This is a genomic window from Curtobacterium sp. 'Ferrero' (assembly GCF_002412165.1).
Lineage (GTDB): Bacteria > Actinomycetota > Actinomycetes > Actinomycetales > Microbacteriaceae > Curtobacterium.
In genome coordinates, this window is sequence record NZ_NXIA01000011.1 from 56547 (window position 1) to 112509 (window position 55963).

Here is a 55963-nt window from a genome sequence, read left to right on the forward strand (position 1 = left end):
GAGCTCGGGATCGACGAGGACGAGGTCGTCAGCCCCTGGCACGCGGCCTTCGCCTCCGCCGCGTCGTTCTCGGTCGGCGCGGTCCTGCCGCTCCTGGCGATCCTCCTGCCGCCGGACGGCGCCCGCATCCCGGTCACGTTCGTCGTCGTCCTCGTCGCGCTCGCCCTGACGGGCGCGACGAGCGCGAAGATCGGTGGGGGATCGGTGCCGCGCGCCACCGTCCGCGTCGTCGTGGGTGGCGCGATCGCGCTCGCCGCCACGTTCATCATCGGCTCGCTCCTCGGGACCACCGGCGTCGCCTGACGCCGTCGGTGACGGTGACCGCCTGGAGGCCCGGTGCCGGTCCGCCGGACCGGCACCGGGCCTCCAGGCGGTCGCGTCCGGACCACGCACCCAGCGCGACCGTCGTCGGATGCGGCACGATGTGCGTGGAAGGGACGGTGCATGGCGGAGATCCTGGTGGTGGAGGACGACCCGGCGATGGGTGCGCTCGTCGAGCGCGGCCTGCGGGACGAGGGGCACGAGGTCACGCTCGTCACCGACGGCGTCGCCGCGCTCGTCGCCGCACGGTCCGGCGCGTTCGACGCGGCCGCGATCGACGTGATGCTGCCCGAGATGACCGGCTTCGAGGTGTGTCGGCGGCTGCGGGAGATGGGCCAGGACTTCCCGGTCGTGCTCGTGACCGCGCGCGACGCGGTGGACGACCGGGTGTTCGGCCTCGACTCCGGGGCCGACGACTACCTCACCAAGCCGTTCGCGATCGCGGAGCTCAACGCGCGCATCCGCGCACACCTCCGCCGCCGCGCCGCCGGCACCCCGACCGTGGTCGAGGCCGGCGCGGTCCGGCTCGACACCGTGGCCGTGCGGGCGACGGTGCGCGGTCGCGACCTGCCGCTGAGCGTGAAGGAGTTCTCGCTGCTGCGGTTCCTCGTGCAGGGCGCCGGGCAGACCCGGTCGCGCAGCGAGGTCCTCGACGAGGTCTGGGGGAGCGCGGAGCACTTCGACCCGACGATCGTCGACCAGTACGTCAGCTACGTGCGGAAGAAGCTGCAGGCCGCCGACGCCGACGTGGCGATCCGGACCGTGCGGGGCGTCGGGTACGCGCTCGACGTCGTGGCCCCGTGAGGGCCTCGGTCGTCGTGGCGGGTGTGTCGTCGTGAGGCTGCTGCGGCGCCTGTCGATCCGGGCGCGGATCACGCTCGGCAGCGTGCTCGTCGGCGCGGTCGTGCTCGTCGCGAGCGCCGTCGCCCTGCACGTGCAGATCGACCGCGCGTCCCTCGAGACCGACCGGTCCCTGGCGATGAGCGACGCCGCCCCGTTCGTCATGGACCTGCGGGCGAACCCGGGCGAGACGCCGGACCGACCGACCGAGGGACTGCTCATCGGCATCCGGTCGTCGTCGGGGGACTGGGTGCTCGACCGGCTGCCGGACGGCCTGCGCGACGCCCTGCCCCGCTCGGTGGAGCACGAGACGACGCTCCGGCTCGACGTCCACGGCCACCGGAACACCGTCGTCGGGATCCCGGTCGCCAACGGCGAGGGCTCGTACGTCGTCTGGGCGGCACAGGACGGCCGTGCCGGACACGAGACGCTGGAGCGCGTCGACCAGTCGCTCGTCGTCGGCACCCTCCTCGCCCTCGCCGCCTTCGGTGGGACGGCCTGGCTGCTCTCCACCCTCGCGCTCCGACCGGTCGGACGGATGCGCCGGACCGCCGAGGCCATCAGCGCCGGGTCCTCGGACGCCCACCTGCCGGTGGGCCGGACCGACGACGAGCTGGCCGGCCTCGCCCGGACCTTGAACGCGTTCCTCGACCGGCAGCGCGAGAACGCCGAGCGCGAGCGCCGGATGGTCTCGGACGCGAGTCACGAGCTCCGGACGCCGCTCGCCGCGCTCACCGCACGCCTGGAGCTCGCGCACCGGTCGTCCGGGGACGCGACCGCGCTCGAACGCGAACTGAGCGCAGCCGAGTCCGACGCCGCGCGACTGGTCGCGCTCGCGAACACGATGCTCGAGTTGAGCCGACTCGACGAGGAGGGGCCGACGCCTTCCACCCCGGCATCGGAACTCGTGTCGGAGCTCATGGCGTCGATCGATCGAGCACGGGCGATCGACTCGCTGGGGCCTCGTGACGTCGACTTCACGGTCGACGTGGACACTCCCGACGCCTGCTACGGCGTCGGACCGGCGGCGTTCGCGCGCGTGGTCGACAACCTCGTGGCGAACGCGATCGCCGCGGGCAGCGCCGGCGGGGTCGTCCGGGCCGCGCTCCGACAGGACGACGACGGCACGCTCGAACTCTCCGTGGTCGACGACGGACCCGGTGTGCCGGATGCGTTCCTGCCGCAGGCCTTCGACCGCTTCACCCGTGCGGACGAGTCGCGGACGACGCTCGGCGGGAGCGGGCTCGGGCTCGCCCTGGTCCGGGGCACCGCGGAACGGGCCGGTGGCTCGGCGACGCTCGTGAACGGCGTCGACGGGGGAGCGGTGGCGACCGTGCGGCTGCCGCGGCGCTGACCGGGGCATCACTCGAGATCTCGAACGAAGCACCGGGCCCGTTCCGGGTTCGCTCATGGTTCCGATGCAGATGCTGGGTGTCACCCGATCAGCTGCTGGAGAGGACCACGACGATGATCGACACCGCCGGCCCCGCCACCCGCCCCCCGGCTCGCTCCGCGGCGAGCCGACCCGCGCTCCGACCAGCGCCGTCCGAGCCGCTCGCCGCTGCCGCACGACGTCGTCGCCGCGCCCGCAAGGCCCGGACCGCGATGGCCGACCTGCTCGGCGTGCTCGCCTGGACCTCGGCCGCGTTCGCCGTCGTGCTGTGGCTCGTCACGCCGGCGTCCCGGACCATCACCGGGGTCGGCAGCGTCATCACCGACGCCGGCATCATCGCCGGACTCATCGGCACCGACCTCACCCTCGTGATGCTCGTGCTCGCCGCCCGCGTGCCGCTCATCGACCGCGTGTTCGGTCAGGACAACGCCATCGCGGTGCACCGATCGCTCGGCAAGCCCGTGCTGTACCTGTTGCTCGCGCACGGGGCCCTGCTCACGCTCGGCTACTCCGCCGAGTCGGCGCACAGCCCGGTCGCCGAGACCATCGCGCTGTTCTCGACCCCGGACATGCCGCTCGCGTACCTCGCGCTCGGGCTGTTCATCACCGTGGTGGTCTCGTCGCTCGTCGCGGTCCGTCGCCGGCTGCCGTACGAGGCCTGGCACGTCATCCACCTGCTCAGCTACGCGGCCGTGCTGGTCGCGCTGCCGCACATGCTCAGCGTCGGCGGGGTCCTGTCGAACGGCTCCTGGCAGCGCGTGTACTGGATCGCGCTGTACGCCCTGGCGCTCGGCCTGATCGTCCTGTACCGGTTCGTCCTGCCGTTCGTGGTGACCCTCCGGCACCGCATCCGTGTGACCGCCGTCGAGCCGATCGCGCCCGGCGTGGTGTCGATCCACCTCGCCGGACGCGCACTCGACCGCCTCGGCGTGCAGGGCGGCCAGTACGGCGTGTGGCGGTTCTGGACGGCGCGGACCTGGTGGCACGCGCACCCCGTGTCGTTCTCGGCGGTCCCCGGGACCGGTCACGCCCGGATCACCGTCCGCGACCTCGGAGCCGGCTCGGCCCGGCTCGGCCGCATCCGCCCGGGTGCCTTCGTGTCGCTCGAGGGCCCGTACGGTCTCTTCACGAGCCGTGCACGGACCGCACCGTACCTGGCGCTCGTCGCCTCGGGCATCGGGATCACCCCGGTCCGCGCACTCCTCGAGGACACCGACCTCCGACCCGGCGAGGCCACCGTGCTCCTGCGCGGGACCGACGCCGACCAGCAGTACCTCTGGAACGAGACCGTCGCGCTCGCGAACGCGACCGGGAGCACGCTGTACGCGATGGTCGGCCGTCGCGCGCAGTCCCGCGAGAGCTGGATGACCGAGGACGACGTCCGCCGCGGTGTCAGCCTCCGGTCGGTGTTCCCGCGACTGCTCGAGTCGGACCTGTACGTGTGCGGTCCGAAGGCCTGGTCCGACCTGGTCGTCGAGGAGGCCCGGCTCGCCGGCGTCCCGGAGCACCAGATCCACCAAGAGCGGTTCGAGTGATGCGCGGGCGGGTGATCGCCGGGGGCATCTTCTCCTCGGCAGCGGTGCTGGTGATCGGGTGGCAGCTCGGTGGGCAGCCGGCCGTCACCGCGACCCAGCCGCAGGCGTCGACCTCGGGTGGGACGACCAGCGGGACGGGCAGCACGGGAACGGGCAGCAGCGCAGGCGGCGGCACGAGCTCCGGCAGCACGAGGTCGGGTGACACGAGCTCCGGCGACACGAGCTCCGGCGGCTCGGGCTCGGGCAGCAGTACGGAGTCGAGCAGCGGTACGAGCGGCAGCAGCACGGGCACCACGGCCTCGGCGAAGGACGGCACCTACGCCGGACAGACGGCCCAGACCCAGTACGGCCCGGTCCAGGTGCAGATCACCGTCGCCGGCGGCAAGCTCACCGACGTCACGGCCCTGCAGCTGACCAACGACGGCGGACGCTCCGTGATGATCAGCCAGCAAGCCGCGCCGATCCTCCGCCAGGAGGCACTGCAGGCTCAGTCGGCGCAGATCCAGGCGGTCAGCGGCGCGACCTTCACGAGCGAGGGCTACATCACCTCGCTGCAGTCAGCGCTCGACCAGGCCGGCCTGTGAGCGTCCGGACATTCGAGACCATGGGCACCGTGGTCAGCCTCCGGGGCGCGTCCCTGGAGGCGGCCGCGGCGGTCCGGGCGGTCTTCGCCGGCTACGACCACCGGTACAGCCTCTACGACCCGGCGTCCGTCCTCAGTCGTGTGGCATCCGGTGCACTGCGGTTGGCCGACGCCCCGGCCGAGGTCCGCGACACCTACGCCCTGGCCCTGGAGTGGCGCGACCGTACGGGTGGCGCGTTCACCCCGCACCGGCCCGACGGCATCGTCGACCTGTCAGGCGTCGTGAAGGCCCTGGCGATCCGCGACGCCGGCGCGCTGCTCGACGGCGAGGGGTCCGACTGGCTGATCACGGCGGGCGGCGACGTCCTCGCCCGCGGCCGCCTCTGGTCCGCCGAACCCGCGGCGGAGCCCGAACCGTGGAGCGTCGGGATCGTCGACCCATCCCGTCGTGACACGATCGTCGGCATCGTCCGACTCGACGGCGACCGGCGCGCGGTGGCGACCTCGGGCACCGCGGAGCGTGGCGAGCACATCTGGCGGCGTGCGGCGCCGACCTTCGTGCAGGCCACCGTGATCGCGGACGACATCGTGACCGCCGACGTGCTCGCCACGGCCGTCGTGGCGGGCGACGCCGACGACCTCCGTCGGCTGACCGCGGAGGGCTCGGTCGACGTCGTCGCGTTCGCTGCGGACGGGCAGGTCTGGGCGACGCCCGGCGCAGAGAGCGTGTTGCGGCCGGAGCTCGCCGCCGAGCGCTGAAGCGGACCCGCGATGTCGCTCCGGCTCAGCGCCGCGGGGCACACACCGCCATCTCCCATGGACCAGGGGCCCGGCTCGGCTTTCGTGCGTTCGGCGCGCCCGTATGGCGACCGTGCACTGAGATCGTTGGCGGACCAGCTGTGTGTGACACGGTTCGCTCCGGAGCGCGGCCGAGGAGTCCCAAGCTCCCGCGGGAGGCCGTGACCCTTTGGAGGACCGGCTCACGAGACGGCGAAAGCCACGTCGGAAGTGTCGACACGCCCGAGAATCGCCGTCATTGTGCACGTAGAGTTTTACCGGCAAGGTGATCACACCTGCCATCGGGGCCAGGCCTAGCAACACGCTAGGACAGGAGGACACCTTGCGCTTCTTCACCATCAACCCAGTCCGAACCGCGCTGGTCACGGCAGCCGCTGCTGCCCTGTTCGGGTCGATGCTCGTCACAACTCCCGCGAACGCTGTGTCAGGTCAGCTGAACTCCGCTGACGAGCAGACGATCCGTGCGACGATGCGACAGGCCGGGATCGCGCCAGCGGTGGAGGACCAGCTCATCGCGAAGCTGCAGTCTGGCCAGCAGCTCGACTCCGAGCTCGAGACGGCTGTGCCGGTTTTCACGTCCACGACGACCGAGGCGGCCGGACCAGTCACCACGCAGACCTTCGCCGATGGTTCCATCCGGACGAGTTTGACCGTGAACCAGACCGTTGATGGGTCATCGACCCGCGTCTACGTCGCCCATCCGACGCTCGAGTGCAACCTGATCCATTGCACACTGATCTACTCGAAGGCTGATACGAAGTACATGGCAACTGGCTCATTCGCAACGGTGGCGGCAATCATCACTGCAGCGTGTGGTCCGGCCGCGTGGGCTTGCGGCATTGGTGCTGGCATCGTCATCGATGTCACGCACAAGGCCTACAGCTCCGGCAAGTGCATCGCCCTGCAGAAGGTCATCGCCGCAGGGCCGCCCTACCCGGTCATCGTCGGGTGCCGTAAGTAAGCCGTCCGAAGAGGGGTATTGGTCACGGTGAATCAGCAGGTCGTACCTCCGACACGTCTTGGGCTTGTTCTGAGCATCATCGGGTTCGCGGGAGCGGTCGCGCTCATGGCATCGGACGCTGCACTCGCGGCCCTCCGTTCCCCATATGGCCTGACGTGGGTGGTCCTGGTGATCGTCATCGTGTACCCACCGCGCATGATCCGGCCAGGGACGGGGTGGGCACGAGCTCGCTGCCGGTCAACGCCAGCAGCGCTCCTCTACGCCGCCGCAGTGCTCATCACGATCACTGGGGCCACTGTCGCAGTGTCGTCGGGGTCGCTGATCGCGCTCGGCACTGCAGGGCTCATCCTGGTCATCGCAGTCCTCGCGGCGACGCTGCCAGCAGTTACGCGCAGCGCAGCATCGCCGACCACGCTCTGAAGGGAAGCATCGATGCAGGCCCCTGGTTCTTCAGTCAGAAGGCCAGCCTGGAACCGCTCCTGCTGTCGCGGGGGCGGTTCCTTCGTGGTTTCGGTGAGGCGGGGCGTCTGCGGTGATCCGCCAACGGTCAGCAGCACTACGGTCGACTACCCGCGTCCCGATGGACGATGAGTTGACGGGACAGCTCCCAATCAACATTCCGCGCTTGTTACCTCTTGCCGGTGTACCGGCCACGAAGCGCGACGAAGATCACGACCGCTGCCAGCCCGACCGCCAGAATCGGGATGCCGTACAGGTGGCCGTCAACACGGGCAAGGAACGAGCCGAGTGCGAAGACGGCCAAGCCAGCGATGAACAGCACCCAAAGCCATGCGGGCGTCTTGCGCCTCGAACTTGAGTCTTCAACCACGAGCCGAACGTACAACCCGGACCTGCGGCGTGGTCAAAGACTGCTGCACGGCTGTCTCAATAGCCGATCGACTATCGGACGGCCGACCGCTCCGAAGCGGCGGAGTTTCAGCTCATGTTCGCGGCAGGTGCAAACGGAGACTGGTGAGCACTGCCGGTGCTCGGTGCCATCCTGATCTTCGGTTTGATCCTTGGGTGGTGGCGGAAGAAAAACGGCCGTGAGTAGCCAGTCCCCGGAGGGTGATCGATCATCCGGCAGTGGCACGGTGTCGGATAAAGCGCTACCGGCTTCGCCGCGCGCTGTCGGTCCCGTCAGCGACGACGTCGGAGGATGCCGATCACACCGACGATGACGATGACGACGACGGCCGCAACGATGAGCCAAACAGGCACGGACATGCCGTGCAGAGAACCAGCGCCGCCGGGAGGGCCGGCGAGCAGCAGCAGAATCGAGTTCACGACGTAGATCTCCAAGTAGTTCAGGTCAGCTTGCCGCCGGCGTGTGTGCCGGAGGTCGTTCGGCTAACGAGACGCCATCAGCGGCTGCGCCGAAGGAACAGGACGACCGCTGCGACGATCACGACGGCAACGATCGGAACCCAAAGCCAGACGGGGAGGGAGCCTCCGCCCCCTGGGGGCAGCGCGACTGCAATAGGCAACATGGTCACACGCTAGCCACAGCAAGCGTTCGGTGGCCGATCGATCAACGGGATAGCGTGCTTGTGTGGACACGTGACTAGAGCCGTGAGGGGTTCCACGCTCGTCGACGTGGCGCTGCCGGACGTACCCAGCGTCGTGCGGGCTGCCGTGGTGCGGTTGCCCCCGCGCATCCCTCTCCGAGCTCGACGACAATGGGGCGACACTCACGCAACGCTCGGGCGTCTTGATTCCTCGTGTCGAGGTCATCTCGCTCGCGTTCCGGCGAACACCGCATGCGGCCTCTGCGGTCGTGATCGTCAGCGCTCGGCGGAGTGGCCTGCCCGCGCCCGACACGGTTCTCTCGCAATTCGAGCAGTCCCTCCTGACTTCGATTCGCGCGGCAGCGAAGGAAGCCTCGCCGTGAGCCTCAAGCCGTCCGATAGCCGATCGGCTACTGAGACCGTTTGACGTGCCCTCGGCGGATGCGCAGCCACAGTGCGACGCCCGCGGCGTCGAGCACTACGAGAAGAACGATCGCTACGTGAGCACTCAGCCACAGCGCCGCATCATGCGGAAGCAATTGTGACGGCTCGAATGCCCCAGTTGCTTCCGAACGCTCTACCGCCCAGTCGTTGGCCGCTGAGTACAAGGCAAAGAAGTTCACGAACACCACGTTGAACAGCGCCGCAAGCACCCACATCATCACGACGAGGGCACGCGGAAGGGCCGCGGGCGCTCTGTCTTCGCTCATCCCGCCACAGTACGAGCGCGCGGTGGAGTCCAGGTCGCGGAGCCCGTACACCGCGATGAACGTTCTCGAACGTTCTCTGCGCTTGCCTCGACGGTGACCGGTACCGTCCACCTAAGGATCACTCATCGGGGATCGGTTGGGTGGGTAGCGTCGAGACATGCTCGACGGATGGTCTGATACTGCGACTGCTTACGACAGGTCTTTCGCGCAACTCTGCGCAGGTGCGATCGAAGGGCTGCTCAGAAACCACGTGAGCGTCGGCAACGGGCCCGCTCTGGACGTCGGAACGGGGACGGGATCCGTCGTGGGTGTCCTCATCCGACGGGGATTCAAGGTCAGCGCATGTGACAAGGAACCCTCCATGGTGCGGTTTGCTGCTGATCGTTATCCGGGTGTCGACATCGCAACTGCGGCGTTGCCTTCACTGCGCTACGACGACGGCTCGTTCGCGCTCACGACTGCGAACTTCGTCCTCAACCACGTACCAACCCCGCTCGCATCGGCTCGTGAGCTGCTTCGAGTCACCCGTCTCCGTGGAACCGTCGCTGCAACCATCTGGCCGTCCGAACCGGTCGGGGCGCTCAACCAGTTCTGGAACATGATCATGAGGGAAGCGGACGTAACCGTGCCGGCCGGGCACCGATTGCCTCCAGCGGATGACTTTCCGAGAACCGTAGGCGGCTTCCGCGAGCTGTTCCGCACCGCTGGCGCAACCACCGTCGACTGCAGCCTGTTCTCGTACACCTTCCGTATCCGCCCGGACGACCTCTGGGCAGCAGTCACGGCAGGGATCGCAACGATCGGACAGACCTACATGCACCAGACTGACGAAGGCCGCGCACGGATGCAGGCTGTCTTCACGGACGCCGCGACGCGGCAGGCCCCGTCCGGTGTTCTCTCGTTCGAGAGCACGGCGATCGTTGCCCACGCCTCAGTTCGGTAGTCGATGGCCCCACGGACGTCGGCAGCAGCTAGGTTGGCGCGTAGAACGTCTTGAGCGCGAAGATTCTGGGCTCGATCGCGCTTGCCTTCGGCCTGGTATTCGTCGCGACGTCGGTCGTTCGCCTCACGCGGCCCGACCTCGACGTGGTCTTGGTGATCTTGAACACCGCGCTCGGACTCTTCTGGCTCGGCGCTGGCGTCTGATCATGGCGCTTCGCTCTCCGGAAGGCGAAGCACGGCCGCTGAAGGATCGGTCTATGGACGGGGTCAATGCGCTCGAGTGATGAGCTCCAAGGCCAATCCGCTCAGGAACAGAATGCCGATCACGACGCCGATACCGATTGCCTGGCCACGTCGCATCATGCCTTCGGTCTGCGCTACTTCTCGGCCGTCGACATACGCGGTGATCGGCTGCGGCCGAAAGGCTGCAAGCGCGACGGGGCGTTCCTTCGTGACCCGGAGTTCGTGCCGCTCTGCCTCACCGACTCTGAACTCGTAGTCAGCCGTTGTCTTGACCGAGAACATCCGGATCGTGCTGACCACTTCTCGGCCGTCGACGGTGATTCGAAGTCGCCCAGTGAACTGGTCCCACGTGTATACGACCAGGTGCCTTTCGCGGTCTCCTACGGTGAACTCAAGCCTCGTCGCCACTCACTCACTCAATCGAGCTGTCATTAGAGCTGCACGTGAGAGGTCACCGAGCGGTGATGCGAACGCTGAGGCTATGGGCAGCTTCGGACGTCGTCGGGCGGGTGATCGCTGTCTCGGGGAAGGATCGGCTCACGGATGTCGCCGAGGCGTGAAGCCGTAAGAGTTGGTCGGGGTGGCTCCACCTGAGGTCGCCGGAAGTACTCTCGCGTCGTGAGCGACGATAGGGGTGACCCCACTCTACGGACGTGGACAACGCGGTATCGGGTACCGATGGCAGTCGGCACCGGCTTCCTGACCGTGCTCTGCTGCTGGCTGCTGTTCACCGGTGGCACGACCGCGAAGTGGACCGGTGCAATTGGGTTGGCCGCGCTCGTCGTCTGGGTCCTGGTGTTCCGAGCGCTCTACCGCCGCGGCTACTGACCCATCCCTGACGGCGTTGCGTCAACGGTTCGCTGCCCGATCGGCTACCGAGACGGTGCGGGCGGCGCTACATGCATTTCCGACCTGGGACGCTCACGCCGTTGATCGTTACCGCGGCTTGCGAAGTTGGCCTCTTCGTGCTGCCTCAGGGGGTGCCAACAAGAATTCTCGGGGCGACACTCATCGTCGTCACGTTCGCGGTGCTGATCGTCTCCGGTCGACCCCTGCCTCGGACGCTCCTGACGGCGCCGCCGAGCCCTGAGCGCAACCCGGTTGCGGACGGGAGGCGCGGTGCCGGCCCGCCACGCGCCTCCCGTCCGTCAGGCGGGCGCGACGGGGCGCGTCCGCACCGCGGCGAGCAGCCGCGTCAGCACGACCGACACGATCGCCCCCGCCGTGATGATCGCCGCGAGCACCACGACCTGGAACCGGCCCGCCTCGAGGGGCGAGACGCCGCCGAACACCGCACCGACGAACGCGCCCGGGAGGGTCACCAGGCCGGTCGTCCTGGTCTGGTCGGTGCTCGGCACCATCGCGGCGTGCACGGCCCGGCGGACGAGGTCGGCGGTCGCCTGCCGCGGGGTCGCGCCGAGGGCGAGCCAACCCTCGACGTCGTCCCAGCGGTCGTCGACGAGTTCGACGAAGCGGCGCCCGGACAGGGTGGCACCGGTCATGGCGTTCCCGATGACGATGCCCCCGATGGCCAGCACGTACCGGGGCGTGAAGGCGATCGCCCCGGTGACGAACACGACGGCGAGCGCCACGCCGATGCCCGCGATCATCGCGAGCGCGACCGGCAGCAGGCGGGTGCGGAGGGGCCCGAGGCGTCGGGCCGCGGTCGTCGTGGCCACCGCGAGCATCACCACGAGGGCGACCCCGATCCAGAGGGGGTCGCGGATGATGCCGGTGAGCACGACGCTGAGGACCGCGAGCTGCAGGGTCCCGCGCAGGACGGCGAGCGCCGGCGCCCACGGGACGGGGGTCCGCGCGGCGAGCAGCACTCCGGTGGCGACGCCGATCAGGACGGCGACGCCCAGCAGGGTGCGGACGATGGTCTCGGGGTCGACGCTCACACCGGCATCGATCCGTCGAGTCGCGCTTCTTCGGCGTCGAGTCCGGCCCGGACCTGGCGGAGCACGACGTCGTCGATCTCGTCGGCGTCACGGAGGCGGAGGAGCGTCGCCGCCTTGTGCCGCACGAGGGCCAGTTCGAGGGCGACCGCGCTGTCGTGCCGTTGCACGGCGGGGTGGTCGTCGTCGGCTTCGGCACGGGCCTGGATGACGTCGAGGTGTGCTTCGTAGTCCTTGCGGATCCGGGCGACGGTGGCGCGGTCGGCCCCGGCGCGCTTGGCGAGTCGGGGCAGGGCGTCGAGCGCCTCCTCGATCGCCGTCCGTTCGGCGTACCGCCGCTCCTCGCCGACGGACTCGTCCTCGGGCAGGGCGGCGCGCCGGAGCACCACCGGGAGCACGAGCGCCTGGACGACGACGGTCACGACGACCACGCCGGCGGTGACGAAGACGATGAGGTCGCGGGCGGGGAAGGCCGCGCCGGACTCGAGCGTGCGCGGGACGGCGACGGCCATGGCGAGCGAGACTGCGCCACGGAACCCGGCGAACCCTGAGACCAGGCGGTCACGGTGCCCCTCCCGAGGGGCGCCCCCGGTCCGGCGGGTGACGAGCCAGACGGTCCCGCCGGCGGCGTTGAGGAACGCGAACCGGACCAGGACCAGCACCCCGGCGACGGCTGCGACGATCCCGACGGCCCGCCCGAGCTCCGCCGCGGTGAGCGCCCGAGCGGCGATCATCGCCTCGATGCCGACGAGCACGAACAAGGCCCCGTTGAGCAGGTAGGTCAGGAACGACCAGAACGCCCGCACCTGCTGCCGGGTCTCGGCCCGGTCGAGCTTCGGCGCGACCTGGCTGACGACGATGCCGGCAGTGACGACCGCGAGCACCCCGGACGCGTCGATCGCCTCCGCCGCGAGGAACGCGACGAACGGCACGAGCAACGTGACGAGGTTCTGCAGCGTGACGGCCTCGACCTTCCGGAGGACCAGGGTGCCGACCCAGGCTGCGGCGAGTCCGGCCGCCACCCCGCCGACGTACGACAGCAGGAGCATCCCGGAGACGCTCCAGAACGTGAGCTCCTGCGTGCCCACGGTGACCGCCACGGCGATGCCGTAGACGACCAGGGTCGTGCCGTCGTTGACCAGGCTCTCGGCGCGCAGCACGGTGACGTTGCGGCGGGGGAGCATCCGCGTGAGCACGCCGACCGCGGTGGCGTCGGTCGGTGCGACGGCGGCGCCGAGCACCCAGGCCGGGCCCCACGGCATGCCGAGCAGGTGCAGCAGGGTCGCGACGGCTCCTGCGGTGAGCACGACCAGGAGGGTGCCCATGAGGACGATGCCGCGGAGGTTCTTCCGGATCTCGCGCAACGAGGTCGTCAGGCTCTCCCAGTACAGGAGGGCGGGCAGGAACAGCAGCAGCACGGCGTCGGCGGGGAGCTGCACGTGGGCGAAGTCGGGGACGAGGGCGAGGGCTGCGCCGATCACCAGGAGCAGCACGGGCGGCGCCACACGGATGCGGTCGGCGACGGCGGCGGTCAGGGCGATCGCCAGGCCGAGCACGACCACCAGTTCCGGTCCGAGCACGCGGTCCTCCTCCTCGTTCAGCCGACACTCCAGTCAACCCGGTCCTGCCTGACGGCGCCGTCGTGGCCGCGCTGTGTGTCGCGGCCCGTGGTCTCGCGCCCGTCGGTCGCACGACCGGTAGCCTCGCGACCGTGACCGATGCACGCGACCGTCCTGACGGGGCCGACCAGCTCCTGCCGCTCGACGTCGTGTCCGTGGGGGATCGGTCGATCGTCCCGGACCTCCACCGTCCGGTCGCCGCGGTTGTGCGGGACGGTGGGGTCGAGCGATGGCTGACGTGGCCGTCGGCGCCGCTGCCCGAAGGGGCGGTCGACGAGGCCGAGGCCTGGCCGACGGATGACGGTGTGTGGGTCGTCTACCGTTCGGACGGCATCGACGACGTCACCCGCACGGCGGTGCACCTCGACCCGGACCGCGTCGGCGCGGCGGTGGACCTCGGGGACCGTCGGGTCGTCGCTGCGGACCCGGGTGGCTTGTGGCTCGCGGACCCGCGTGACGCCTCGGCGTGGATGGCGACGATCGACGGCGACGAGGACGGCGACGACACCGACGACGTCGAGGATCTCGACCCGGTGGATCCGTCCGACCTGCCCTGGGCGGAGGCCGACCCGTTCTGGCCCGACCCTGCGGACTGGACCGAGCCGGACGACGACGACGAGGACGACGAGGACCCCGACGGGCTCGACGAGGGACGGGCTCCCGAGGACGACATGCACGACACGCACGACACGGACGACCCTGGCGACACGGGGTCGACCGTCATGACCGCGTACCAGTGGTCCATCGGCTTCTCCGACGACCCCGAGGCCGACGATCCGCGGTCGGCGCCCCCGGCCGATCCCGGCCCACCGTCGCCGACACCGCCCACCGACCTCGTCCGGATCACACCGGACGGCACCAGGACGACCATCCGCGTCGACCACCTCGTCGAGGACGTCACCATCGAGGGCGACCGGATGACCCTGCGGTTCCACCGCACCGGCCCGGACCGCCTTCCCGACGCGTACGGCTCCTGGGACGTGGTCTACCGCCCGCGTGAGGTCGTCGTCGACGTGTCGGGCGGCCTGCCGGAGACGATCGCCACCGACGCCTTCGACTCGGTACCGGTCGAGGAGCCCGTCGAGTACGACGCCGATGCTGCGGACGACGAGCGGGAACGCGCGTCCGAGGAGCTCGAAGCCCGCCGTGGACCGTTCGTCGGGCGGCTCGACCTCGACGGCGTCGCGGGGTCCAGGTGGAACCGTCGTGAGCTCGACGTCGCCGCGCGGGAACGAGCCACCGCCGAACTCGTCGACGAGTTCACACACCTCGCGGACCCCCTGGTCGGCTGGTCACGTGGCGTCGACGGCCCGCGGCGGTTCCGGAGCGACTACCGCGACGTCGACGTCGAGGTCGAGGGGGAGTGGCCGGCCACCGAGGTCGTGGTGTCCTTCGAGCACTCGGCCGTGCCGTTCCTCCGCCTGCGTCGCCGCTACCGGGTGTTCGACGACACCGGGCGTCCCGTTGACCACGGGTACGTCACGGTGTACCTCGAGGAGGACGTCGCCACCCGGCACATCCGGCCCCGCAGCGCCGCCGTCGACGGCGTCCTCGACATCTGAGCGGACCCGGGTCGTGAGCCGACCGGACCGGTAGCGTTCGGGCATGAGCGACGACACGACCACTCCCGCCCGCATCGCGATCGTCACCGGGGGCGGAAGCGGGATCGGTCGCTCCGCGGCCCTCGCGCTGGCCTCGGACTGCTGGACGGTCGTCGTCGCCGGACGTCGCGCGGAACCCCTCGACGAGGTCGCCGCCACCGCGCCGCGCATCGTCCCGGTGGTCGCCGACGTCTCGGTCGAGGCCGACGTGCGACGACTGTTCGACACCGCCGTGGACCGGTTCGGACGGGTCGACCTGCTGTTCAACAACGCGGGCACCGGCGCTCCGCCCACGCCGTTCGACGAGCTCACGCTCGACACCTGGGACGAGGTCCTCGCGGCGACCCTGACCGGCTCGTTCCTCTGCGCTCGCGAGGCGTTCCGCGTGATGCGCACGCAGACCCCGCCGGGCGGCCGGATCATCAACAACGGCTCGATCTCCGCGCACGCGCCGCGCCCGCTGTCGGCGCCCTACACGGTCGCGAAGCACGGGATCAGCGGGCTCACGAAACAGCTGCAGCTCGACGGCCGACCGTTCGGCATCGCCTGCGGCCAGATCGACATCGGCAACGCGGCGACGTCGATGGGTTCCGGCGCGGCGGACGGCACGCTGCAGGCCGACGGCACGACCCGCAGCGAGCCCACCATGGACGTCGCCGAGACGGGACGCGCGGTCGCGTACATGGCCGGCCTGCCGGCCGGCACGAACGTGCCGAACCTCACCGTCATGCCGACGGCCATGCCGTTCGTCGGACGCGGCTGACCGCCGGGACGGGCCCGGGACGGACGGGAGGCCCGTGGCGGTGTCGCCACGGGCCTCCCGTCCGTCATCCGGTCACGTCACGCTGGTCGCACGACGTGCCGCGCGCGGATCGCCCTGGTCGCACGATCTGTGGTCCGCCCGTGGCGGACCCGACACCGGGTGCGACCAGCGCGCGCCGTGCGGCGGACGCGGCTCAGTCGTGGAACGTCTCGATGGACGCGCCGAGCGAGTTGAGGCGTTCCTGCAGGCCCTCGTACCCGCGGGCGATGATGCCGACGTTGCGGAGGACGCTCTCGCCCTTGGCGGCGAGCATCGCGAGCAGGATGACGACCGCCGGGCGGAGGGCCGGCGGGCAGCTCACCTCGGCGCCGGAGAAGTGCGTCGGACCCGTGACGTCGAGGCGGTGCGGGTCGCGCAGCGTGACGTTCGCGCCGAGGCGGGTGAGGTCGAGCAGGTGGATCGCGCGCCCCTCGTACACCCAGTCGTGGACGAGCGTCGTGCCGGTCGCACACGCCGCGATCACGACGAAGAACGGCAGGTTGTCGATGTTGAGGCCCGGGAACGGCATCGCGTGGATCTTGTCGATGGGCGCGTGCAGCTCGGACGGGTGCACCGTGATGTCGACCAGCCGGGTGCGGCCGTTCGCGGCGTCGTACTCCTCGGAGACGTCGAAGCGCAGGCCCATCTCGGCGAGGGTGGCGAGCTCGATCTCGAGGAACTCGATCGGCGCCCGCGTCACCGTCAGCGTCGAGCCGGTGACGATGCCGGCGGTGAGGAGGCTCATGGCCTCGACCGGGTCCTCGCTCGGCCAGTAGTCCACGACCTCGTCGATGACGCTGCGCCCGGTGATCCGGAGCGTGGTCGTCCCGATGCCCTCGACCTGCACGCCGAGGAGCTCCAGGAAGAAGCAGAGGTCCTGCACCATGTAGTTCGGGCTGGCGTTGCGGATCGTGGTCACGCCGTCGCGGGCGGCTGCGGCGAGGATCGCGTTCTCGGTGACGGTGTCGCCGCGCTCGGTGAGCACGATCGACTTCGTCGGGACGTCCTTGTTCGCCACGTCGACCTCGTACCAGCCGTTGGTGGCCTCGACGTCGACGCCGAACGGGCGGAGGGCGATGAGGTGCGGCTCGACCGTACGGGTGCCGAGGTCGCAGCCGCCGGCGTACGGCAGGCGGAAGGCGTCGAACCGGCCGCTGAGCGGGCCGAGGAACATGAGGACGCTGCGGGTGCGGCGCGCGGCGTCGGCATCGATGGCGTCGAGACGGAGGTCCGACGGTGCGACGATCTCGAGCACGTCGCCGTCCTCCGACCAGGTCACGCTCGCGCCGAGGCTGCGGAGCACGTCGATGATCCGGTCGACCTCGACGATGCGCGCGACCTTGTGCAGCCGGGTGACGCCGCGGTTGAGCAGCGACGCGCAGAGGAGCGCGACGGCGGCGTTCTTCGAGGAGTTGACCGCGATCGACCCGCTGAGCTTCCGGCCACCCTGCACGCGGAGGTGCGCGCGCTGCGGGGCGCCGCCGATCGAGACGATCTGCTGGTCGAGGGCGTCGCTGATGCGCGTGAGCATCTCGAGCGAGAGGTTCTGTCCGCCCTGCTCGATGCGGTTGATCGCGCTCTGGCTCGTGCCGACCCGTTCGGCGAGCTGCGCCTGGGTCATGCCGCGGCCCTTGCGGGCGCCGCGGATCAGCGCGCCGACCTCGCGGAGGGGCGCTGCGGTGGTCTGGGGAGCGACGAGGGTGGTGTCGGTCATGAGGGGCACGCTAACACGCTCATGAGATAAACCGGGTGACAATCGCGCCGCGATTCACAGGAACGAATCGGGAATATCCCGTCTGTGAGAAGTCAGCCCGTGGTGCGCGACCAGGATCCGTGGTTCTGGTCGCGGCTCCAGGAGCTGGACCGATCACACGCGGGACCGGGCTCGGTGAGCCAGTACCGGGAACCCGGCGTCCACCCGGCGACGACGCTCGCACGGTCGTCGTCGACCGGAACGACGAGGCCGGAGCAGCGGAACCAGCCGCGGACGGTCAGCTCGACGACGTCGATCTCGCTTGCGGCCCTGGACCAGTCCGGCATCACCCACGCGCCCTCTCGTCCCGTGGCGGCGCCCCAGTCCCAGCGACGCGTCGTGCTGCCCACGTCGAGCGGGAACCGTCGACAGAGATCGGCCCAGTCCTCGGGGCTGTCGACGACCATCGCCCTGGTCGGCCGCCCGGCGCGCGCCTCGGTCACCTCGGCGCGCTGCCAGCCGAACGCGTCCTCGACGGCCCACAGGGCGAGCGGCCCGTGGTCGGCGAAGGGGGCGGGCGAGGTCTGCGGTGCGGGCCAGGGCGGCGTGGTCCACCACTCGCCGCTCGACGGGCCGTCCGTGCCTTCGACCTGGTCAGCGCGGACCCGTCCTGCCCACTCGGCGAGCGCCTCCGGCATCGGCGGTGCCGGATGTCCGGCGTCGTCTCTGTCGAACGTGACCGCCCATTGCGCGGGAGCAGGCTCGCCGAGCCGCTGTACGACGGGACTTGCCGCTGCCCGGACCGCGAGGCGCCGCAGCGGCGCGATGAGTTCCGGGCGAGCGAGCAGGTCGTCGGTCGCGTCGCGCTCCTGCCACCAGAGCGACGAGTCCGCGGTCTGCTCGAGGGCCTCGACCGCGTGGTCCGGCGTCGGCACCTCGGGCTCGACGGCATCGAGTGCCGTGGCGACGGCGGTGAGGTCCGGCATCGGTTCCGTGTCCGCTGCCGTCGTCGTGACCGTGCCGGAGTCGTCGAGCGTGAGCCCCCACAGTCCGACGTCACGACCCTGGGTACGCGTCAGGTGCACGTCCGCCCAGAACAGCATGCTGCCGAGGCGGTCCGCTGCTCCTGACCTCCCGGTGCCGGCGCGGAGCAACTCGAGGATGAACCGCCGGCCGCGCGGGCCCTCGAGCAGGTCCGTCGCGGTGATCACGGCCCGAGGCTACCGGTCGTGCAGGTCGCCGCGGACGATCGAGTCGCCGGAGTGTGCCGGGTCGCCGTCGTCGCGCTCGGCCGAGACGTCGACCACGGGGTACTTCGCGAGGTCCATGTCCGCGGGGACGGTGAACCGGCCGCGGTCGCCGTCGAGGAAGCCGACGCTCACGAGGCCCTTGAGGTCGGACTGCATCATCCAGACCTCGCGGAGCGTGCCGTCGCCCGAGGCCTCGCGGTCGCCGGTGACGTCGACGACGAGGGTGAGCCGGCCGTCGCGGTCGCGCTCGAGTTCGGCCGTGCCGTCCGCGCCCGACCAGCCCGGCAGTGCGTCGAGGGTGGCGCGGGCGATGACGGTCTCGCCACTGCTCGCTCCCGGGACGACCCCGGTGACGACGCCGATGCCGACGAGGAGGGCGACGACGCCGACGCCCGCCGCGACGACGCCGATCAGGGTGCGCCGCCGACGGCGCACAGCTGCGGTGCCACGCCGGTCGCGACGGCCGGAGGGCCGCGTCGCTGAGTTTGCGGCATCCGTCGTGGACGCGGAGAGCCGCGCCGGGCCGGCACCCGTGGCGGGGCCGGACCGGGCATCGTGACGTCGTTCGTCGACTCCGTGACCCGCGTCCGGGCGAGCGGACGGGGCGGGGCCGACCCGTTCCTCCAGGCCGTCCGCCGCCTCTTCGGCGCGCACCGCCGAGGCGATGCGGTCCCAGACCCGCTCGGGCGGTGCGACCAGCTCGACGTCCGCCGCCGACCGGGCGACCGCCGCGACGCGCTGCAGCTCGGCGACCTCGGCGCGACAGCGATCGCAGGCGGCGAGGTGCGTCGCGACCTCGTCGTCCGCCACGACGTCGGTGACCGCGAGCATCGCCAGCGTCTCGTCGTCGACGTGCTTCACTCGATCACCTCCAAACGTGTTCGGAGCCGAGCGAGACTCCGATGGATGTGGCTCTTGACGGTCCCGAGCGGCATCCCGAGCCGCTCGGCGATCTCACGATGGCTGAGGTCGTCGTAGAACGCCAGTCGCATCACGCGGCGTGGCTCGTCCTCGAGGCGGTCGAGTTCGCCCCGGACGAGCGCGCGTTCGGCGAGGTCGAACGTCGGCTCCGGGGTGACGGCGGTCTCCTCGACCACGGTGGGGTCGGCCGGCGGCGCCTGCCGGGAGCGCTCGGCGAGGGCGTCGGCGATGCAGTTCCGGGTGATGCCGACGAGCCACGCCCCGAGCGGCGCGCGGGCCGGGTCGTACGCGGTGCTCCGCCGCCACGCCTTGACGAACACCTGCTGCGTGACGTCCTCGGCGGCCATCGGGTCGCGGAGAGCCCGGAGCGCGAGTGTGTGCACGAGGGGGGACCACCGGTCGTACACCGCACGCAGCGCGGCCTCGCTCCCGGCGCTGAAGGCGTCGGAGAGCTCGCCGTCGTCGGGGAGGGTGGTCGTCACGTGGTCCTGTCGTCGGGGCGGTCGTCGTCGACCTCGGCTCGATCGTACGGCCGTGGAGGAGTCGGGGCACGGTGGCGGCACGACGGTGTCTCCCGGGTCACGGCACCGGCGTCGCGGTGATGACGAGGTTGCTCTCGTAGTGGCGCGTCCGCTCGTCGAACGCGCCGCCGCAGGTGACGAGCACGAGTCGACGGTCGCCGTCGGTGCGGAAGACGTCCGACCACGGCAGGCCCTGCTTCGGCAACAGGTCGACGGAGGCGATCCGCCACCGGGTCTCGGCACCGGCGGTGTCGACGACCGTGATGGTCCGGCCCTCGGGCACGTCGCGGAGGTGCGCGAACGGACCGATCCCGTAGCCGACCGCGTCGACGTGGGCGGCGATGACCACCGTGCCCTCCTCGGAGGCCGGGGCGGCACCGTACCGGTACCAGCCGGCGACCGCGGGGTCCGGCGGCAGCGCCATGGCGCCCTGCGCGTCGACGCCCTCGGGCCGGACCGGGGCGGTCACGCCGGCCCAGTCGACGGTGATCCGGGCGGGTGCCGCGGCGGCCGGAGTCACCGGTGGGACGGTGGCGGACTGCTGTGGCACCGCGGTGGAGAACGCCGCCGGGGGAGGCGTCGGCGTGCTCGACGGGGCGAGGGAGGGGTGCCCGCCGGGGAGGGGGACAGCTGGCGAGCACCCGGTCAGGACGGCGACGGCCGCCGTGGCGACGGCGAGCGCCGCCACGGACGGCCGTGCCGTGCGGTGCACGATCAGCGGCCGGAGTCCTGCCGACCGGCGTCCGCGGTGCGACGCCGACGGACCACGACGGTCCCGAGGGCCGCCGCCGCGAGGAGCGCCGCGCCCGCCCCGATCCACGGCGTGACGTCCGGGCTGTTCGTCGCGACGAGACCGGCGTTGCCTGCCGGGACACCGTTCGGGCTCCCGCCGAGGCCGGAGATCGTCTGCGTGGCGAGGGCGAGGTTGCCGTCGTCGAGGCTGCCCCAGGCGTACACGATCGTGTCCGAGCCCGCCGTGACGGTCACGTCGGCGGGGCCGATCACGGGATCCGTCGTGCCGGTCGCGGCGACCGATGCCGACACGGTGCCGGCGGGCAGTTCGAGCGCCTGCTCGTCCGGGTTCGACAGGTTCGTGACGACGGCCTTGCCCCCGGCGAGGACGTCCACCGCGGGGGCGGCGGCGACGTGGCGGACGATGAGGCGGCCCTGCCCGGCCGGGGTGGCCGAGGTGTCGTTCGTGAACAGGGTCGCGGTCGGCTTGCCGCTCGTGTCGTCGTGCGCGACCGCGGTGTAGTCGCCGCCGGCGTCGAGCGTGACGTCGACCGGGCCGATGATCGGCTTCGAGTCGTCGGTCGCGTCCCCGGCGGTGATCGCGATCGAGTGCGCTCCCGCGGGCACCATCATCGGTCCGGCGAGCTTGCCCGGGGTGAAGTCGTCGAGGGCGCGCTCGCCGTCGAGGTACACGTCGACGGTGACGGACGGGACGGCGTGGAGGACCGAGAGGGTCGCTTCGCCGGAGGCTGCCGTGGCGGTGGCGGACGGGACCACCGCGGCCGCGGCGGCGAGCAGGACGCCGGCACCGAGGCCGGTCGCGAGGGTCTTGCGCATCGTTGTCGTCTCCTGTCTGGCCCGGGGGCCGGTGCGTGGAGGACGTCGTCATCGACGTCTCACCGGGTACTACCGGCGACGGGGCGTGATCGGATGCGGCCGGTTGCTGTGTGTTCACTCACCGTTCGTGTCCCCCGAGCGCGGTCGGCGTGGGTCGCGGGCTTACGGGACGCGCCGGCACGCCGATAGTCCCTGCTGCACGCCCACGGACGGGCTGCATCCCGCCCCACGGACGGCGGCGGGACGATCGAGAACCAGGACGGGCCATGATCGTCGTCACACGACTCAACGGCAGCGGATTCGCTGTCAACCCGGACCTCGTGGAGCGCATCCAGGAGACGCCGGACACGACCCTCATCATGGTCGACGGTGCGAAGTACATCGTGCGCGAGTCCATGGTCGAGGTCATCGACCTGATCGCCGCGTACCGGGCCCGCATCGTCGGCATGGCGTACGGCTCCGACGCGCAGGCGCTGCGGAACGCGACCGGTCCGCAGCCGACGCTCGCGCCGGTGGCGCCGTTGCACGCCGCACCCGAGCACCGCGTGCAGGACGGGGGTCGCTGACGTGGACATCGCGACGATCGTCGGCATCATCATCGCGTTCGGCGCGCTCTTCGGCATGGTCGAGATGGAGCACGTGGAGCTCGGCGGCCTCTTCCTCCCGGCGCCGATGCTCCTGGTCTTCGGCGCCACCATCGGCTGTGGCATCGCGAGCACGACCCTGAAGGACGCGATCGCGAGCTTCAAGTCGGTGCCGAAGGCGTTCACGGGCAAGGTCACGCCGCCGCAGTCGGTCATCGACGACGTGGTCGGTCTGGCCGAGACGGCCCGCTCGAACGGTCTGCTGGCGCTCGAGCAGGAGGCCGACAAGCACGACGACCCGTTCATGAAGAAGGCGCTGCAGAACATCGCCGACGGCACGGACGGTGACGAGCTGCGGATCCTGCTCGAGGACGAGATCGAGTCGAACGCCGCGCCGGTCCGGAGCGCGAGCGCGTTCTTCATGGGCCTCGGCGGGTTCGCGCCGACCGTCGGCATCATCGGCACGGTCGTGTCCCTCACCCACGTGCTCGCCAACCTCGGCAAGCCGGACGAGCTCGGCCCGCTCATCGCGAGCGCCTTCGTGGCGACGCTCTGGGGCCTGCTGACGGCGAACTTCCTGTGGCTGCCCATCGGCGGCAAGCTCCGGAAGCTCGCGCAGCTCGAGTCCGACCGGCAGACGCTCCTCATGGAGGGCCTCCTCGCGGTGCAGGCGGGCAGCCAGCCGCGCCTGCTCGGTGAGCGGCTCAAGGCGATGGTCCCGCCCGCCGCCCGGATCGCGGACGCGAAGTCGGCGAAGGCGAAGAAGAACGTGGCGGACGACGACCAGCAGCTGGCGGCCTGACGATGAGCGGCAGCACCCGGGGCCGGGGCCGTGGTCGCGGACGCGCGAAGGGGGCGCACGACGAGGCGGAGCACCCCGACGAGCGCTGGATGGCGTCCTACATGGACATGATCACCGTGCTGATGTGCATGTTCCTCGTGCTCTTCGCCATGTCGACGGTCGACCAGCAGAAGTACATCCAGCTGAAGAACTCGCTCGCGACCGGCTTCGGCGAGGTCAAGTCCCAGAAGATCGACACCGCGTCCGGCACCGTCGTCACGAAGGACCAGGTGAAGGACGGGTCCGGGTACTCGATCGACAAGTCGCAGGCGGACCACTCCAGCGCCTCGAGCGGCAGCGCGAACAGCAACGCCGAGGCCGGCCCGGGCGCCGCGACGGCCGACCCGACGAGCACGGCGGTGCCGGCGGTGGCCTCGAAGGCCGACGTCGCCGCGGCGAAGCGCGAGCTCGACGACCTGCAGGGCATCGAGCGGGCGATCAAGAAGAACCTCGCGGACGCCGGCGAGACGGCGAACGTGCAGTTCACGGTGGACGCCCGCGGACTCACCGTCCGGCTCGTCGGCAGCGAGACGTACTTCGGCACGAACAGTGCGGACCTGTCCGACCAGGCCAAGCGGATCATGGACGCGATCGCGCCCGTCCTCCGCACGAGCGACCACGATGTCAGCGTCGAGGGCCACGCCGACCAGCGGAACTCCACCGCGCCGTACGCGACGAACTGGGAGCTCAGCGCCGCCCGGGCCACCGGGGTGCTGCGCGACCTGGTCGAGCGGGGCGGGATGCCGGCGGACCACGTGCAGAGCGTGGGGTTCGGGTCGAGCCGACCGCTCGCGAAGGGCGACTCCGACCAGGCGCTCACCCTGAACCGCCGGGTCGACATCGTGGTGCTGTCGAACCAGGACCAGGACGTCAGCGCCCTGATGCCGGCACTGGCTGCGGCGCAGGACCGGGCGAACGGAGCCGGCTCCGGCTGACCCGACCTCCGCCCCACTACGGGGTACAGCACTGACGGGGGACGCCCAGGGTCCGATAGACGCCCCCGTGATCGACACCGCGCCCGCAGCCCCGACGTCCGGCGACGCCGCCGTGCGTTCCGCCGGGGCCCGGACCGACACGTCCCAGCTCGAGGTGTACGACTTCGCCCGGCCGTCGACCCTGGCCCGGGAGCACGCCCGCGTCCTCGAGCTCGCGTTCGAGACCTTCGCCCGGCAGTGGGGGACGCAGCTGACCGCGAAGGTCCGCGCCGTCAGCCAGGTCACGTGCGATGCGGTGCAGATGAAGACCTACGACGAGTACGCGGCGTCGCTGCCCGCGCTCACCGGCATGGTGCTCCTGCCGATCGCCGACGTCGTCCCGAAGGGCGTGCTGCAGGTCCCGCTCGACGCCGCGCTGACCTGGGTGTCGCACGCCCTGGGCGCGTCGAAGCCGCTGCCGACGCCCGAGCGGACGTTCACGCCGATCGAGCAGGCACTCGTGCGCAAGATCGTCGAGGACGCCCTCGACGACCTCCGCTACTCGTTCGGCGGCCTGCTCGTGCACGACGTCACGGCGGGCGCGTTCCAGTTCAACTCGCAGTTCGCCCAGGCCGCCCAGAAGGGCGACCTGATGATCGTCGCCTCCTTCCAGATCCGGGTCGGCGACCGGGTCGCGCCGGGCACGCTCGCCCTGCCCGCCGACGCGCTGCTGCCGCAGCTCGGCGAGACCGCGACCACCGTGTCGAGCGCCCAGGCCCGCCACCTCCTCGACGAGCAGCTCGCGAACGTGCCGGTCGGTGTCGCCCTGCGCTTCGCCCCCGCCGCGGTGCTCCCTGCGCAGGTGCTCGGCCTCGCCGTCGGCGACGTCCTGCCGCTGCCGCACCCGCAGCACCGCCCGCTCACCATCGCGGTCGACGGCGAGCCCGTCGGCACCGCGGCCGTCGGCGCGAACGGCTCGCGCCTCGCCGGCATCGTCGTCACCACCACCGCAGCTACGGAGCCCTCCGCATGACCGTCACCACCACCCTCCACGCCACCGCCGCCGACGCGCTCGTGGTCGCCTTGCCGACGGCGGCGCCGCTCGGCGCGGTGGCACTGCCGGGAGGCGCGACACCGGCCGTGCTCGAGGCCGCGGCCGACGGGGTGGTCGCCTCGTTCGTCGGCGGCCTGTCGGCCGACCTGGCACTCGTCCTGACCGACCTCGAAGCGATCACCGCCGCCGGCGGCACCGACCACGGCCTCGTGGACGTGACCGACGTGCTCCGGCCGTCCCTCGAGGCCGCCGCGGGCGTCCTCGGCGTGGGCGTGCTCGGCGACGCGCGTCGTGCCTCGGCTGCCGCGCTGTTCGCCGACCCGGAGACGGTCGTGTTCGAGCTGACCGCGGGCGGGCTCGCCGGGGGCTGGTTCGGGATCCGCGTGCGGGAGAACGGCACCGTGTCGGCGACGAGCGCCCCGACGTCCGCAGCCGGCCCGGTCGGGAACCTCGGCCGGATCAACAACGTCGAGATGACCCTGACGGTCGAGATCGGTCGGACCCGCATGTCCGTGCGGGACGTCCTCGGCATGGAGCCCGGCGCCGTCGTCGAACTCGACCGCAGTGCCGGCGCGCCCGCCGACGTCCTGCTCAACGGTCGCCTGATCGCGCACGGCGAGGTCGTCGTCGTCGACCAGGACTACGCCGTGCGCATCACGAAGATCCTCGACGTCGCCGAGACGGTCTGACCGTGGACACCGCCGTCATCGTCCTCCGCGTCGCGCTCTCGCTCGGCGTCGTGCTCGCCCTCATGTGGGTGCTGCACCGCGTCAGCCGCAAGCGCCTCGGCGGCGGTGGGGCGCACGGCCGCCGGGCCGCCTCGGTCGAGGTCGTCGGCCGGCAGGGCATCGGCGGTAAGGCGAGCGTCGTCGTGGTGGACGTCGAGGGGGAGCGGCTCGTGCTCGGCGTCACCGAGCACGGCGTCTCGCTCCTCACCAGCGGGGCCACCCCGGCACCGGAGCTGAGCGTCGTGACGGCACCCGTCGTCCTGCCCGCCAGGACGGAACCCGCTCGACCGGACACCGCACCGACCCCGTCGGCGGACGCGTTCCGTCGGGAACTGGACCAGCAGACCGCAGCCGGGACGAGCCTCTCCCCGTCGGCACGGCCGGATCCCCGCTGGCGCGGTGACCCGGAACCGGCTCCGGGGGCCCCTTCCGACCTGCCGCTGCGGCCGCGCAACCGGCGCGCACAGCGGACCGTCGTCCCGACCGCGGCCCAGCTGCAGGGCTCGATCCTGTCGGCCGACACCTGGCGCCAGGCGGCCGCGGCGCTGAAGAACCGGCGAGCCGGGTGACCGCGCTCCGGACCGGCCGGGTCGTCGCCCTCGTCCTGCTCGGCCTGTCGGTCGTCGCCGGGTTCCTCCTGCTCACCGCGACCGGGGCGCACGCCGCCGGGGTCGTCCAGCCGACGGCACCGACGACGCCGACCGCACCCGCGACGGGTGACTTCAGTGTCAGCGTGAACGGGCCGGACGGCACGCCCTCGTCGGCGGTCGTCACCCTGATCGGCATCACGCTGCTCAGCGTGGCGCCGGCGCTCATGCTCATGATGACGTCGTTCACGAAGATCTTCGTGGTCCTCGCGATGACCCGGAACGCCCTCGCGCTCCAGTCGATCCCGCCGAACCAGGTGCTCGCCGGGCTCGCGCTGTTCCTGTCGCTGTTCGTGATGGCGCCGGTCATCGGACACATCAACGACGACGCGCTCCAGCCGTACCTGGCGGGGCACCTCGACTTCACGCAGGCAGTCGACGTCGGAACGAAGCCGCTGCGGACGTTCATGCTCCACCAGACGCGTGAGGAGGACGTGGCGCTCATCACCCGCGCGGCCGGTCAGGCGAACCCGAAGGACCTGTCCGACGTGCCGATGACGACCGTCATCCCGGCGTTCATCATCTCCGAGCTGCGCAGCGCGTTCATCATCGGGTTCGTCATCTTCATCCCGTTCCTCGTCATCGACCTCGTCGTCTCCGCGGCGCTCATGTCGATGGGCATGATGATGCTCCCGCCGGTGATGATCTCGCTGCCGTTCAAGATCCTGCTGTTCGTCCTCGTCGACGGGTGGGGTCTCATCATCAAGTCGTTGATCGAGTCGTACCAGGTGGTGCACTGATGGACCAGCAAGCCGTCATCGACCTCACGCTCCAGGCGCTCCTCGTCGCCGGGAAGCTCGCCGCGCCGGTCCTCGTGACCTCCCTCGTCGTCGGGTTCGCCATCTCGCTGTTCCAGTCCGTCACCCAGATCCAGGAGGTGACGCTGTCGTTCGTGCCGAAGGCGCTGGCGGTCGCGATCGCCCTGGTCATCTGCGGCAACTGGATGATCTCGGAGATGATCGGCTTCACGCACGCGGCGTTCGACATGATCCCGAAGCTGCTCGGGACCGCCTGATGGAGCTCGCGATCGACTTCGCACGCCTCGAGGGGACCATGCTCGCGGGCGTGCGCCTCGTCGCGTTCTTCGTCATCGCGCCGCCGTTCTCGTACCGGGCGTTCCCCGCCACCGTGAAGGTCGTGCTCGGCATCGGGCTGGCGATCGGGGTCGCGCCGCGGGTCGCCGTCGGGTACGCACCGCTCGACACCGGCACGTTCGTCGTGGCCCTCGTCACGCAGCTCGTCGTCGGTCTCGCCCTCGGGTTCCTCGTGTACCTGGTGTTCGCCGCGGTGCAGTCGGCGGGCGCCGTCGTCGACCTGTTCGGCGGGTTCACACTCGCCGCCGCGTTCGACCCGCAGTCCCAGGTGCAGGGCGCCCAGTTCACCCGGCTGTTCCAGATGGCGGCCCTCGCACTGCTCTTCGCCTCCGGCGGCTACCAGCTCATCGTCGCCGGGCTCGTCCGGTCGTTCGACGCGGTGCCGCTCGTGTCCGCAGACGGGTCGCCCGGCACGTTCGCCCTCGGCGGCCTCGCCGGCGTCATCGTGCACGCGCTCTCCCAGATGTTCCTGTCGACGCTGCAGATCGCCGGGCCGCTCGTCGTCGTGCTCTTCCTCGCCGACGTCGGGCTCGGGTTGCTCACCCGCGTGGCCCCGGCGCTCAACGCGTTCCAGATGGGGTTCCCGATCAAGATCGGCCTGACCGTCCTGTTCGCGGGAGCGCTGTTCATGGCCCTGCCCGCCGTCGTGTCCTCCCTGACGGGCGACGCCCTCCAGGCCATCACGGGCAGGGGGTGACCCATGTCCGACAGCGGGGAACGCAGTGAACGGGCCACCGAGAAGCGGATGCGCGAGGTGCACCGCAAGGGGCAGCTCGGCCGTTCGCAGGACCTCGGGGCGTGGGTCGGCATCGCGGCGGCGGCGCTCATGATCCCGGCGGCGGTCGGGAACGCCGCGGCGGCGGGCAAGTCCCAACTGGCGGCCGTGCAGACCGTCATCGCCGACCCGACCATCGGCACGATGAACCGGGTGTTCGCCGACGCGATGGGGTCCGTCGGCACGATCATCGGACCGATGCTCGGCGTCACCGCCGTCGCCGTCCTCGCCGCAGCCGTCGCGCAGGGCGGCGTGCACTTCCGACGCCTCACCCCCGAGGCGTCCCACTTCGACCCCGTGCAGGGACTCAAGCGGGTGTTCGGCGTGCAGGCGCTCTGGAACGGGGTGAAGGCGCTGCTGAAGACCGCCGTCGTCGGCCTCGTGCTCTGGTTCGCCGTGCAGGGACTCGTGCCCGTGCTCATGACGAGCGGATCGCTGCCCCTGACCTCGGTGCTCGCCGCCGCGTCCGACGGAGCCGGCACACTGCTGCGCGCCGCGATCGCCGCCGGGCTGCTGCTCGCCGCCGTCGACGTCTTCGTGGTCGTTCGTCGGAACCGGAAGCGCACGATGATGACCAAGCGCGAGGTCAAGGACGAGAACAAGCAGTCCGACGGCGACCCGCTGGTGCGGTCGCAGCGGCGGTCCCGGCAGATGGCGATGAGCCGCAACCGGATGATCTCCGCGATCGGCACCGCCGACGTCGTCATGACGAACCCGACGCACTACGCCGTGGCGATCGCCTACGAACCCGGCAAGTCCGCGCCGCGCGTCGTGGCGAAGGGCGCCGGACCCGTCGCCGAGGCGATCCGCGACAAGGCGCTCGAGTCGAAGGTCCCGATCGTCCAGGACGTGCCGCTCACCCGGGCGCTGCACGCCGCGTGCGAGCTCGGGCAGGAGATCCCGGTCGCGCTCTACACCCCGGTCGCCCGCGTGCTGTCGTTCGTCATGCAGCTCACCGCCCGTGGCGCGGCCGCCGGCACCCACTCGGCGCCTCGACCGACCACGGCGGACGAGGTCGCGACCGTCCTCGACCCGACGACGCTCACCGGCGACGCCCGCCCCCGCAAGCTCCGCACGCCGCGCGGCGACGCACCGCGTCCCGGCGCTCCCACCGAAGGAGTCCCCGCATGAACCGCAAGGACCTGCCGAAGCTCGCCGTCCCGGTCTTCATCGTCGGCATCATCCTGCTGCTGATCCTGCCGGTGCCGTCGTTCCTGCTCGACGTGCTCATCATCTGCAACATCCTGCTGGCGCTCGTGATCCTCCTCACGACGCTGTTCGTGAAGAAGCCGCTCGACTTCTCGGTGTTCCCGTCGCTGCTCCTCGTCGCGACGCTCTTCCGACTCGGCCTCAACGTCGCGTCGACCCGGCTCGTGCTCGGCCAGGGGTTCGCCGGCGACGTCATCCAGGCGTTCGGCCACGTCGCCGTGTCCGGCTCGGTCATCATCGGCGCCGTGATCTTCCTCATCCTCGTGGTGATCCAGTTCGTCGTCGTCACGAAGGGCGCCGAGCGCGTCGCCGAGGTCGGGGCCCGCTTCACGCTCGACGCGATGCCCGGCAAGCAGATGGCGATCGACGCGGACCTCAACGCCGGACTGATCACCGACGTCGAGGCGAAGGAACGCCGCGCGGCGGTCTCCGCCGAGGCAGACTTCTACGGCGCGATGGACGGTGCGTCGAAGTTCGTCAAGGGCGACGCCATCGCCGGCATCCTCATCATCGTCATCAACCTCATCGGCGGGATCGCGATCGGGATGGCCCAGAACGGCCTCTCGATCACCGACGCCCTCGGCAAGTACGGCATCCTCACCATCGGCGACGGCCTCGTGACGCAGATCCCGGCGCTCCTCATGGCGGTGTCCACGGGCATGATCGTCACCCGGTCCGGCGCCGAGTCGGAGATGGGCGCCAGCGCCGCGGCACAGCTGTCGCAGTCCCGGAACGCGCTCACCATCGCCGGTGTCGCGGCGATCGCGATGGGGTTCATCCCGGGCATGCCGATCCTGGCGTTCCTCATCGTCGGCGGCGTGCTCCTGTTCACCGGGTGGCGACTCGGGCAGAACGCGAAGCGCGAGGCGGCGGCAGCGGCGCAGCAGCAGGCACTCGAGGCCACCGCACCGTCCGCGGACACCCCGGAGGACCTCATCGAGCAGATGCGCGTGCACGCCCTCGAGATCCTCCTCGCGCCCGACCTCGTCGACATGGTCTCCGGCGCCTCCGACGACCTGCTCGGCCGGGTCCGGGCACTCCGGCGCAAGATCGCCGTCGACATGGGCATCGTCGTGCCGCCCGTCCGCACCCGCGACAGCATCGACCTGCCGCCGTCGACCTACGCGATCCGGATCGCCGGTGTCGAGGCCGGCCGCGGCACCGCACCGGCGCGGAGCGTGCTGGCGCTCGGCGAACAGCTCGACGGCCTGCCCGGAGCGACCACGGTGGAGCCGGTGTTCGGGCTCGCCGGCAAGTGGGTGCCCGCCGAGCTCCGGCACGCCGCCGAGATGACGGGCGCGACCGTGATCGACCGGGTGTCCGTGCTCGTCACGCACCTGCAGGCCGTCATCGGCGACAACGCCGCCCGGCTGCTCACCCGCGAGGACGTCAAGGTGCTCACCGAGGGCGTCAAGCAGGTCAACCCCGCGGCGGTCGACGAGCTCGTCCCCGGGATGCTCTCGATGGCCGAGCTCCAGCGGGTGCTGCAGGGGCTGCTCGCCGAACGCGTGCCGATCAACGACCTCGGCCGGATCTGCGAGGCCCTGACACTGCGCGCGAAGGTGTCCACCGACCCCGAGGGGCTCGTCGAGTCCGCCCGCGCCGCGCTCGGCCCCGCCCTGGCCGCACGGTACCTCGACGGCGGGGTGCTCCGCGTGATCATGATCGACCCGCTGCTCGAGCAGTCGATGCTCGAGGGGCTCCGCCCGTCCGAGCAGGGCAGCCAGATCGTCCTCGACGCGCACCGGATCGAACAGGTCCTCGGCTCGGTGCGGGACGCCGTCCGGTCGGTCGAGGACCAGGGACTCTCGGCCGTGCTCGTCTGCGCCCCGCAACTGCGTCCCGCCGTGCACCGCATGGTCGCCGCGCAGTCGAACGGGCTCCCGGTGCTGTCCTACCAGGAGGCGACCGCCGCGGGCTCCACCATCGAGACCGTGGGGGTGGTCCGTGTCACCGACGCGGTTGCAGCGTGAGGGTGCGTCCCTCGAGGACGTCCGCGCCGCCGTCCGGGAGGAGTTCGGACCCGCGGCGCGGATCGTCGCCGCCGAACGCGTGACCACCCCGGGCATCGCCGGGTTCTTCCGCCGCGCCCACGTCGAGGCGACCGTCGAGGTCCCCGCCGCCGACGAGCCGCCCGCCGCGGTCGTCGCGATCGCGGACGGGCCCGTGCAGCGTGCCGGCATCGCGGCGCTCCTCGCCGAGGCGGACGCCACCGAGGCGCGGATCGCCGCCGCCGACGGCACCGGCGCGGCACGCGCGGACGCGTTCGCGTCCGTCCTCGACGGCTTCGTCGCCGACGGCATCGCGCCGCGACCGACGGCACGACGCCCCGCTCCCGACCAGGCCGACCCGCGCCTCCAGACCGACCCGCGTCCGCAGGACGGCTCGGACGGCCGGACGGGAGGCGCGGCGCGGGTCGCGGGGGAGGCTCCCGCCCCCGGCGTGCGCGCGGTGGCGGCAGGGCCGCTGCCGGTCCCGCCGGTGCGGTCGGCCGACGGTGACCTCGTGCTGCTCGTCGGACGGGCCGCCGACGTCGACGCCGCTGCCGGGGTCTTCGCCACCCGGCACGCGCTGCGGCCGACGGCCGCGGCGGACCGGCGCGCGGCGATCCTCGCGCGGGCCGACGGCGTGCGGGACGGCGCGACCGTCCTCGCCGTGGCGGCGTGGGACGACTCGACCACCATCGACGCGCTCGGCGCCGACCAGGTGTGGCTCGTCGTGGACGCCGGACGCAAGCCCGAGGACGCGGCGGCGATGCTGGCGGCCGTCGCCCGCCGGGTCCCCGTGGCCGGAGTGGTCGCGATCGGGACCGCGGAGACCGCCACGCCGGAGTCGGTGCACCTGCTGGGACTGCCCGTCCTGTCGCTAGGCTGACGGGGTGCTGGTACTCACGCGGAAGGTCGGCGAACGGATCCTCGTCGGTGACGACGTCGTCATCACGGTGCTCGACGCCCGCGGCGACGGGGTCCGGATCGGGATCGACGCGCCGCGCGGCGTGAAGATCCAGCGGGAAGAGGTCGTGCGCGCCGTCACCGAGGCGAACGCCGAGGCCGCCGCGGCCGCAGCCGGTGCGGGGTCGGCCGACGACGCGGAGGCGCGGTTGCGCCGGGCGCTCGGCGAGCTCGGCGGCACCGACCAGGCGTAGCCCGCGCTCCGGGCGCCGGGCCGGCGCGCATCAGGCGACCAGACGCGATCGCGCCCCGGTGCGGACGACGCACCCCGTTCCTCCAGGGTGTGCCGTGCGCAGCGGGGCGCGATCTGCCCGGACCGCTACGGGCGGGGCTTCTTCTCCTGCTCCGGGAGTCGACCGGCGGCGGCCTCGGCGGCGAACCAGGCACGCGCCTCGTCCTGCCGCGCCTGTTCGGCGCCGAGGGCGATCGGGGCGCGGACGTGCCCGGGCTCGTAGCCGAAGGTGTCGAGCAGCTGCGGGACGACCGGACGGACCCGCGCGATGAGCCGGTCGATGTACGCCGACACGGCCCGGGCACGCTGGGCCGTCAGCCGACCGTTCATCAGGTACCACTCGAGGTGCTGCTCGAGGAGCCCGAGCGCGAACAGGTCGCGGAGCCACACGAGCACGCGCTTGGTGTCCCCGTCCGGGACCGCGTCGAGCGCCTCGGTGAACGCGTCCCACTGCATGAGCTCGGCGTGCGCCTTCGACGCCTCGATGAGCTCGTGCTGCGAGCGGTTGAGCAGGAGCGCCTGACGGGCGCGGTCCTTGCCCGCGGACGCCAGCCGCATGCCGATCTGCGCGACCATCGTGTCGACCCGACCCTGCAGCAGTTCGCGCTGCGTCCGCGGGTCCTGCAGGTCGGTGACGCTGGCGGCGAGCGAGCCGCGGTCGGCGACGGTCTGGCCGAGCCGGCGCAGACCGGACGCATCCGCCAGCTTCGACGCGGCGGCCGCGGCCACGAACTTCGCCGTCGACGCGGCGTCCTTCGGGGCCTTGGCCCGGAACTCGGTGAGCAGGCGCTTGCCGACGAGCTGGAGCAGAACGGTGTTGTCGCCCTCGAACGTGACGTAGACGTCGAGGTCGGCACGGAGCCCGGTCAGACGGTTCTCGGCGAGGAAGCCCGCGCCGCCGCAGGCCTCACGGCACTCCTGCAGGGTGTCGAGCGCCGACCACGTCGACATCGACTTGAACGCCGCGGCCTGGGTCTCGAGGACCTCGCGGCGTTCCGGGGTGTCCTCGCGGCCGCTGAAGACGTCGTCGAACGTGCGGACGAGCTTCTCGTGGGCGAACGACTGCGCGAAGACCGTCGCCAGGCGCGGGATGAGTCGGCGCTGGTGCCGACCGTAGTCCAGGAGCACGCCCTCCGAACCGTCACCGGTCGGGAACTGCCGACGCTGCATGGCGTAGGTGAGGGCGATCTGCAGCCCGACCTTCTGCGCGACCACCGCGGCACCGTCGAGCGACACGCGGCCCTGGACGAGCGTGCCGAGCATCGTGAAGAAGCGTCGGCCGGGCGAGGCGATGGGGGAGGAGTACGTGCCGTCCTCTGCGACGTCGCCGTAGCGGTTGAGCAGGTTGGTGCGCGGGATTCGGACGTGGTCGAAGTGCAGCCGGCCGTTGTCGATGCCGTTCAGGCCGCCCTTGTAGCCGTCGTCCTCGCCGCCGACGCCGGGCAGGAACACGCCGTCGGCGTCCCGCAGCGGCACGTAGAACGCGTGCACGCCGTGGTCGACGCCCTGCGTGACGAGCTTCGCGAACACCACCGCGGCTCGGCCGTGCAGGGCGGCGTTGCCGATGTAGTCCTTCCACGCCCCGCGGAACGGCGTGTGGATCTCGAACTCCTGCGTCTCCGGGTCGTACGTCGCCCGCGTGGCGATGCTCTGGACGTCCGAGCCGTGTCCGGTCTCGGTCATCGCGAAGCAGCCCGGGACCTCGAACGAGACGATGCCGGGCAGGAACTCGCGGTGGTTCCGCTCGGTGCCGAGGTGGTGCACCGCCGAGCCGAACAGCCCCCACTGGACGCCGGCCTTGATCTGCATGGACGGGTCGGCGGTGGTGAGCTCCTCGAACGCCGCGAGGTTGCCGCCGTGGTTGTCCTGGCCGCCGAACTCGGTCGGGTACGGGCGCTGGATGGCGCCGGCGTCGACGAGGATGCGCAGCTGGTCGAGGGTCCGGGCTCGGGCATCGGCGTACGGCATTCCCTCGATCTTGTGCATCGCGGGGTCCAGTGCCAGGCGACGGGAGATCCGGCGGTCCTCCGCCCAACGGCCGAGGAGGAGCTCGGCGACCAGGTCGACGTCGATCCGGACGTCGGTCGCGGTCCCGCCCACCGGGGTGCCGGCCGCGGTGTCGCCGGCGGCGTCGGCCTTCGGGGCGCCGGTCGTGGTGCCGGTGCTCGTGACGCCCGTGCTCGGGGTGCCCGTGCTCGGGGTGCCGGTGTTCGGGGTGCTGGTGCTTGCGGTGTCCACCATGGTGGTCAGTCCTCCTGAACTGCGGTGTCCGGTGTTGCAGAACCCACGGTAGGCACCGCACCTGCCGGTCTCGTGAACGCCGTGCCGGTGCACAACGAGGGCGCTCCGGCGGGCCAGCCCGGTGGTGGGAACCCTCCAAGACCGGTCCAGCGCAATTTGTGAGCACCCATCGACGATTGTGCCTGGACGCGTGCCCGCGGGCAGACTGGCGGGTATGTCACGCACCACCGAACCGGAACGGACGCCGCGGTCCGAGCGCACCTTCTTCGGCCAGCCGTTCGAGCTGTCCACACCGTTCGCGGTCGAACTGTGGGAGCGGTTCTCCTTCTACGGGATGCAGGGCATCGTCCTCATCTACATGTACTACTCCGTCACGCGGGGCGGGCTCGGCATCGACGAGGGCATCGCCGCCGGCATCATGGGGGCCTACGGCGGAGCGGTGTACCTCTTCACCATCGTCGGAGCGTGGATCGCCGACCGGCTGTTCGGCGCCGACAGGACCCTGTTCGGCAGCGCGATCGTCGTCATGGCCGGGCACATCGCGCTCGCGCTCATCCCCGGTGTCGCCGGCGTCGGCGTCGGGCTCGTGCTCATCGCGCTCGGCTCCGGCGGGCTCAAGGCGACGGCGACCACGGTCGTCGGCGGCCTGTACAGCGCCGACGACCCACGCCGGGACGCCGGGTTCTCGCTGTACTACCTCGGGGTCAACCTCGGCGCGTTCTTCGGTCCGCTCCTCACCGGGCTCCTGCAGAGCACGCTCGGCTTCCACTTCGGGTTCGGTCTCGCCGCGGTGGGCATGGCCGCGGGACTGGTGCAGTACAGCATCCGTCGGAAGCACCTGCCGGACGTCGTGCGCCAGGTGTCGGACCCGGTCGAACGGCGCCGGCTCCCGCTCATCGGCGGGCTCACCGCCCTCGGCGTCGTCGTCATCGTCGTCGCGGTGCTGACCGGGCTCCTCACCGCCACGAACCTGCCGACGGTGGTCGTCGCGATCGTCATCATCGCCACCATCGGCTACTTCATCGTCATCCTGACGAGCGGCATCACCGCCGACGAACGCTCGCGGGTGGTCGCCTTCATCCCGCTCTTCATCGCGAGTGCGGTGTTCTGGTCGCTGTACCAGCAGCAGTTCACCGTCGTGACCGTCTACTCCGACCAGCGCCTCGACCGGTCGCTGTTCGGCTGGGAGATGCCGGTGTCGTGGGTGCAGTCCATCAACCCGATCTTCATCATCGTGCTGTCCGGCGTCTTCGCGGCGATCTGGACCCGGCTCGGGTCGCGGCAGCCCTCGACCCCCACGAAGTTCGCGCTCGGCACCGGCATCATGGGCATCGCGTTCCTGCTGTTCCTGCCGTTCGTCGGCACCGGTCGGAACGGGACGCCGCTCCTCGTGCTGGTCGCGATCCTGCTCGTCTTCACCGTCGCGGAGCTGCTCCTGTCGCCGGTCGGACTGTCGGTGGCGACGAAGCTCGCACCGCCGCGGTTCCAGACCCAGATGGTCGCGCTGTTCTTCCTGTCGGTCTCGCTCGGCACGGCGGCCACGGGCGTGCTGTCCAAGTACTACGACCCCGCGAACGAGGCCCCGTACTTCGCCGTCCTCGGCCTGGTCGCGGTCGTGGTCGGCGTCCTGCTCCTCGTCTTCGCGAAGCCCGTGCTCCGGCTCATGCGCGGGATCCGCTGACCCGGCACCGCCTCAGCGCCCCGGCCACCACGATCCGGTAGCCTGGACGAGCCTTCCCGGCCCTGCAACCAAGGAGTCACCCGTCATGCTCGAACTCATCGCCGGCGTCATCATCGGTGTCTGCGTCCTCGGCGGCATCGGTCTGTGCATGGCGGTCGCCGCCATGATGAAGAGCGGTTCCGAGGAGTACTAGGCCTCGTCCGTGGCCGGCTCGACCGGCACCAGCTGACGACTCAGGACGGTCGCGCGCTCGAAGGGGCCGCGGCCGTCCGTCGTGTACGCGGGCTCCGCGAACGCGACCGTCCACGTGCGCTGGGAACCGCCGAGCTGGTTGCCGCCCGGGGCCACGATCACGCCGAGCGGCTCGTCCGCCCACCGTTCGCCGCCGCGGTCGGTGTCGACCACCTGCACGAGGGCGCCGATGCCCAGACCCGGGCGGTCGTCGGGGCGGGGGGTGGGGGAGCGGCGTCCGAACACGGGGCAACCGTACCGCGGTGGGGCGGTGGACCCGCAGGGGCGGGCGTTCGTGCCGCGCGTCCGCGGCGGCCGCGGGTAGGTCGCACGACGTGCCGCGCGCGTGCCGGGGTGGTCGCAGAACGTGTCGCTCCCCGCGCGCCCAGCCGACCGTTTGCGCGACCAACGATCCCCGCACCGGACAGGAGGCGCGTGCCGGACGGGCACCGTGCCTCCCGCCCGCGGCGGCCGCGGGTTGGTCGCACGACGTGCCGTGCGCATGCCGGGGTGGTCGCAGAACGTGTCGCTGCCCGCGCGCCCAGCCGACCGTTCGCGCGACCAACGCGCCACGCACCGCACGCAGGTTCCACGACTCGCCGTGCGCGGGTCGCCGAGGTTCCACGGGCAGGCCTCCCGCGGCCCGAGATGCCGGAACTTCGGAACCTCGGGCAGGGCCGGCCGGGCGCGCGCTACACCCGGACGATCTCGGTGATCGACGAGTGGCCCGTCTCCGGGTGCTTCCGCATCGAGAGCAGGCGCTCCATCGACGGCTCGAGCGCCGTGACCTTGTCGAGCGGCGCACTCACCACGAGCTGGAACCCGAGCCGGAGCCACGCCGTCACGGCCCGCCCGGCGAACTCCGAGTCGGCCTTGATGAACGCCTCGTCGAGGAACACCGGGGCGAACCGCGGCCGGGGCCGGGTCTCGTCGCCGAGCTGGTAGCGGAGGGCGGCACCGACGATGAAGGCCACGAGCTCCTGCGTCTCGCCGCCGGACTTGTCGCCGAGCGACGAGTACACGCCGAGGTCGTTCCCGTCGACGTCGTACCGGACCGCGGTGATCTCCATGTGTCGCCGGACGTCGAGCACGGCGTCACGTGCGGTGGTTCGGCCCCGCGGCGACGACGGCTCCGGACGGATGACCGCCATGAAGCGCCGCAGTCGACGGAACCGGGTCTCGAGGACGTCGTCGGTGAGCTCGGTGTCGACCGACGCGGAGAGGGCGCGCAGCTCCTTCCGGAACGACGCGACCTCCTCGCGCGTGACCCGGCGGATGACGATCTTCAGCCGGTCCCGGTTCGCGCCGAACGGCAGCTCGCGGAGGATCTCGTTGACCGGTTCGAGCCGCTCCTCGATCTCGACGACGGCACGGTCGAACGCACCCGCGAGCGGCACGAGGTCCTCGCCGCTCCACTGTGACAGCCGTCGGCGCCACTCGGTCCGGCGGGCGTGGAGCCCGGTGGCGAGGATCTGCTCGAGGATCGCATGGTAGTCCGGGTACGAGGCGACGCCGGTGCCGAGGTTCGGGTCCGGCCAGGCGTCTTGGTACCGCTGGAACGTCAGCGTCAGGGCGTTCGAGGCCGACGCCGCGCCGTCGAGCGCCTGCGAGAGTCGCTCGTCGAGACGTCGTCGGAGCCGTCGGGTGGCGTCGTCGAAGCCGTCGATGCCGTCGGGGGCACCGACCTCCTCGAACGTCTCGGACAGCAGCCGCGACTGTTCGTCGTCCGGGAGCGAGTCCGGGGCGTCGTCGAAGCGCGCGAGGATCTCGGCGGCCGCGTCCTGACCGTCGACGAGGACGCCGTGGCGCTCCTCGAGCCGCGCGACCGACAAGCGGGCCGCGGACCGCCGGTCGGAGGCTTCATCGAGTGCCGCCCGGAGTCGCGCGACGGTCGCCCGGAGCGTTCGGAGTCCGTCGTCGGCCGCGAGCAGCGCCTGGCGTTCGTCGTCGAGCTGCGCGAGCGCAGTGTCGATCCCCGCGACGTCGATGCCCGCCCAGGCCGCGTCGACGACGTGCTGGTGTGCGGACCGCAGCGTGTCGAGGGCGGCGATGTCCTGCGCGATGTCGGTGCGTCGGGCCTCGAGCGTCGTGAGGTCCTCGGCGATCGACGTCAGCTCGGCCTCGACCGCCGCGACGCGCGCCTCGTTCGTGAAGCCGATGACGTTCGCCTGACGGCGGTCGCCGTGCGCACCGCGGCGGCCGTCACGGAGCTGGCCGGACAGGGTCACCCGGCGACCGCCACCGCCGAGGTCCGCCGCGTCGGTCACACAGCGGGCGTCGGTGCGGTCGGACTCGATGCGCTCGCGCACCCAGGTGCTGAACGGCGACGGCTTGATGGCGAGCTTGCCGGACACCATCGCCGGGTCGCCGTCGAGGTCGATGTGCGGGCCCGTCGGGACGCCCTCGAACTGCACCCGCACGGGCAGGCGCAGCGCGTCGATCGCGGCGCTGAAGGTGTCGAGCCGGTCCTGGTCGACGAGCAGCGTCCGCGCGACCGGGGCGAGCACGGACTCGATCGCGGTCCGCCACCGCTCCTCACCGGGGAGCACGTCGAGCAGCTCGGCGACGAACGGCAGCTCCGACGGGTCGATGCCCGCCGCCCGGGCCATCGCCAGCCGGGCCTCGTGCATGGGCAGCGGCATGGCGCCCTGCCGGTGCTCGAGCGACTGCCGCTCCTGCCGCAGGGTGCGCTCCCGGTCGAGGAGCGGGTACTCCTCGCGCGTCAGGGCGTCCCGGCGTTCGTCGAGCGCCCGGCGCTGGTCGTCGTAGGTGCCGAGGAACTCGTGCGCGGTGCGCTGCGCGGCCGTGAAGTCGGCCTCGGACGCGACCGGGACGCCGAGGACGGCGGTGCGCTCGTCGAACGTCGTGCGGGTCCGGACGACCGCGTCGCGCTCGCGCGTGCGTCGGTCGATGCGGTCCTCGAGCTGCGCGAGCGCGTTCCCGCCCTGGTCGCGGAGTCGGGCCTCGGCGTCCCGGAGCTCGATCTCGACGGCGGCGTGCCGTGCCTCGGCCGCCGCGACCTCGGCGCGCGACGCGGTGCGCTCCCGGGTGTTGCGCGCGACCTCGTCATCGAGCAGCGCACGCTTGCGGGAGGCGGTCCAGTGCGCGAACGGCGAGACCTCGGAGCCCGGGGCGATGCCGTCGAGCGCGGCGGCGGCGGCCGTGGACCGGGCGATCTCCTCGTGCAGCTCGACGATCGGCGAGAGGATGCGGACCTTGCGCTCCTCGGTGTCCATCGCCTCGTACGCCTCGTCGAGTGCGGAGAAGTGCGCGAGGGCGCGGTCGGCCGCCTCGTACGTGCCCGGGGTCTCGAGCACGAGCGACTTGTACAGGGCGTCGACGGTCGGCAGGTGCTGTCCGGCCTGGATCCGGGCGAGCAGGCGCATCGCGCGGTTGCCGCCGCCGGAGTCGCCGATCCCGAGGCGTGTCTGCAGCGTGTAGGCGAGCTCCTGGTAGGTGTCGCGGATCACCAGGCCGGGCACGCGGCCGGTCAGCTCGAGGTGGTGGAACCGGGACGGCACGAACTCCTCGAGCCGGCGCAGGTCGAAGGCGTCGTCGACCGTCGCCATCGTCATCTGGATGTCGCCGACGCCACGGGCGCGCTTCGGCACGATGTAGGCGCGCAGCACGGTGAAGCGCCGCTCGTCGTCGTTCCGGAAGGTGACCGCGACGGCGCCCCACGTCGTCTGGTCGTCCCCGCGCAGGTTGACGTCGCGCAGCGCGCCCGTCTCCCGGTCGCGCGTCGTGTCGACCTTGCCGCGCAGGTACGTCAGCAGGTTGCGCTGGTCGGCGCTCCGCGCACGGCCGGTCGTCGCGTCGTTCGACGCGCCGTTGAACGGGACGTCGGAGGGCATCATGACGGCCAGGTAGGCGTCCATGAGCGTCGACTTGCCGGTCCCCGAGGCGCCCGAGATGAGCGTCGCGGTGCCGGACAGCTCCACCTGACGGTGGCCGTGGAACCCGCCCCAGTTGACGACCTGCATCGACTCGGCCCGCCACTGCGCGACGGGCTCGAACAGGGCCTGCAGCCCGAAGGCGTCGGTCGCGGTGTCGGTCATGCGGCCGGCTCGCCTTCGTCGTCGGTGTCGTCGGACTGGAGGCCCGGCTCGGCTCCGTCGGTCGCCTCGCCCGGTCCGGTGGTCGCGGTGCGGAGCCAGGTGTCGAGTTCGAGGAGCCGCTCGAGGGGGAGCAGCACCTCGACGACGCTGGCGATGCGGAAGCGGTCCGGGTCCGTGGTGCGGAGGAGGATGCGGGCACGGACGAGGCGCTCGACGGCGCTCGCCACGCGGGCCTCGTCGCGGGTCCGGTCGGTGGACGTCGCCGGCAGGAAGCCCGCGACGTGCCCGAGGATCTCGGAGCGGTCCACGACCACCTGGTCCGGCCCCGGACGTGTGTCCGCACGCAGTCGCATCCGCAGGTAGACGAGGACGATGGTCTCCTCGCGCGTGTACGGGACGTCGCGGAGCAGCGTCGGGAACGCCCGGCGCTGGCTCTCCGAACGCGCCTGTCGCTTCCAGGCGACCTCGCGGTCACGGTCGACGTGCAGTTCGAGGAACAGGTCGTTCAGCCGGGACCGCAGCTGGGCCTCGCCGTCGACGACGGCGCGCCACTCGTCGGCGTGGGTCCTCGCGCTCACGTAGGTGTGGCGGAGCAGCGCGACGAGCGCCCGCCGCTGCGGCTCGTCGAGCCGTCCCTCGTCGCCCTCGAAGAGGGCGAAGCTCGACGCCTCGCGCTCGTCGTCGTCGTACTGGACGGCGTCGCGGTCGTCGAACGGTTCCGTCTCGTCGACCGGTGCCGGCGTCGTGTCGCTCACCGTGCCTCCTGGGCGTCTGTGTGGTCGTCGTCGGCCGTCAGGGCGGCCGTCGGCATCTGGAAGGTGACGGGCTCGCCGTCGGGTCGGACGGTGCGGTGCGCCACGACGTGGCGCGCCTCCTCGAAGTCCGGGCGACCGGTGAGCAGGTGCGCGAGCCCGAACAGCTCGACCGGTCGCCGCTGCTCCGGCGGGAGTCCGTGGAAGGCCGTGTCGCTCGAGCCGCTCCCGGCGGAGCGCAGGGCCGCGCGGAGTTCGGTGAGCAGCGGACCGCCGTGGCGCCGGAGCGTCTCGACGTCGAGGTCGTCGAAGACGTCGTCGTCGGGCTCCTCGATCGGCGGTGGCACGGACTCGTTGTCCGGGTCGTAGAACCGTTCGCGGAGGGTCTCGACCTCGGCGGCGTCCGGCAGGAGGCCGAGCGGCACCCGGTCGCGCGCCGACCCGACGGCGACCCAGGCCGCGAGCCCGCGGTTGACCGAGCGGAGGACGGCGTCGAGCTCGCGGTCGCGGACGACGTCGTGCGCGACGATCTGGTCGCGCAGCGTCGCCGTGAGCTGTCGTCGACGCGCCAGGACGTCCTCGATGCCCTGCCGCAGGATGCCCACCGTGTTCCGGAAGGCACGGCGTTCGCCCGGTTCGAGCGTGGCGGCGAACGGGTGCGCCAGGATCGTGGCGATGTCGTCGCGGAGCCGCAGCAGAAGGGCGTCGTCGCGGAGGAGCTCGAACGCGCCCTCGAACGCCCGGCCCTCCGGCGTGGACTGCATGAGGTTGTCGGTGCGGGCCAGGTAGTCGTCGAGGATCTCGCCGATGGGACGGACCTCGTTCCGGAAGTCCTCGACGATCGACCGGTGCATCGTCGCGACGGCCTCCTCGACGCGCTTGAAGTCGCTCGGGAGCTGCCGGATGAGGTCCGAGATGTTCGTGTACCCGTCGCGCATACGGTCGTCGTCGACCGTCTCGACCCCGTCGCCGGCGGCCAAGCGGTCGCGCTCGGCCTGCAGTTCGGCGATCTGGGCGTCCAGCCGGCGGATCTGGACGTCCGGGTCGGGCTCGGCGCGGGCCGCCCACCGGTGCACGGCGTCCACGATCATGGCGAGTCGGCTCTCACTGATCAGGGCCCGGTCGGCGCTCAGGGCGTCGACGAGGCTGAGCGCCTCGAGCGCGTGGCTCGTCAGGGAGTACTGCTCGTCGCCGTCGGGGGAGTTGGAGCGGACGAGCCACTGGGCGGCCACCCACTCGCGGCAGAGCGCCCGGCCGTTCGGGCGGACGTCGTCGGCCTCGCCCTGGTCGCTCGCCGGGACCCGGGCACCGGTCGCCTGCAGCCGGGCGACGTGCTCCTCGACCTGCAGGTGCATCCGGTCGGCGGGGACGTACTGCACGTCGCGGTCGAACACGGTCCGGAACACGGCCACCACGGCCGCGCTGGTCGGACGGGAGACGAGCCGGAGCGTCGGACGGTCGAGCACCGCGCGGACGCGGGCGTACTCGAGGTCGACGTCGGTCATGGGCCCCTACGAACTGGTCTGGTGGTGTCGGAGCGCCGGGTCGTCACGGTCCGTCCGACCCGGCTGGAACGACGAGAGCCCGACGCGGTTGCGTCGGGCTCTCGGTCGTTGCGGGTGGGCGATACCAGACTCGAACTGATGACCTCTTCGGTGTGAACGAAGCGCGCTACCAACTGCGCCAATCGCCCGCTGCACTTGTCGTGCCAGTCGATAGTAGCGGATGCCGCGGCCCGTGCCGAACACGACGCGTCGCCCGGGTGTGGCGGAGTCGTTGGCAGCCCGTGCATCCGCGTGAACACGGGGGACACGCCCGGTGAACCGGAAGGATTTTGGCGGATGCGGCGCGGTTCGTATAGAGTTTACGACGTCGCCGAGACGGCAGGCCAGCGAGAGCAGCCCGCACGACGGCGGCGATCCGATGTGACTCCGGTCACGTCATGCGGATGTGGCGCAGTGGTAGCGCATCACCTTGCCAAGGTGAGGGTCGCGAGTTCGAATCTCGTCATCCGCTCGAGTGTCAGGACCTCCGGGTCCCGACGACTCACCAGAGGGTATCCCACCGTTCGGGTACTCACGGAGACGAGAATCGCGGCGACGTGAGCCTCGATGGTGGGGTGGCCGAGAGGCTAGGCAGCGGCCTGCAAAGCCGTCCACGCGGGTTCGAATCCCGTCCCCACCTCCAGCTCCACCACTCTGGGCGATTGGCGCAGCGGTAGCGCGCTTCCCTGACACGGAAGAGGTCACTGGTTCGATCCCAGTATCGCCCACCACGAGGAACCCCCGGCCACGGCCGGGGGTTTCGTGTTTCCGGCCGACCGCAGTGCGGCTGCTGCGTCCTGCGTGCGACTCCTGCATCCCGGCGTCCAGCGGCCGACGTCAGTGGTCCGGGCCGGGACCGGGTGAGCGGTCGCGGCTGCGCCCCCCGCCCCGCAGCCGCGACCTGCGTGCACCAGCCTGCCGTGCCCGGGCAGGTGGCACATCCGTCGCGAGGACGAACTCGCGACCAGTCCGTCGGGGTGCGATCAGGGCGCCGCCTGGTCGAAGAGCCGACCGCTGACGGCCGTCGGTTCGACCACGACGACGGTGTGTCCGGGCACCGGGAGCATGGAGCGGAGCCGACGTGCGGTGACGGTGCGCGTGTCCGGCAGGTGTCCCGTGCCGTGCACGACGACGCTCCAGGCCGTCCAGCCGTCGTGTTCGTCCGCCTCGACGACGAGCTCCCGACGATCGTGGACCGCGTCGAGGACGGCCGGGCTCGACGTCGCGAACACGATCCGGCGGTCCTCCGCGACGATGTTCACCGGGACGATCTCGAGGGACTCCGCGGTCCGGAAGGCCACGCGCGCCACCCGCGCACGGTGCAGGCGCGTCCAGCACTGGTCCGCCTCGAGGACCAGGACGCGTTCGTCGATCGGCGTCGACCCCACGACGTCGTGTGTCTCGTTCACGGGGTGGCCCCCGCTCGGTCCCGCCGGAGCGCGTCGGTGCGGAACGCGAGGCCGGTCACGTCGTCCACCTCGACGAGCCACCACACGGTCGGTCGGCGGTCCGTGCGGCGCCCGGCGGCACCCGCGTGTCCGACGCGGGAACCGAGGGCGGTGGCCCGACCCGCGGCGATGACGCTCCAGCCTCCGATCGGGGACTGGGCACCGGTCTCGAGCAGCACCCGTCCCCCGGGACGACGCAGACCGCGCCCCTCGAGCACGATGCGCCCCTGTGCGGGGTCGAGCGCGACGATCGACGCGGGCGTGACGGCTGCGCCGGCGACCCGCACGCTGCCGGCCGAGCCGAGGAGCGCCCAGCACTCGGCGGCCTCGAGGGACCGGTCGTCCACGACCCACGGTGCGGTCAGGGCGCGCGTCCGGTCCGCCGGGGGAGCGGCGACACCGGTGTCCGTCCGGGTGGCCGTACCCGCACCGCTCACGGTGTCGTCTCCGGGCCGATCGGTCCACCGCCGCGGTGGTGGAGTCGGTCGGCGGCCCGGAGTGTCGCGTCGATCCGCAGGGTGCTCGCCAGGTCGACGGACGGCGGGCGGCACCGTTCGACGCTGATGACGGGTCGGGCGGCTGGCGCCGCGGGCCCGGGTGAACGGTGCCGTGGCGGGGTTCGGAGGGTGTCGGTGCTCATGGCGTCCACGCTCCGCTGTCCGGCGGGGACGGAACAGGGTCGAAGGTCCGTCCGTCCACCACCGAGGCGCGGTCGTCGACGAAGTGCACCCCCGGGCACCGTGCGACCGCGGCGTGCACCCGCCGCCGCTGGTCCTGGCGGTCGAGCACGCCGGTCACCCGGACGACGTGGTCGCGGACCGCCAGCGTCAGCCGTGCACCGGGGACGACGTCGCGCACGACCCGCTCGACGCGGAGCCGGACGACGTCGTCGGACTCCGCGGGGTCGCACCGGAGCGGGCGGACGACGATGCGGTTCTCGAGCGGGACAACCCCGGCGGCACAGCCGGCGGCGACCTCGTGCGCGGTGAGGCGGTCGGTGTACGAACCGACGTCGCCGGCGAGGACGACGCGGTTCCCACCCACGTCGACCGCGACGTCGAGGGTCGAGGCGTCGAGCGACCGCTCGGCACGCCACGCCCGGAGGATCCGGTCGCGGAGGCTGCCCGGCACGGGCGCGCATGCTGCGGTGCTCACCGTGCCAGGGTCGCCTGTGGCGACCGTGGCGACCAGGGCACAACGTCCCGTCGTCGGGGTGCCGGCGGACGGGAGGCGCGGGGCGGGCCCGCACCGCGCCTCCCGTCCGTCACCGCCCGCGTCCGGAGCCCTCGGGTCCGGGCGGTCAGCTCCGGTCTGGCCGACGCATCCCGTGGTCGGCACCGTAGAGCGCGGCCTGCGTGCGGCGCTCGAGTCCGAGCTTGGCGAGGAGTCCGGAGACGTAGTTCTTGACGGTCTTCTCCGCGAGGTCCAGGTGTTCGCCGATCTGCCGGTTCGTCATGCCGGTGGCGATGAGTTCGAGGACCTGGCGTTCCCGGAGGGACAGCTCCGGCAGGTCGTCGGGGCGCCGGGTGATCCGTTCGACCGCGCGGTCGACGGGGACGACGGGCAGCAGGCGCGCACCGGCGGCCACCCGGCGGACGTCCTCGACGAGCGTCTGGCCGCGGATGTCCTTCACGACGTAGCCGGCGGCTCCGGCGAGGAGTGCCGCCTGCATCGCCGACTCGTCGTCGTACGCGGTGAGCATGAGGCAGGCGATGTCGGGGTGCGCGGAGCGGACCGCTCGGCACGCGTCGATGCCGCTGCCGTCGGGGAGGCGGACGTCGAGCACCACGACGTCCGGTCGTGTGGCGGTGACGCGGCCGAGGGTGTCCCGCACGGTCGCCGCCTCTCCGACGACGACGAGGTCGGGCTGGGCGTCGAGGAGGTCCGCGACGCCACGGCGGACGATCTCGTGGTCGTCCACCAGGAACACCCGGATGGTCGTGTCGGTCGCGGTCACCGCGCCGCTCCCGTCGGTTCGTCGGCGATCGCTGCTCCGTCGTCCGGCTCGGCTGCGTCGTTCGGGGCCGTGTCGTCGACGGTCGCTGCGACGCGGTCCGGCGTCGACCCGGCGGGTGCGCTGCCGTCGCCGACCGGGGCCGTCCAGACGACGACGGTGCCGCCGTCCGGGCCATCGCTGAGGGCGTAGTCCCCACCGCGCATCGCCGCCCGGGCCGCGAGGTTCGCGGTGCCGCTCCGACGACCGCCGCCCCCGGGTCCGTGTCCGCCCCCGGGTCCGGGTCCGTCGTCCTCGACGAGGACCCGGACCGTGCCGTCGGCGACCTCGACCGCGACACGGCATGTTGCTCCTGGTGCGTGCCGGGCGACGTTCGCCACCGATTCGCGGACCGCGGCGACGACGTCGAGCGCGAGCGCGCCCGTCACGGCCAGGTCGACCGGCCCGCTGAAGGTGATCCGCGGCGGCCGGGTCAGGGCCGGACGCAGCTCCGCGACGACGTCGAGCAGCCGGTCCCGTGTGCTCCGCGGTGTCTCGTGTCCGTCCGGTCCCAGGGCGTACACGGCGGTGCGCACCTCGGTGATCGCGGCGTCGATCGCGGACACCTGGTCCTCGATGGCGTCCCGGAGGTCCTCGGGCGCGTGGCGGGCGGCCGCCTGCAGGGCCAGTCCGGAGCCGAACAGCCGCTGGATCACGTGGTCGTGGAGGTCCCGTGCGATGCGTGCGCGGTCCTCGTTGCGCTCGAGGCGCCGCCGGTCCCGGCGTCCCTGGGCGACGGCGAGCGCCACGCTCGTCTGCCGACCGAATTCGTCGGCCATGCCCAGCTCGGCCGTCGTGAACACGGCTCCGCCCGGCGACCGTGCCACGACGAGGGCGCCGAGTGCGTCCCCGGCGACGCGGAGCGGGATCGCGATCGTGGGACCGAGCGGTGGTGCCCAGCGGAGGCGCGCGATCTCGGTGCCGGCGGGGTCCGCCACGACGGCGCCGGTGGCGATGGCGCGGCCGGCGAGGGAGCCCTCGGCGGGGTAGCGGCGTCCGCGGACGGGTTCCGCGGCCGATCCGACCGCGATGGCGACCTGGAGGGTGTCGCCCGACCGTTCGGGCAGGACGACGCTCACGAGGTCGGCGCCGACGAACGAGAGGATGCGGTCCGCGATGATGGTGAGGACGTCCTCGAGGGACTCGTCGGCCACGAGTGCTGCGCTGACGTCCGCGGTGGCGGTCGCCCACGCCTCGCGGGCCCGGCTCTCCTCGAAGAGCCGGGCGTTGTCGATCGCCGTGCCCGCGGTGGCTCCGAGTGCCTCGACGAGCTCCTGGTCCTCCGGCGTGAAGTGTCCTCGGCGGGGGTTCGCGAGGTAGAGGTTGCCGTAGACCGTGTCGCGGACCCGGAGCGGGACCCCGAGGAAGGCGTCCATCGGCGGGTGTCCCTCGGGGAAGCCCGCTGCGTGCGGGTCGTCGGCGATGTGGTCGAGCCGGATGGTCCTGGCCTGCTGCACGACCGCGCCGAGGACGCCCCGACCGCGGGGGAGGCCGCCGATCCGGCGCACCTGCTCCTCGTCCATTCCGACGTGCACGAACCGCTCGAGGTCGGCGCCGTCGGGGGCGATCACCCCGATGGCGCCGTACTGTGCGTCGACGAGGTCCACGGCGGCGGACACGACCGCGCGCAGGGTGTCGTCGAGCGCCAGGTGGGAGACGATCCGCCGGTTCGCGGTCAGGAGGTTCCGCAGCCGTCCCTGGGTGCGGAGGACGGCCTGGGCGCGGTCGACCAGCTCGTCGATGGTGCGTTCGAGGGCGGAGCGGGGCGGGTCCGGGAACGCGAGCTGGTCGGTCATCTGCTGCCTCCGGGGGCGGACGCTCAGAGCATAGGACCGTCCGGCGCGGACCGCCACGGTGTCGACCCGCGGCACCGTCTCCTGGTCGTGGTGAGCGGGTGTCTGAACCGCTTCGGGTCCGGTTCAGACACCCGGTGGCAGCACGGTACGGGGTCAGCGTCGGGGGCGTCCGGGACCAAGGTCCCACGGCACGGCGACGTCGGGAGGGTCAGTCGGCACGGACCGTGCCACCAGCGGCGGCGAGGTCGGCCGTCCGGGACGCCGGCTGCGGGACGATGCAGACCGGAGTCGACGAGCGGTGCACGAGGTCCTCGCCGACGGAGCCGGCGAGGAACGCGCCGAGGGCGGTCCGGTGGCGGCGTCCGGTGACCACGAGGGACGCCCCGTCGGCCGCCGCGTCGAGGATGCCGTCGGCTGCGGCCCCGTGGTGCCGCACAGCCCGCACTCGCAGGTCCGGGTGCCGGGCGGCGACGGCCCGGGCGGCGGCCTGCAGCTCGAGCGTGCACTCCTGCTCCCACAGCTCACGGTCCTCGGCGAGGTAGATGTCGGCGAAGGGCGAGATCGACAGCGGTACCTCCCAGGAGCGCACGAGCACGAGGTCACGGCCCCGTTCGTCGGCGGTGTCGGCGGCGAAGGCGAGCGCGGCCGACGCGGTGGCGCCGTCGACGCCGACGACGACCGGTCCGTCGGTCGCCCGCCACCCCTCGGGTACGGCGACGACGGGCACCGTGGTGCGGGCGACCACGCGCTCCGCGATCCGCCCGCCGAGCGTGGCGAGGACGGCGTGGGCACGTCGGGCGCCGAGCACGAGGACGTCGCCGCCCACCGCGTGGAGCAGGATGCGTTCGACGGTCGGCCCCTCGGGCACGGAGCACGCGACGTCCAGGCCGGGGTGTCGGGTCCGGAGCCGTGCCGCGGCCTGCTGCAGTCGCTGCTCGGTCCGGAGCACGCTCTCCGAGTACAGCTCGCTCACGGTGAGCAGTCGGACGCGGTCTCGCGGTCGGACGACCGCGTCCACCCAGTCGACGGTGCGGGAGTCCGCGTCGGTCTCGTCGACGGCGACGGTGTAGCTGGTCATGGTTGCTCCTCGGAGGTCGCAGGTCCTGGGCCGCTGGGACGGCCGGTGCTCGGTCGCTGGGACGGCCGGTGCTCGATCGCGGGCACGGCCGGTGCTCGGTCGCGGGCACGGCCGGTGCCGTGCGGTCGGCAGCACGCTACGGCCGGGGTCCGGAGCTGCGGAGGGTCGAAGGTCCCGCGGGGCGGTCCTCGGTCAGAACGCGGCGAGGGCGTCGCGCAGCATGGACAGGCCCTGTGCCTCGAACGCGTCGTCGCGGACGGCGTGGGCCCAGACGGCCGTGCCGATCGCCTCGCGGAGCTGCTGCCACCGCCAGGCGTCCGGGTCCCGGGGGTCGGTGCCGTAGCCGTCGAGGAAGGCCTCTTCGAGCGCGGGGTCGCCGGCCCAGTACAGGACGGCGAGGCGCGTGCAGTCGGTGGCGGCCGGTCGGAGCGCGAACCGGCCGAAGTCGATCACGTGCAGTCGGCCGTGGTCGACGATCCAGTTCCGCGGGTGCCAGTCCCCGTGCGTCGGCACGACGGTCACCGTGTCGGGGATGAAGTCGCGCAGCACCCGCCGGGTGCGGGCGAGCAGGTCCGGGTCGATCCGGTGGTCGGCGTCGAGCGCGGCGAGGGCCTTGGCGTGTTCGGCGATGAGCAGGTCGGGGTCGGGACGGGCGCACTGGTCGTGGAACCGCCGGAGCACCCTGCCGGCCTGGTGGTGCAGGTCGGGGGAGGACTCGTCCTCGGACCCGAGCGCGAGGTGCCCGGGGATGCGGTCCAGCACGAGGACGCGCGTGTCCGGGTCGGCAGCGACGAGCGCCGAGGTCGTGCCGTCGCGGACGAGTACGTCGGTCCAGCCTCGGTGTGCCCGGAGTTCCCGGGCGAAGTGGCTGTTCGTCGGACCGCTCGTCTTGACGGTGTACTCCCGGCCCCCGGCGCGGACGTGGAACACCCGGGTGTCCAGGAGCCCCCAGGACTCGTCGGCGAGGACCCGGCTGCCGGGCAGGGCGTGCTCGAGGAACCGGACCTGCGCGTCCTCGATCCCCACTGCTCCCCACCCCACGGAGCGAACCTACCGGGTGTGCCGGAGGTGACCGAGGACCTCGGCCTCCTCGTCGGGGGTGAGTCCGGCGCGGCGCGGACGCAGGAGGCCGCGTCGCCGCTCGTCGTCGAGCACGTCCGCCAGCGTCTCCTCGATCGGGCGGGTCCGGCCGCCGAGGTCGCGGAAACGTCGACCGGACCGGGCGGCGAGACCGGCGTGGTCCCGGGGCAACCAGAGGGGGAGCGAGCGCGGTCCGGCCCAGTGCGCGACACCGAGCTCGTGGAGGATCGTGTCCGGTGCCGTCGTCGTGCCGTCCCGGTGGCCGGCGACGCGGGCAGCGGCGGCGGTGACGGCAGGCATCGGCAGGACCTGACCGACCGCGTCGACGACGCCGGTACGGCCCGTGGGGGCGGCGTCGGCCAGCCACGCGGCCAGGTCCGCCACGTCGAGGACCTGCACGGTGCGGTCCACCGGATCGGGCAGGAGCACCGTCCCGGGACGGGCGAACCGTGCCGGCCAGTAGCCGAACCGGTCGGTCGGGTCGCCTCGGCCGACCAGCAGTCCGGCGCGGGCGATCAGCAGCCGGTCACCGAGCCGTTCGGCGCAGGCACGCTCGGCGAGGACTTTCGCGTCGGCGTACCCGTCCGGGTCGCGCGGTTCGACGAGCGCGGCCGTCTCGTCCGCTCCCGGGCGGCCGTGGTCGGCGTACACCGAGACGGTGGAGACGAACGTCCAGTGCGCGGCGCGGTCCGCCAGAGCGGTGGTCGCCGACCGGACCTGCTCGGCGGAGGACGCGAGGTCGACGACCTCGTCCCAGTCGCCGTGGACGCCGCGGTACGCGTCCGGGGTGTCTCGGTCGGCGACGACGAGGCGTGCCCCGGTCGGGACGGTGCCCGACGTCCCCCGGGCGAGACACGTGACGTCGTCGCCGCGGTCGACGAGTCGCTCCGCGACGACGTGTCCGAGCCAGCCCGTCCCGCCCAGCACCAGTGTCCGCATGCGGCCAGCCAACCAGGCGTCCGGTCAGCCGGTGTAGCGGTAGGTGGTGACCCAGTCGATCTCGAGGTGGCCCGCCTTGCCCCAGTTGCCGACCTGGAACATGTAGCGGTGCGAGGTCTTGGGGACGTCCCAGCGCACGGTGCTGATGACGCGGTTGTCGAACAGGTAGCGGACGTACTTGCCCGGGATCCACTCGATCGAGTAGACGTGCCACGACCGCCAGGACCCGTTGGTCGACGCGCTCGTCGCCGTGACCTCCTTGCCCTTCTTCATCGAGTGCTGGTGCGACATCGGGGCGTCCTCGAAGTTCGCCTCGGGGTAGTCGATCTCACCCTCGGTCCAGACGTTCGACGTCGGCCAGAGCATGAACGCGGCCCCGTTGCCGTCCCCGCCGAGCGCACGGGCACGGATGCTGAACTTCCCGCCGCGGCGGTCCCAGGCGCCCGTCGGCGTGCCGAACGTGCCGGCTGCGCCGTGCTTGCCGTCGAGCACGACGTCCATGAACCCCGCGTGTGCGCTGATCTGCCGTCCGGAGTAGTACATGCCGCTCATACCGTCCGGGTACGGCTGCCAGCTGTTGGCGTACGTCTTCGCGAACTGTCCGCCGGCCGTGGCGTTGGTGCGGAAGTCCTGGACGAAGTCCTGCTTGAAGGCGCCGATGTTGCCCCGGGGAGCGGACGTGTCCGCCAAGGCGGGGGTGGTCGTCCCGAACGGCACGACGGAGAGGCCGGCGACGAGGACGAGCGCCGTGAGCGCGGCGCGGACGGAGCGGTGCTGGGGCATGTGTGATCCTTCCGTGGGTCGACAGATGCGGCGCCGGTCCCACGGCGCCTCCAGCACACGGTCGCCGACCTCCCCAGGGCGGTCCCCGTGCGTGTGCCCACGAGCCTACGAACGGCGTGTCGCCGGGGGTACGGGTCGGGCGTCCCCAGAAGGCGGGCCGAGCGCACCCCACTTGGAGGGACGCGACGCGCCCGGCGACCGACGGTGGGGTGCTCTCCGCCTGAGCACGCGCTAGGCTGTGCGGGTACGCGGATGTGGCGCAGTGGTAGCGCATCACCTTGCCAAGGTGAGGGTCGCGAGTTCGAATCTCGTCATCCGCTCCAGCACGACCCCGGTCCGGGCGACCGGGGTCGTCGTCGTTGCGGGCCGTCGTCATGCACGGCCGGGACCGCCCGGTCGCCGCAGGCTTCGGGTGACCGCGGCGGCCGGACGACGGGGCCGCGTTGCCCCGGCCGTCGGGTGGGTGGTCCGGCGGCCGAGTGGTCATCCGGAGCGGTCGGCCGAGCGGATCGGTCGGTCGGTGGCTGTTGCGGTTTCCCGCATCTATCCCGCAACGCTGCGGAGGACCCTTGCTCCAGACGCGCGGAGTGCCGACGGTTCAGGCGCCCGGTGTGCCGACGGTCCGTGCTCCGGGCAGCCCGACGAGGCGACCGTGCGGGGTCTCCACGACGGTGACGAGCACGGTGTCGCAGTCGCGGCAGCGGCCGACCCACCCCATCGCGCTCCGGAGGACGCTCGTGCGACCGACTACGCCGGCGCTCCCGCATCCCCGGCACCGCAGTCGGGTCACCGTCGCGTCCGGTCCGAGCACGTCGGCGAGCACCCCCGCGAGGGCATTGCCGTCGATGACCGCCATCACGAACCCCCGAACCGCTCGGCACGGACGTCACGGGTGTCGTGGCCGAGCTCGGCGAGCCAGCGGAGCACCTGCTCCACGAACGGCGTCGACCCACAGACGTACACGAGGGCGCCGGCCTCGGGAGGGAACACGGCGGCCGCGAGGCGCTCCCGGGTGAGCCGGCCGACCGGCTGCCCCTCGGGAGCACGCCGGCTGTGCACCACCGTGAGGGCCACCCCGTGCGCCGCGGCGCGGTCGAGCTCCTCGCGGAAGAAGAGGTCCTCGGGCGTGCGGACGGCGGCCAGGAGCCGGAACGGTGCCGGGTCGCCGGCATCGACGTGGGCGCCTGCGATCGCGGCGAGTGGGACGATCCCGGAGCCGCCGGCGACGAGCTGGACGGGACGGTCGGACGCGCCGGGCCGCCAGACGAACCAGCCGCCGAGCGGGCCGTGCACCTCGAGTTCGTCGCCGACCTCGAGCGCGTCCACCAGGAACGGCGAGACCTCGCCGCCGTCGACCCGGTCGACCGCCAACACGATCGTCGTCGCGTCGCCGGAGGACGCGATCGAGTACGACCGCGTGGCCTGGTAGCCGTCCTCCGCGGTCAGGCGGAGGTCGCAGTGCTGGCCGGGGTCGTTGCCCGGCCACGTCGGGACGTCGAGGACGATGCGCCGGGCCGACGGCGTCTCCTGCCGGGCCGCGGCGACGGTCGCGGCGTGCCAGGCCGGCCGCCTGCGGGCGCGACCCGACCCGCCGGACGCGGGCCGTGCCTCCAGGCCGTCGTCGGCGTCCGTCGCGACCGGTGCGGAACCGCTCACCAGTACCGCTCTTCCTTCCAGGGGTCGCCGTGCATGTGGTAGCCGGCGTCCTCCCAGAAGCCCGGCTCGTCCTGGTCGAGCATGACGATGCCGCGCACCCACTTCGCGCTCTTCCAGAAGTACAGGTGCGGGACGAGCAGTCGTGCGGGGCCGCCGTGCTCCGGGTCGAGCGGAGCGCCGTCCGCCTCGAAGGCGATCCATGCCTGGCCGTCGAGGAGCTCGTCGAGGGGGACGTTCGTGGTGTAGCCGCCGTGGCTGTGGACCATGCAGAAGTCCCGGGACGTCTCGACCTCGGCGAACAGGCGGTCGAGCGGGACGCCGCGCCAGGGCATGTCGAGCTTGGTCCAGTGCGTGACGCAGTGGATGTCGACGGTGACGTCATCGACACCGAGGGCGTGCACCTCGTCCCAGGTCCAGGTGTGCTCCCCGGTCTCCGTGCGGATGGTGAAGGTCCACTCGGCCGGGTCGACGTCGGGGGTCGCACCGGCGGAGAGCACCGGCCAGTCCTGCACGAGGGTCTGGCCCGGGGGCAGGCGGCCGTCGTCGCGTTCGTGCCGTCGTCCGCCGAAGCCGCGCGTGAAGGTCGCCATGGAGTGATCTTGCCGCCTCCCGCCGACGTCGGAGGTAACGGATCGGTGACGTCGGGGTCCGATCGCGTGGGAGAGCACCGGGAGCGCTTGTCGGGACGGCTGTGCACGTCGTACGGTGTTCCGATGACCTCGACCCCGCAGCAGCCCTGCGAGCGCGTCCTCATTGCCGGCGCGGTCGAGGACCTGCCCGAGGTCCACCGCATGCTGACCGAGCTGCCCGAGACCGCCTACGGGCAGGTCTTCCTCGAGGTCGCTGTGGAGGAGCAGGTCCGGATCCTGCCGGCCCCGCCCGGGGTGACCGTGACGTGGCTGGTCCGCAGTGACCGTCCGTCGCTGGTGTCCCCGCTCGTGTTCGCCGACCACGGGGAGCCGCTCGCGCAGGCGCTCGTCGGGTGGATGGGCGAGTGGGGCCTGACCGGTGGCGAGCCGTGCACGTCGGTGTGGATCGGCTGCTCGGACAGCGTCTGGGTCGACCAGGCCCGCGCGGCGCTGCGTGCCGAGTTCGCGCTCGCCGGACACCAGGTCCAGGTCGAGTCCGGCGCCTGAGCGCTGGCGGCGGCCGCGGGTGGCGGGGGACGTTCCGCTCGTGGTTGGCCGATCCGCTCGTGGTTGGCTGATCCGCTCGTAGGAGGTCGTTCCTTCCGGTCACCGACGAGCGATCCGGCTTCCCATTGCGTGCGTGATGGGTCGTTTCGCTCGTGAGCGGCAGTTCCGCTCGCGGTTGGCGGTTTCGCTCGTAGGGGGCCGTTCCGCCCTTGGGTGGTCGTTCCGCTCGTGGGGAACCTCTCCGCTCGTAGGAGGCCGTTCTTTCCGGTCACCGACGAGCGATTCCGCTTTCCATTGCGTGCGTGATGGGTCGGCTCGCTCGTGGGTGGTCGTTCCGCCCTTGGGTGGCCGTTCCGCTCGTGGGGAGCCCCTCCGCTCGTAGGAGGTCGTTTGTTCCGGTCACCGACGAGCGATTCGGCTTTCCATTGCGTGCGCGATGGGTCGGCTCGCTCGTGGGTGGTCGTTCCGCCCTTGGGTGGCCGTTCCGCCCTTGGGTGGCCGTTCCGCTCGTGGGGAACCTCTCCGCTCGTAGGAGGTCGTTCTTTCCGCTCACCGACGAGCGATTCGGCTTTCCATTGCGTGGGCGATGGGCAGGAACGCATCCGCACCGCGTCCACACCTCACCCACATCCGCCACGCATCCGCACCGGGGCACGCGGCCGCCGGGGCGCTCAGCCGAACACGACGTCGGGAGCGTCCACCCGCCGGTCCGTCACGGTCGTCGGCGACTCCAGGTGCACCGCACCCGACGGCACGATGCCCGCTCCGCCGAACTGCTCCATGACCCGCCATTGGGCAACCACGTCCTCG

Annotated in this window: 58 protein-coding genes and 5 tRNA genes (2 of these 63 only partly in view); 32 read left to right on the forward strand and 31 right to left on the reverse strand. The window is 72.1% G+C overall.

Features of this window, described 5'->3' with window-relative positions; all coding sequences use genetic code 11:
* The 8 genes from Csp2054_RS10945 to Csp2054_RS17780 form a co-directional block, all read left to right on the forward strand.
* A protein-coding gene (locus tag Csp2054_RS10945; RefSeq protein ID WP_255252704.1) for a VIT family protein crosses the window boundary here: on the forward strand, nt 1–303 show its 3' end. It extends 435 nt beyond the left edge of the window; only the last 303 of its 738 coding nucleotides appear in the window; its start codon lies off the left edge, out of view; its stop codon occupies nt 301–303.
* A 141-nt stretch (nt 304–444) separates the two neighbouring features.
* On the forward strand, nt 445–1125 hold the full coding sequence (locus Csp2054_RS10950) for a response regulator transcription factor (RefSeq protein WP_096899351.1): 681 nt from the start codon (nt 445–447) through the stop codon (nt 1123–1125).
* 31 nt (nt 1126–1156) lie between these two features.
* Nucleotides 1157–2515, forward strand: a complete 1359-nt coding sequence (locus tag Csp2054_RS10955) for a sensor histidine kinase (protein ID WP_096899352.1) — start codon at nt 1157–1159, stop codon at nt 2513–2515.
* Nucleotides 2516–2628: 113 nt separating this feature from the next.
* Nucleotides 2629–4089, forward strand: a complete 1461-nt coding sequence (locus Csp2054_RS10960; protein WP_096899353.1) for a ferric reductase-like transmembrane domain-containing protein — start codon at nt 2629–2631, stop codon at nt 4087–4089.
* Nucleotides 4089–4673, forward strand: coding sequence for an FMN-binding protein (locus tag Csp2054_RS10965; RefSeq protein ID WP_096899354.1), 585 nt, complete (start codon nt 4089–4091; stop codon nt 4671–4673). Before Csp2054_RS10960 ends, Csp2054_RS10965 begins: the two co-directional genes overlap by 1 nt.
* A gap of 20 nt (nt 4674–4693) precedes the next feature.
* Entirely contained in the window at nt 4694–5431 is a 738-nt protein-coding gene (locus Csp2054_RS10970; protein WP_096899355.1) for an FAD:protein FMN transferase, read from the forward strand.
* Nucleotides 5432–5792: 361 nt separating this feature from the next.
* Nucleotides 5793–6431 (forward strand): hypothetical protein, encoded by a 639-nt coding sequence (locus Csp2054_RS10975; protein ID WP_141399232.1) that lies wholly within the window; start codon nt 5793–5795, stop codon nt 6429–6431.
* A gap of 105 nt (nt 6432–6536) precedes the next feature.
* Nucleotides 6537–6851, forward strand: a complete 315-nt coding sequence (locus Csp2054_RS17780; protein ID WP_141399233.1) for a hypothetical protein — start codon at nt 6537–6539, stop codon at nt 6849–6851.
* A 208-nt stretch (nt 6852–7059) separates the two neighbouring features.
* On the opposite strand, the gene Csp2054_RS17785 is transcribed toward Csp2054_RS17780, so the two are convergent.
* The 3 genes from Csp2054_RS17785 to Csp2054_RS10980 all read right to left on the reverse strand — a co-directional run bounded on the left by Csp2054_RS17785 (nt 7060) and on the right by Csp2054_RS10980 (nt 8649).
* Nucleotides 7060–7260 (reverse strand): hypothetical protein, encoded by a 201-nt coding sequence (locus tag Csp2054_RS17785; RefSeq protein WP_141399234.1) that lies wholly within the window; start codon nt 7258–7260, stop codon nt 7060–7062.
* A gap of 311 nt (nt 7261–7571) precedes the next feature.
* Nucleotides 7572–7733: a hypothetical protein gene (locus Csp2054_RS18120; RefSeq protein ID WP_176491663.1), complete on the reverse strand. Its 162-nt coding sequence runs from the start codon at nt 7731–7733 to the stop codon at nt 7572–7574.
* A gap of 616 nt (nt 7734–8349) precedes the next feature.
* Nucleotides 8350–8649, reverse strand: a complete 300-nt coding sequence (locus tag Csp2054_RS10980) for a cell surface protein (RefSeq protein ID WP_141399235.1) — start codon at nt 8647–8649, stop codon at nt 8350–8352.
* A gap of 157 nt (nt 8650–8806) precedes the next feature.
* Between Csp2054_RS10980 and Csp2054_RS10985 the strand changes: the two genes are divergently transcribed.
* Together Csp2054_RS10985 and Csp2054_RS18125 are read left to right on the forward strand one after the other, a co-directional pair.
* Nucleotides 8807–9592 (forward strand): class I SAM-dependent methyltransferase, encoded by a 786-nt coding sequence (locus Csp2054_RS10985; protein ID WP_096899358.1) that lies wholly within the window; start codon nt 8807–8809, stop codon nt 9590–9592.
* A 50-nt stretch (nt 9593–9642) separates the two neighbouring features.
* Nucleotides 9643–9795 carry a hypothetical protein gene (locus tag Csp2054_RS18125; protein ID WP_176491664.1) on the forward strand — a complete coding sequence of 51 codons (153 nt, stop codon included), beginning with the start codon at nt 9643–9645 and terminating at the stop codon, nt 9793–9795.
* 63 nt (nt 9796–9858) lie between these two features.
* Here the strand turns inward: Csp2054_RS18125 and Csp2054_RS10990 are convergent, their stop codons facing one another.
* Nucleotides 9859–10134 (reverse strand): hypothetical protein, encoded by a 276-nt coding sequence (locus Csp2054_RS10990; protein WP_141399236.1) that lies wholly within the window; start codon nt 10132–10134, stop codon nt 9859–9861.
* A gap of 378 nt (nt 10135–10512) precedes the next feature.
* On the opposite strand from Csp2054_RS10990, the gene Csp2054_RS18130 reads away from it, so the two are divergent.
* Nucleotides 10513–10662, forward strand: coding sequence for a hypothetical protein (locus Csp2054_RS18130; RefSeq protein ID WP_176491665.1), 150 nt, complete (start codon nt 10513–10515; stop codon nt 10660–10662).
* Between the two features lie 320 nt (nt 10663–10982).
* Here Csp2054_RS18130 and Csp2054_RS10995 read toward each other — a convergent pair whose 3' ends face one another.
* Together Csp2054_RS10995 and Csp2054_RS11000 are read right to left on the reverse strand one after the other, a co-directional pair.
* The gene (locus Csp2054_RS10995) at nt 10983–11735 is read right to left on the reverse strand and encodes an ABC transporter permease (RefSeq protein ID WP_255252705.1); all 753 of its coding nucleotides are present in this window, start codon (nt 11733–11735) and stop codon (nt 10983–10985) included.
* The gene (locus tag Csp2054_RS11000) at nt 11732–13312 is read right to left on the reverse strand and encodes a Na+/H+ antiporter (RefSeq protein ID WP_096899360.1); all 1581 of its coding nucleotides are present in this window, start codon (nt 13310–13312) and stop codon (nt 11732–11734) included. Before Csp2054_RS11000 ends, Csp2054_RS10995 begins: the two co-directional genes overlap by 4 nt.
* 131 nt (nt 13313–13443) lie before the next feature.
* Between Csp2054_RS11000 and Csp2054_RS11005 the strand changes: the two genes are divergently transcribed.
* Together Csp2054_RS11005 and Csp2054_RS11010 are read left to right on the forward strand one after the other, a co-directional pair.
* Entirely contained in the window at nt 13444–14913 is a 1470-nt protein-coding gene (locus Csp2054_RS11005; protein WP_141399237.1) for a hypothetical protein, read from the forward strand.
* Nucleotides 14914–14956: 43 nt separating this feature from the next.
* Entirely contained in the window at nt 14957–15715 is a 759-nt protein-coding gene (locus Csp2054_RS11010) for an SDR family oxidoreductase (RefSeq protein ID WP_096899362.1), read from the forward strand.
* A gap of 193 nt (nt 15716–15908) precedes the next feature.
* On the opposite strand, the gene Csp2054_RS11015 is transcribed toward Csp2054_RS11010, so the two are convergent.
* The 6 genes from Csp2054_RS11015 to Csp2054_RS11040 all read right to left on the reverse strand — a co-directional run bounded on the left by Csp2054_RS11015 (nt 15909) and on the right by Csp2054_RS11040 (nt 21708).
* Nucleotides 15909–17468 (reverse strand): helix-turn-helix domain-containing protein, encoded by a 1560-nt coding sequence (locus Csp2054_RS11015; protein ID WP_096899363.1) that lies wholly within the window; start codon nt 17466–17468, stop codon nt 15909–15911.
* 92 nt (nt 17469–17560) lie between these two features.
* Nucleotides 17561–18658: a hypothetical protein gene (locus Csp2054_RS11020; RefSeq protein WP_096899364.1), complete on the reverse strand. Its 1098-nt coding sequence runs from the start codon at nt 18656–18658 to the stop codon at nt 17561–17563.
* A 9-nt stretch (nt 18659–18667) separates the two neighbouring features.
* Nucleotides 18668–19558: an anti-sigma factor gene (locus Csp2054_RS11025; protein WP_096899365.1), complete on the reverse strand. Its 891-nt coding sequence runs from the start codon at nt 19556–19558 to the stop codon at nt 18668–18670.
* Nucleotides 19555–20100, reverse strand: a complete 546-nt coding sequence (locus Csp2054_RS11030; protein WP_096899366.1) for an RNA polymerase sigma factor — start codon at nt 20098–20100, stop codon at nt 19555–19557. Before Csp2054_RS11030 ends, Csp2054_RS11025 begins: the two co-directional genes overlap by 4 nt.
* 97 nt (nt 20101–20197) lie before the next feature.
* Nucleotides 20198–20851, reverse strand: a complete 654-nt coding sequence (locus Csp2054_RS11035; protein WP_176491666.1) for a class F sortase — start codon at nt 20849–20851, stop codon at nt 20198–20200.
* Between the two features lie 2 nt (nt 20852–20853).
* Nucleotides 20854–21708: a DUF4397 domain-containing protein gene (locus Csp2054_RS11040; RefSeq protein WP_096899368.1), complete on the reverse strand. Its 855-nt coding sequence runs from the start codon at nt 21706–21708 to the stop codon at nt 20854–20856.
* Between the two features lie 266 nt (nt 21709–21974).
* Here Csp2054_RS11040 and Csp2054_RS11045 point away from each other — a divergent pair, with 266 nt between their 5' ends.
* The 13 genes from Csp2054_RS11045 to csrA all read left to right on the forward strand — a co-directional run bounded on the left by Csp2054_RS11045 (nt 21975) and on the right by csrA (nt 32699).
* Nucleotides 21975–22274: a flagellar FlbD family protein gene (locus tag Csp2054_RS11045; RefSeq protein WP_096899369.1), complete on the forward strand. Its 300-nt coding sequence runs from the start codon at nt 21975–21977 to the stop codon at nt 22272–22274.
* A 1-nt stretch (nt 22275) separates the two neighbouring features.
* Complete coding sequence (locus Csp2054_RS11050) at nt 22276–23094, forward strand: motility protein A (protein ID WP_096899370.1); 819 nt, start codon at nt 22276–22278, stop codon at nt 23092–23094.
* A gap of 2 nt (nt 23095–23096) precedes the next feature.
* On the forward strand, nt 23097–24068 hold the full coding sequence (locus Csp2054_RS11055) for a flagellar motor protein MotB (RefSeq protein ID WP_096899371.1): 972 nt from the start codon (nt 23097–23099) through the stop codon (nt 24066–24068).
* Nucleotides 24069–24135: 67 nt separating this feature from the next.
* Nucleotides 24136–25080 (forward strand): flagellar motor switch protein FliM, encoded by a 945-nt coding sequence (locus Csp2054_RS11060; RefSeq protein WP_255252706.1) that lies wholly within the window; start codon nt 24136–24138, stop codon nt 25078–25080.
* Nucleotides 25077–25790, forward strand: coding sequence for a flagellar motor switch protein FliN (gene fliN, locus Csp2054_RS11065; RefSeq protein WP_096899372.1), 714 nt, complete (start codon nt 25077–25079; stop codon nt 25788–25790). The genes Csp2054_RS11060 and fliN overlap by 4 nt, the downstream gene beginning before the upstream one ends.
* A 2-nt stretch (nt 25791–25792) precedes the next feature.
* A complete protein-coding gene (locus Csp2054_RS11070) occupies nt 25793–26398 on the forward strand; it encodes a FliO/MopB family protein (RefSeq protein WP_096899373.1) in 606 nt (201 codons plus the stop codon).
* Nucleotides 26395–27216, forward strand: a complete 822-nt coding sequence (fliP, locus tag Csp2054_RS11075) for a flagellar type III secretion system pore protein FliP (RefSeq protein ID WP_096899374.1) — start codon at nt 26395–26397, stop codon at nt 27214–27216. The genes Csp2054_RS11070 and fliP overlap by 4 nt, the downstream gene beginning before the upstream one ends.
* Nucleotides 27216–27491 carry a flagellar biosynthesis protein FliQ gene (fliQ, locus tag Csp2054_RS11080; RefSeq protein WP_096899375.1) on the forward strand — a complete coding sequence of 92 codons (276 nt, stop codon included), beginning with the start codon at nt 27216–27218 and terminating at the stop codon, nt 27489–27491. The genes fliP and fliQ overlap by 1 nt, the downstream gene beginning before the upstream one ends.
* The gene (locus Csp2054_RS11085) at nt 27491–28267 is read left to right on the forward strand and encodes a flagellar biosynthetic protein FliR (protein ID WP_096899376.1); all 777 of its coding nucleotides are present in this window, start codon (nt 27491–27493) and stop codon (nt 28265–28267) included. The genes fliQ and Csp2054_RS11085 overlap by 1 nt, the downstream gene beginning before the upstream one ends.
* Nucleotides 28268–28270: 3 nt before the next feature.
* Nucleotides 28271–29476: a flagellar biosynthesis protein FlhB gene (locus tag Csp2054_RS11090; protein ID WP_096899377.1), complete on the forward strand. Its 1206-nt coding sequence runs from the start codon at nt 28271–28273 to the stop codon at nt 29474–29476.
* On the forward strand, nt 29473–31527 hold the full coding sequence (locus Csp2054_RS11095; protein ID WP_096899378.1) for a flagellar biosynthesis protein FlhA: 2055 nt from the start codon (nt 29473–29475) through the stop codon (nt 31525–31527). The genes Csp2054_RS11090 and Csp2054_RS11095 overlap by 4 nt, the downstream gene beginning before the upstream one ends.
* Nucleotides 31502–32428, forward strand: coding sequence for a hypothetical protein (locus tag Csp2054_RS11100; RefSeq protein ID WP_096899379.1), 927 nt, complete (start codon nt 31502–31504; stop codon nt 32426–32428). The genes Csp2054_RS11095 and Csp2054_RS11100 overlap by 26 nt, the downstream gene beginning before the upstream one ends.
* A gap of 4 nt (nt 32429–32432) precedes the next feature.
* A complete protein-coding gene (gene csrA / locus Csp2054_RS11105) occupies nt 32433–32699 on the forward strand; it encodes a carbon storage regulator CsrA (protein ID WP_096899380.1) in 267 nt (88 codons plus the stop codon).
* A 125-nt stretch (nt 32700–32824) separates the two neighbouring features.
* Here the strand turns inward: csrA and Csp2054_RS11110 are convergent, their stop codons facing one another.
* Entirely contained in the window at nt 32825–34978 is a 2154-nt protein-coding gene (locus tag Csp2054_RS11110; RefSeq protein ID WP_255252707.1) for an acyl-CoA dehydrogenase, read from the reverse strand.
* Nucleotides 34979–35192: 214 nt separating this feature from the next.
* On the opposite strand from Csp2054_RS11110, the gene Csp2054_RS11115 reads away from it, so the two are divergent.
* Nucleotides 35193–36659 carry a peptide MFS transporter gene (locus tag Csp2054_RS11115; protein ID WP_096899381.1) on the forward strand — a complete coding sequence of 489 codons (1467 nt, stop codon included), beginning with the start codon at nt 35193–35195 and terminating at the stop codon, nt 36657–36659.
* A 189-nt stretch (nt 36660–36848) separates the two neighbouring features.
* Here the strand turns inward: Csp2054_RS11115 and Csp2054_RS11120 are convergent, their stop codons facing one another.
* From Csp2054_RS11120 to Csp2054_RS11140, 5 genes are all read right to left on the reverse strand, one after another.
* Nucleotides 36849–37136, reverse strand: a complete 288-nt coding sequence (locus Csp2054_RS11120; protein WP_096899382.1) for a hypothetical protein — start codon at nt 37134–37136, stop codon at nt 36849–36851.
* A 446-nt stretch (nt 37137–37582) separates the two neighbouring features.
* Nucleotides 37583–40948: an ATP-binding protein gene (locus Csp2054_RS11125; protein WP_096899383.1), complete on the reverse strand. Its 3366-nt coding sequence runs from the start codon at nt 40946–40948 to the stop codon at nt 37583–37585.
* Nucleotides 40945–41703, reverse strand: a complete 759-nt coding sequence (locus tag Csp2054_RS11130; RefSeq protein WP_096899384.1) for a DUF4194 domain-containing protein — start codon at nt 41701–41703, stop codon at nt 40945–40947. The genes Csp2054_RS11125 and Csp2054_RS11130 overlap by 4 nt, the downstream gene beginning before the upstream one ends.
* Entirely contained in the window at nt 41700–43205 is a 1506-nt protein-coding gene (locus Csp2054_RS11135) for a DUF3375 family protein (RefSeq protein WP_096899385.1), read from the reverse strand. Before Csp2054_RS11135 ends, Csp2054_RS11130 begins: the two co-directional genes overlap by 4 nt.
* A gap of 115 nt (nt 43206–43320) precedes the next feature.
* Nucleotides 43321–43393 (reverse strand) — tRNA-Val (locus Csp2054_RS11140).
* A 251-nt stretch (nt 43394–43644) separates the two neighbouring features.
* On the opposite strand from Csp2054_RS11140, the gene Csp2054_RS11145 reads away from it, so the two are divergent.
* The 3 genes from Csp2054_RS11145 (at nt 43645) to Csp2054_RS11155 (ending at nt 43975) form a co-directional block, all read left to right on the forward strand.
* Nucleotides 43645–43716: transfer RNA gene (locus tag Csp2054_RS11145), tRNA-Gly, on the forward strand.
* A gap of 97 nt (nt 43717–43813) precedes the next feature.
* Nucleotides 43814–43887, forward strand: a tRNA-Cys gene (locus tag Csp2054_RS11150).
* Between the two features lie 13 nt (nt 43888–43900).
* Nucleotides 43901–43975 (forward strand) — tRNA-Val (locus Csp2054_RS11155).
* 252 nt (nt 43976–44227) lie between these two features.
* Here Csp2054_RS11155 and Csp2054_RS18135 read toward each other — a convergent pair.
* The 9 genes from Csp2054_RS18135 to Csp2054_RS11200 all read right to left on the reverse strand — a co-directional run bounded on the left by Csp2054_RS18135 (nt 44228) and on the right by Csp2054_RS11200 (nt 52361).
* Nucleotides 44228–44653, reverse strand: coding sequence for a pyridoxamine 5'-phosphate oxidase family protein (locus Csp2054_RS18135; RefSeq protein ID WP_176491667.1), 426 nt, complete (start codon nt 44651–44653; stop codon nt 44228–44230).
* The gene (locus Csp2054_RS18140; protein ID WP_176491668.1) at nt 44650–45129 is read right to left on the reverse strand and encodes a hypothetical protein; all 480 of its coding nucleotides are present in this window, start codon (nt 45127–45129) and stop codon (nt 44650–44652) included. The genes Csp2054_RS18135 and Csp2054_RS18140 overlap by 4 nt, the downstream gene beginning before the upstream one ends.
* A 199-nt stretch (nt 45130–45328) precedes the next feature.
* Nucleotides 45329–45847 (reverse strand): BON domain-containing protein, encoded by a 519-nt coding sequence (locus Csp2054_RS11170; protein ID WP_176491669.1) that lies wholly within the window; start codon nt 45845–45847, stop codon nt 45329–45331.
* Nucleotides 45848–45992: 145 nt separating this feature from the next.
* Nucleotides 45993–46649 (reverse strand): response regulator, encoded by a 657-nt coding sequence (locus Csp2054_RS11175; protein ID WP_176491659.1) that lies wholly within the window; start codon nt 46647–46649, stop codon nt 45993–45995.
* Nucleotides 46646–48481 carry a GAF domain-containing protein gene (locus tag Csp2054_RS11180; protein WP_096899390.1) on the reverse strand — a complete coding sequence of 612 codons (1836 nt, stop codon included), beginning with the start codon at nt 48479–48481 and terminating at the stop codon, nt 46646–46648. The genes Csp2054_RS11175 and Csp2054_RS11180 overlap by 4 nt, the downstream gene beginning before the upstream one ends.
* A gap of 208 nt (nt 48482–48689) precedes the next feature.
* The gene (locus Csp2054_RS11185; protein ID WP_096899391.1) at nt 48690–49559 is read right to left on the reverse strand and encodes a universal stress protein; all 870 of its coding nucleotides are present in this window, start codon (nt 49557–49559) and stop codon (nt 48690–48692) included.
* Between the two features lie 192 nt (nt 49560–49751).
* On the reverse strand, nt 49752–50600 hold the full coding sequence (locus Csp2054_RS11190) for an aminoglycoside phosphotransferase family protein (protein ID WP_217990912.1): 849 nt from the start codon (nt 50598–50600) through the stop codon (nt 49752–49754).
* A gap of 9 nt (nt 50601–50609) precedes the next feature.
* Entirely contained in the window at nt 50610–51578 is a 969-nt protein-coding gene (locus Csp2054_RS11195) for an NAD-dependent epimerase/dehydratase family protein (RefSeq protein ID WP_096899392.1), read from the reverse strand.
* Between the two features lie 24 nt (nt 51579–51602).
* Nucleotides 51603–52361 carry a glycoside hydrolase family 16 protein gene (locus Csp2054_RS11200; RefSeq protein WP_096899393.1) on the reverse strand — a complete coding sequence of 253 codons (759 nt, stop codon included), beginning with the start codon at nt 52359–52361 and terminating at the stop codon, nt 51603–51605.
* A 248-nt stretch (nt 52362–52609) separates the two neighbouring features.
* Between Csp2054_RS11200 and Csp2054_RS11205 the strand changes: the two genes are divergently transcribed.
* A tRNA-Gly gene (locus tag Csp2054_RS11205) sits at nt 52610–52684 on the forward strand.
* A 275-nt stretch (nt 52685–52959) separates the two neighbouring features.
* On the opposite strand, the gene Csp2054_RS11210 is transcribed toward Csp2054_RS11205, so the two are convergent.
* From Csp2054_RS11210 to Csp2054_RS11220, 3 genes are read right to left on the reverse strand one after another with little or no spacing between them, the layout of a single operon-like run.
* Nucleotides 52960–53217, reverse strand: a complete 258-nt coding sequence (locus Csp2054_RS11210; RefSeq protein WP_096899394.1) for a DUF6510 family protein — start codon at nt 53215–53217, stop codon at nt 52960–52962.
* Entirely contained in the window at nt 53217–54017 is an 801-nt protein-coding gene (locus Csp2054_RS11215; protein ID WP_255252708.1) for an FAD-binding oxidoreductase, read from the reverse strand. The genes Csp2054_RS11210 and Csp2054_RS11215 overlap by 1 nt, the downstream gene beginning before the upstream one ends.
* Nucleotides 54014–54607, reverse strand: a complete 594-nt coding sequence (locus Csp2054_RS11220; protein WP_096899395.1) for a molybdopterin-dependent oxidoreductase — start codon at nt 54605–54607, stop codon at nt 54014–54016. Before Csp2054_RS11220 ends, Csp2054_RS11215 begins: the two co-directional genes overlap by 4 nt.
* A 123-nt stretch (nt 54608–54730) precedes the next feature.
* Here Csp2054_RS11220 and Csp2054_RS11225 point away from each other — a divergent pair, with 123 nt between their 5' ends.
* Complete coding sequence (locus tag Csp2054_RS11225) at nt 54731–55153, forward strand: SIP domain-containing protein (protein WP_096899396.1); 423 nt, start codon at nt 54731–54733, stop codon at nt 55151–55153.
* 671 nt (nt 55154–55824) lie between these two features.
* Here the strand turns inward: Csp2054_RS11225 and Csp2054_RS11230 are convergent.
* On the reverse strand, nt 55825–55963 hold the final stretch of the coding sequence (locus Csp2054_RS11230; protein ID WP_096899397.1) for a glycosyltransferase family 2 protein. Its footprint extends 719 nt past the window's final position; 139 of the gene's 858 nt are visible here — the last part of the coding sequence; its start codon lies beyond the right edge, outside the window; the stop codon is at nt 55825–55827.

Excerpts from the sequence above, each read along its gene's own strand:
- Csp2054_RS10980 (WP_141399235.1), bottom strand. The coding sequence starts at position 8,649 with ATGAGCGAAGACAGAGCGCCCGCGGCCCTTCCGCGTGCCCTCGTCGTG.
- Csp2054_RS10950 (WP_096899351.1), top strand. The coding sequence starts at position 445 with ATGGCGGAGATCCTGGTGGTGGAGGACGACCCGGCGATGGGTGCGCTC.
- Csp2054_RS11210 (WP_096899394.1), bottom strand. The coding sequence starts at position 53,217 with ATGGCGGTCATCGACGGCAATGCCCTCGCGGGGGTGCTCGCCGACGTG.
- Csp2054_RS11125 (WP_096899383.1), bottom strand. The coding sequence starts at position 40,948 with ATGACCGACACCGCGACCGACGCCTTCGGGCTGCAGGCCCTGTTCGAG.
- Csp2054_RS11220 (WP_096899395.1), bottom strand. The coding sequence starts at position 54,607 with ATGGCGACCTTCACGCGCGGCTTCGGCGGACGACGGCACGAACGCGAC.
- Csp2054_RS10960 (WP_096899353.1), top strand. The coding sequence starts at position 2,629 with ATGATCGACACCGCCGGCCCCGCCACCCGCCCCCCGGCTCGCTCCGCG.
- Csp2054_RS11090 (WP_096899377.1), top strand. The coding sequence starts at position 28,271 with ATGTCCGACAGCGGGGAACGCAGTGAACGGGCCACCGAGAAGCGGATG.
- Csp2054_RS11225 (WP_096899396.1), top strand. The coding sequence starts at position 54,731 with ATGACCTCGACCCCGCAGCAGCCCTGCGAGCGCGTCCTCATTGCCGGC.
- Csp2054_RS11010 (WP_096899362.1), top strand. The coding sequence starts at position 14,957 with ATGAGCGACGACACGACCACTCCCGCCCGCATCGCGATCGTCACCGGG.
- Csp2054_RS11015 (WP_096899363.1), bottom strand. The coding sequence starts at position 17,468 with ATGACCGACACCACCCTCGTCGCTCCCCAGACCACCGCAGCGCCCCTC.
- Csp2054_RS11195 (WP_096899392.1), bottom strand. The coding sequence starts at position 51,578 with ATGCGGACACTGGTGCTGGGCGGGACGGGCTGGCTCGGACACGTCGTC.
- Csp2054_RS11135 (WP_096899385.1), bottom strand. The coding sequence starts at position 43,205 with ATGACCGACGTCGACCTCGAGTACGCCCGCGTCCGCGCGGTGCTCGAC.
- Csp2054_RS17780 (WP_141399233.1), top strand. The coding sequence starts at position 6,537 with ATGGCATCGGACGCTGCACTCGCGGCCCTCCGTTCCCCATATGGCCTG.
- Csp2054_RS11040 (WP_096899368.1), bottom strand. The coding sequence starts at position 21,708 with ATGCGCAAGACCCTCGCGACCGGCCTCGGTGCCGGCGTCCTGCTCGCC.
- fliN (WP_096899372.1), top strand. The coding sequence starts at position 25,077 with ATGACCGTCACCACCACCCTCCACGCCACCGCCGCCGACGCGCTCGTG.
- Csp2054_RS11055 (WP_096899371.1), top strand. The coding sequence starts at position 23,097 with ATGAGCGGCAGCACCCGGGGCCGGGGCCGTGGTCGCGGACGCGCGAAG.
- Csp2054_RS11180 (WP_096899390.1), bottom strand. The coding sequence starts at position 48,481 with ATGACCGACCAGCTCGCGTTCCCGGACCCGCCCCGCTCCGCCCTCGAA.
- Csp2054_RS11115 (WP_096899381.1), top strand. The coding sequence starts at position 35,193 with ATGTCACGCACCACCGAACCGGAACGGACGCCGCGGTCCGAGCGCACC.
- Csp2054_RS11200 (WP_096899393.1), bottom strand. The coding sequence starts at position 52,361 with ATGCCCCAGCACCGCTCCGTCCGCGCCGCGCTCACGGCGCTCGTCCTC.
- Csp2054_RS11085 (WP_096899376.1), top strand. The coding sequence starts at position 27,491 with ATGGAGCTCGCGATCGACTTCGCACGCCTCGAGGGGACCATGCTCGCG.
- Csp2054_RS11110 (WP_255252707.1), bottom strand. The coding sequence starts at position 34,978 with ATGGTGGACACCGCAAGCACCAGCACCCCGAACACCGGCACCCCGAGC.
- Csp2054_RS10965 (WP_096899354.1), top strand. The coding sequence starts at position 4,089 with ATGCGCGGGCGGGTGATCGCCGGGGGCATCTTCTCCTCGGCAGCGGTG.
- Csp2054_RS10970 (WP_096899355.1), top strand. The coding sequence starts at position 4,694 with ATGGGCACCGTGGTCAGCCTCCGGGGCGCGTCCCTGGAGGCGGCCGCG.
- Csp2054_RS11045 (WP_096899369.1), top strand. The coding sequence starts at position 21,975 with ATGATCGTCGTCACACGACTCAACGGCAGCGGATTCGCTGTCAACCCG.
- Csp2054_RS10985 (WP_096899358.1), top strand. The coding sequence starts at position 8,807 with ATGCTCGACGGATGGTCTGATACTGCGACTGCTTACGACAGGTCTTTC.
- fliQ (WP_096899375.1), top strand. The coding sequence starts at position 27,216 with ATGGACCAGCAAGCCGTCATCGACCTCACGCTCCAGGCGCTCCTCGTC.
- Csp2054_RS11095 (WP_096899378.1), top strand. The coding sequence starts at position 29,473 with ATGAACCGCAAGGACCTGCCGAAGCTCGCCGTCCCGGTCTTCATCGTC.
- Csp2054_RS18130 (WP_176491665.1), top strand. The coding sequence starts at position 10,513 with ATGGCAGTCGGCACCGGCTTCCTGACCGTGCTCTGCTGCTGGCTGCTG.
- Csp2054_RS11185 (WP_096899391.1), bottom strand. The coding sequence starts at position 49,559 with ATGACCAGCTACACCGTCGCCGTCGACGAGACCGACGCGGACTCCCGC.